The sequence below is a fragment of the Nocardia sp. NPDC004123 genome, assembly GCF_053603795.1.
This window is the reverse complement of sequence record NZ_JBSGGG010000001.1, coordinates 167,089-224,759: the sequence shown is the minus strand read 5'-3', so window position 1 is coordinate 224,759 and position 57,671 is coordinate 167,089. Positions and strand designations below refer to the sequence as shown.

Sequence of the window (57,671 nt, the reverse complement as noted above, 5' to 3'; positions counted from 1 at the left end):
CTATCTCAAGGTCTCACACCTGCCCGAGGAGACCCTCGACGCCCTCGAGAGCATCCTGCACACCACCGAACGCCCCACCCGCGGCACCTTCCACGCCAATCGCGGCCACGACTACCGCACCCACGACATCGAGATGCACATCTCCGAAATCGGTTTGTGCAGCGGGCATTCCGCCTCCGGCGTCTGGGTCGACGAACACGCCCGCACCACCGTGCCCGGTCTCTACGCCGCCGGTGACCTGGCCTGCGTCCCGCACAACTACATGATCGGCGCGTTCGTCTACGGCGACCTGGCCGGCGCACACGCCGCATCCACCCTGGGCGAGATCACCGCTCCCGGCGCGCTGCCCGCCGACCAGCTCGCCGCCGCCCACGAACTCGTCTACCGCCCGCTGCGCAATCCCGACGGGCCGCCGCAGCAGCAGGTCGAATACAAGCTGCGGCGGTTCGTGAACGACTATGTGGCCCCGCCCAAGACGGCCACCAAGCTCTCCCTCGCCATCGAGACCTTCGACCGCATGCGCGACGACCTCACCGCCATGGGCGCGCGCACCCCGCACGAGCTCATGCGCTGCGCCGAGGTCACCTTCATTCGGGACTGCGCCGAGATGGCCGCCCGCTCCTCACTCACCCGCACCGAATCCCGCTGGGGCCTGTACCACGAGCGCGCCGACCTGCCGGAACGCGACGACGTCGAATGGCGGTACCACCTCAACCTGCGCAAGACCGCCGACGGCCGGATGGAATTCCTGAAGCGGCCGGTCGCACCGTATTTCGTTCCGGTGCCCGGGCTGGATGATCTGCCCGGCACCGACGACACCGTCGTCCCGGTGGACCAGCCCGCCCTCATCGGCACCCCGCCCAACCTCGGGGCGCAGGTGCGCTCGCATGCGCCGGCCGCGGGCGTCGCAACGAAAGACGTGGTGGCACCGCGGATCGCGCTACTGCTGAGCCTGGACGCACCCGGCACCCAGGAGTTGCTGCCGTTCCTCTCCGATGCGGATCCCCGGGTCCGCGCCACCGCCCTGGCGGTCCTCACCGAGCACACGCCGGACGGCTTCGCCGAGCAGCTGATCGCGGCGCTCGCGGACGAGGACGCGGAAGTGCGCTCGGCCGCCGTGTCCGGCCTGCGGGAACTCGCCGAAATCCTGCCCGCAGCAACCGGTCTCGTGCGGCACGCCGATTCCCCGGACCCGATCGTGCGCGCCGCGGTAGTGGACCTGCTGCGCGCCCTGCGGTCCGGCTCGGCGGAGCTCTTCGCCAAGGCCGCCGTCGACGCCGACCACCGCGTCCGCATCCAGGCCGTGCACGCCCTGGTCTCCCTGGACGACTGGACCGCCCTGACCGCCGCCGCGCACGACGACAATCGCGAGGTCAGGATTGCCGCCGCGCGCGGTCTGGCCACCATCGGTCTCGGCGGCGCCGACACCGTCCGCGCCCTCACCACGGATCGCGACCCACTGGTCCGCGCGGCCGCGTTCACCGCGCTGTCGCGACTGGGCGCCGACTCCGACGCCGCGACACTGACCGCCGCACTGGGTGATTCGGCGTGGCAGATCCGGGAGGGGGCGGCGCGCGGCCTGGCCGCGGTCGGACCGGATCGAGCGGTCGAACCACTGAGCCGGGCCCTCGCCGATATCCACCCCGACATTCGCAAGGCCGCGGTGCTGACCCTCAGCACCTGGCCGGAATCCGCCGCCGCCCTGGCCGCCCTCGAATCCGCCCGCGCGGACAGCGATGCCGATGTGCGCGCCTACGCCCGGCGTGCGCTGGCGGTGCATGCCGGCGGCTAGGCCGTCGTGCGGGTCAGCGCTGGTCGGCGGTCCGGAACAACCCTTCGACGGCCGTGATGAAATACGGGAAATGCGCGCCGAAACGCTGCAGCGCGCGATCGCCCTCGAAGCCGCCGAACCAGTACAGGCCCGGGCTCCCGTCCGCTGTCGGATCCAGCTCGCGGAAAGTGCGCACCCACTGGTCGCCGCGGCGCGCGGCCACCAGGAACGGCAGCGCCCGGGAGAACACCAGCTCCTGAACGGCGGCCGGAATGCGCTGCGGCGCAATCGCGTTCAGCCCGCGCTGCATGGCCTGGACCCGACCGGTCAGCTCCCGGCCCAGCGCCGTGCGGGCGGGCAGATAGCGCGGCAGCAGCAGCGCCGCCACCCCGCCGAGCGCGATGGCCGCGCCGACCAGGGCGTGCCGCTGCGGGCCGAAGGCCAGCGCCACGGTCGCGATGACCCCGAGCAGGATCAGCCCGACCCCGAGCCAGAACTCGAAACCCCGGCGGGTCCGGTCGATGAAGACCCCGGCTGCCACGGCATCACCGATCAGCGCCGCCCGCACCGCGCCCGCATCCACCCGGCCCTTGCGCTCGGACAGCAGCACCGACTCGACGCCCTCCGGAATCAGCGCCGCGTACACCGCGCGCTCGTAGGCGGTCAGCTGCGCGTCGGGCGGATTCACCCGGGAGAAACGCCAATCCGAATCGCCGACAGCGCTCACCCACAGATAGTTGCGCACCGCCAGATCCACCACGGTCGACGCCATATCCGGTACGTCGGCGTGGCCGTCGAGCAGCAGCCCGGCCGTGCTCGGGAGCATCCCGTCGGGCGAGGTGAACTGCACGTGGTCGCCCGCGCGCACCAGCGGATCGAGCACTTCGGTGCCCGCCGGCGCCGACCGGCGCGACCACACCACATACCCGGCCGCCGCCGCCAGCGCCGCCAGCAGCACGCCGAACGCGGCGAACACCGGACCGGTCAGCGAGAAGGCGCCGGGCGCATTGTCGTCGCGCACATCGGCATTCGCCTTGACCGTGCTCGGCGGCAGCTGCAAGGTCACATCCAGGATGTCGCCCTTGTGCAGGTCCGTCTTCTCCAGATGCGCGAACCCGTCCGGCTCCACACGAATATCCGCGCAGTCCTGGGGATTTCCGGGCGGACCTACCGTGCACTTGGTGATGCCCATGCGGAAGCTCGGGCTCGACACCGTCGCATTGATCGACGCCACATCGGTATTCAGCACGCCGGTCCACTGGAACACCTGCGCGCCCGAAGCGTCACTGACGGTGTTGTGCACCGTGTACTTGAAGGTGGCCGAACCCGGCCGGGCCTCGATGGTGAACCGGTCGTCGGCGACCTTGGCGTCGCCGTCCCCGTCGGCGGACACGTCGGTCACCTGGAAATTGCGCTGCACGCCCGCGCCCACCTGCACCCGAAGCGGCAGCACCTGCCGAAACTCGCCGCCCTCGGGCACTTTCACGGTTTCGGTGATCCGCAGCAGACCGTCGTCGCCCAGATTCACCTCGGCGGTGATATCCACACCGGCCGGCTGCGCCACCGCGGCCGGCGCCGCCACACCCGCCACCGCGAGCAGCAGCGCGACCAGGGCGGCCCCCCGAAAAATCTGCATGACTGGCTACTCTAGCCAGCTTGCTATCCTTCCTCAGCGGCAAGTCGCAGGTCTATGGAGCCGGCAGGTTATCTCTGAGGAACGAGGGGGTGCGGGGGAGATGACTCGCCCACCGTCCGAACACGGACCGACACCCCCGGGCCGGCGTCCCGTGCCACCGCGCGGAACCCCGCCGGGCGGGTCGCAGCAGCCGCCCGGATACCAACGGCCGCCGGGATATTCGCCGCAGCCGGGCCGGCCCACTCCGCCGCCGCCCGGCTATCCATCCCCGCGCCCGGGATATCCGCCCCCGCCCGCTGCGGGTGCGCCCTGGCCGGGATATCCACCGCACCAAGGCTTTCCGCCGCCCGGTTACGGCCAGCCGCCCGCCTACGGCCAGCCGCCGGGCTACCCGGCCCGGCCCGCCTACCGCGCGCCCATGCCGCCGCCCACCGCCGCCCCGCCGACCGGCGCGATCCCGATGACCCGGCCCGCGCCGCCGCGCCGCGGCCGGATCGGTGTGCTGGTGGTGATCCTGGTCCTGCTGGTGACCGGCGTGCTGCTGCGCACCGCCATCACCACCGGCCTGAATTCCATCAATGCCGGCTCGACCGTCAAGACCAGCTACTCGGGGGATGCCGGTGAGAACCACGGCGTAGCGGCCACGGCCGACAACCCGCTGCTCACCGATGCCGATTACACGCTGCTGCCGGCCAAGTGCGCGTACACGCCGTGGGGCACCCAGGTCGAGGTGGCGCGCAAGTTCTTCGAAACCGCGGCGGACTGCCTGCACTCCACGTGGAAACCCTTGTTCGACAAGATCAATCTTCCGTTCGAGGCGCCCAAGCTGAACGTGTCCGCCGACACCACCGGAATCACCACCCTGTGCACCGGGAACAGCACCAATTTCGCGGCCTTCTACTGCTCGGCGGACATGACCATCTACCTGCCGATCAGCCAGCTGCAAACCGATCTCTTCGGCAACAACTGGGTCGTCTACCTGTCCGTCTTCGCCCATGAATACGGCCATCACGTCCAGGCTCAGGCCGGCATTCTCGGCAAGGTGCACCAGCAGCGCCGCGACGCCGGTTCCCGCAGCGACACCGGCCTGGAACTGTCCCGCCGCACCGAATTACAGGCTCAATGCTTCGACGGCATGTACCTGTCGTCCTCCAGCAATGGCGGCTCGCTGACCAGCGCCCAGATCGGTGTGGCCCGCAATGACGCCTATCACCGCGGCGACGGACCCGGCGACATGCGCGACCACGGCACCGCCCAGAACATGGGCGGCTGGTTCGAGATCGGGTACGACAAGGACCGCACCCTCCAGTGCAATACCTTCAGCGTCCCCGCGAGCAAGGTGAACTGAACCGGACCGCAAAGCATTCGAGCCCCGCTGCGAGACGCAGCGGGGCTCGAAATATCGCACAGCTCAGTGCCCGTGCGGCTTGGCGATCCGGCTCGGCGCGTGCCCGTGCACGCCCTCGGCGTAGGCGGTCTCCGCGTGCAGCGCGAAGTCGATACCGCCGATCTCGTCCTCCTTGGTGATCCGGAAGCCGATCAGCTTGTCCAGCACCTTGCCCAGCAGGAAGGTCACCCCGAAGGCGAAGGCCGCCACGGTCAGCACGCCCACGGTCTGCTTACCCAGCTGACCCAGTCCGCCGCCGTAGAACAGGCCCTTCGGCCCACCGGTCATGACCGCCGAGGCCAGGAAGCCGATGAGCAGCGTGCCCACGATGCCGCCCACGAAGTGCACGCCCACCACGTCCAGCGAATCGTCGTAGTTGCCCTTGAACTTCCAGCTCACCGCGAACGAACACACCACGCCCGCAACCAGACCCACGATCACCGCGCCGATGGTGTTCACCTCGCCGCAGGACGGCGTGATCGCGACCAGACCGGCCACCGCGCCCGAGGCCGCGCCGAAGGTGGTCGGCTTGCCGTCACGCCGCGCCTCGACCACCAGCCAGCCGAGCATGCCCAGACAGCCCGCCACCAACGTGTTCAGGAATACCGCGGCGGCAATGCCATTGGCCGCCAGGGCCGAACCCGCGTTGAAGCCGAACCAGCCGAACCACAGCAGGCCCGCGCCCAGCAGGACGAACGGCAGATTGTGCGGCCGCATGGCATCGGTCTTGAAGCCCACCCGCGGTCCCAGCACCAGCGCCATGGCCAGTGCCGAAGCGCCCGAGGCGATCTCGACCACCAGACCGCCCGCGTAATCCAGCGCGCCCAGCTTGGCCAGCCAGCCGTCCGGCGTCCACACCCAGTGCGCGATCGGCGCGTACACGATCAGCGCCCAGGCCGGCACGAAGATCATCCACGCCGAGAACTTGGCGCGGTCGGCGATCGCGCCGCTGATCAGCGCCACGGTCAGGATCGCGAAGGTCAGCTGGAAGGTGACGAACAACAGCTCCGGCACCGCCGCCCCGCTCTTGGTGTCCACCACGTGCAGCGTGTTCGGATCGATTCCGGCCAGCCCGAAGTGCCCGAGATCGCCGATGATCCCGCCGCCCGCGTCATCCCCGAAGGCCAGGCTGTACCCGAACAGCAGCCACGCCACCGCGACCAGCGGAATCGAGATGAAGCTCATCATCAGCATGTTGAGCACACCGCTGGACCGCACCATGCCGCCGTAGAAGATCGCCAGTCCGGGTGTCATCAGCAGCACCAGCGCCGTGGCGGCCAGCAGCCAGGCCGTCGCCGCCGGGTCGAGATGAGGTGTCATGCGGTAACTCCTTCCACGCGGTGATCGCGTTGCGTGGAAGTTACCGAATCCTCACGTTAAGGCGCTGTTACAAAAATGAGGCTTCGGATACCTGCCGTTAACAGCCCTAGCTGCGACGATCCTTGACCTTTTTGGTCAGCGCGCGCAATCCGCGCGGGCCGGGGACCGGATTGCCGTCGTCGAGCGCCATCCATTCGGCGGTCACCAGCCACTGCTGCTGGGCCCGGGCGTCGGCTGTGTCGTTGAACACGCGCCGTCCCCGATCGTCGCGCAATTCGTAGGCCAGCACCGACCAGCGCGGCGGGCGGCCCTGCTCGGCCACCTGGTCCCGCAGATACGCCGCCACCAGCGTGCCGATGGTGTTCACCGGTCGCAGCGACACCCGATTGCCGTACCGGGCGGCATGGAAGCGCCTTCCGGCACACAGGGATCGGGGCGCGGCGTTGTAGGCGATCCAGCCCGCGCGCTGGGCGCGCTCGATCAGCCACAGATGCTTGATGGCGGTCGGCTGGATATCGCCCACCCGATCGCGGATCAGGGCGATCGACGGTTCGGAGAGCAGAATGTCGCGCCGGGTCGGACCGGTGCCGTGCGCGATCCAATAGTTGTCGGTGAGTTTCGCCAGCACCCGTCCGAAATCGTCGATGCTGCGCTGCGCCCGCCGGCCCAGCCGCTCGATGCGCTCGGCCTCGGCCCGCATGTCGTTCTGCACGATGAGGGTGTGGATCGCCGCCAGGGTCGGCACCTGGCCGCGCTGCAGCAGTTCCAGAATCGCGCCCGCGGTGGCCGGATCGGCAGCGGCGGACACCGGTAGGGAATCGCGCCGGATGTCGTAATCGTGCGGGCTGATGGCGCGGCTGAGCAGTCCGACCGCGGCGGAATCGCCGGCGAATTCGGTACTGGAGAGCCAGGCTGCGGCGATGTCGTCATGCGACTGCACGAGGCATGTCCTCCGGGGGATTTGGTTGTGCTCCGGCCGGGATGAGGGACCGGCCGGGGCGACCAACCTGATGAAGGTTTGGCTACCGAAGTTGCCGTCGTCCACGGTAGCCAAGCGATTGCGATCTTGCCGCATCGATTGACTGGATCGTTATGTCGGATCTCTGGAGTTGAAACAGAACGTAAGTCTGTATCTGGTGACATAGCAGGTCAGAGGTCTTGGACAAATGGCCGCTATGGACACGCTGAGAATTTGCTGTGGGAATTGTCGAGATGTCCGTTCGGGACGGTCGGTTCTGACCGGGCCTCAGGAATGAGTGTGATCTACGCCATAGTTCGAGTGGACGGTCGGACACCAGCGGAGTACCGGACGACCGGCCCGGCGGCGCGGCACCGCCTGTCGGTGCGCCCCGGTAACCTCTCCCCGTGGCTCTGTACCGGAAGTACCGACCGGCAACGTTCGCTGAAGTGGTGGGTCAGGAGCACGTCACCGATCCCCTGAGTATCGCGCTCGACACCGGGCGGATCAGTCATGCCTATCTCTTCTCGGGACCGCGCGGCTGTGGCAAGACCTCCTCCGCGCGCATCCTCGCGCGCTCGCTGAACTGCGTACAGGGCCCGACCTCCAAGCCGTGCGGCGTCTGCTCGTCCTGCGTGGCGCTCGGCCCGGGCGGATCCGGCAATCTCGACGTCATCGAGCTCGACGCCGCCAGCCACGGCGGTGTGGACGACACCCGCGAACTGCGCGACCGCGCCTTCTACGCCCCGGCCGAATCCCGGTACCGCGTCTTCATCGTCGACGAGGCGCACATGGTCACCACCGCGGGCTTCAACGCGCTGCTCAAGATCGTGGAGGAGCCGCCCGCCCACCTGATCTTCGTCTTCGCCACCACCGAGCCGGACAAGGTGCTGCCCACCATCCGCTCACGTACGCACCACTACCCCTTCCGGCTGCTCCCGCCCGCCACCATGCGCGGACTGCTCGGCAAGATCTGCGACCAGGAGGGGGTGCAGGTCGAAGAGTCGGTGTACCCCTTGGTGATTCGCGCCGGCGGCGGCTCCCCGCGCGACAGTCTCAGCGTGCTGGACCAGCTGCTGGCCGGTGCGGGCCCCGAGGGCGTCACCTATCCGCGTGCGGTCTCGCTGCTCGGCGTCACCGATGTCGCGCTGATCGACGACGCCATCGAGGCGCTTGCCGTCTCCGACGGCGCGGCCCTGTTCGGCACCATCGACCGCGTGGTGGAGGCGGGTCACGACCCCCGCCGCTTCGCCACCGACCTGCTCGAGCGGCTGCGCGATCTGATCCTGCTCCGCGCCGTCCCCGACGCCACCGACCGCAACCTGGTCACCGGCCCCGGCGACGTCATCGACCGCATGCGCTCCCAGGCCGAGCGCCTCGGCGCCGCCACCCTGGCCCGCCACGCCGAACTCCTGCACGAGGGCCTCGGCGACATGCGCGGCGCCACCAACCCCCGCCTGCTGCTCGAAGTCATCAGTGCCCGCATGCTTCTTCCGGCCGCTTCGGATGCCGAAACCGCCACCCTCCAGCGCCTCGAGCTGCTGGAGCGCCGAATGGCAAGCGGCGCAATCCCCGCCGCTCCGCAGCAGGCGCAGGCCGCTCCGGCCGCATCCGCGTCCGCCGCTCCCGCCGTGCCCCCGGCCGGCGGTGACAACCGCCGGCGCGGAGCCGCGGCCCTGGCCGCGCTGCGCGCCGAAAAGTCCGGCACGCCGGCAGCTCCCGTCGCCGAGACGGCCTCCGCGCCGATCGCTCCCGCGCCGGCTGCCGATCCCACACCGCAGGCCGTCGCCGGCGGCACCGCGGTCCGGCCGCCTGAACTGAGCCCGGTGGGCAGTGCCGCACCGCAGGTTGCGGCGGCGACCCCGGTAGCGGAAAGCCCTGCACCGCAGCAGGTTCCGGCCGCTGCGGAACCCGCGCCCGCGCCGGTGGCCCCCGAGCCGGGGCCGGTGGCGATCGAACCCGTTGCGCCGGTTGCCGATCCGATCGCAGCCGCGCCGGTCGTGGAGCCGGTGGCCGCGCCCGAGCCGGTCGTGATTCCCGCGCCGGAGCCTGTCCCCGCGCCCGAGCCGGTTGCTGGGCCTCGGCAAACCGCCCCGGCCGAGCCGGTCGCGGCACCGGCCGAGGTCGCTGCTCCGGCGGCCGCGGCGCCCGTGGGTGACGCCGTGCTGCAGGAGATCGAGGCGGCCTGGGCGGATATCCGGGCCAAGGTGCGGGACTTCGGTGCCGCGGTGCAGGCCCTGCTGACCGGCGCCAGCGTGGCGCGGGTCGAAGGGGAGACGATCGTCTTCGCGCACCTGCACGCGCCGCTGGCGCAGCGGTTGTCGCAGCCGCAGAACCTGGACGCGGTGCGGTCGGCGGTCCGGGCCGTGCTGGGGCGCGACCACGATGTGCGGTGGGAGGTCGGGGGACCGGCCGCCGGTGGCGGATCGGCGGCCACGGCGGCGGGGCGGGCCCCGGCGGGCGGGCAGCCCGCGCCCAAGAAGGCCGCACCGAAGTTCTCGCGCCCGAGTCAGGCCAAGGCGGCCGCGGCCGCACCGGTCGCCGAGCCCGCGGCGGCCGCTGGGTGGGGGAGCACCACGCCCGCGGCGCCCGCCGCTCCGGCGCCGGCCGATCCGGGGCCGGCGGGCGGGGATCCGTTCGATGCGAACAGTGCCCGTTTCGCGCCGCCGGAGGACGATATTCCGCTGCCTGACGGGCCGGATCTTCCGGACGATCCGGGGCCGGGTGACTACTCGCCGGTAGGTTATGACGGCGTCCCACCTGCTACTACGCCGGAGGAGGAGCGGGAGATGCTGGCGGAGTCGGCGAAGCCGGTGCCTCCGGAGGAGCGCCGCGACCCGGATGAGGTGGCGCTAGCACTGCTGAGGTCGGAGTTGGGGGCCACGCCTCTCGAGGGTTGACAGTTCCCCTGCGGGGCAACTTAAGTTAACCGGAGTTCGCATAGTTCGGTACTATGATCGGGTGGCCGTGAGTATCGGTTTCGCGAGGTTCTAAGGTATGGCCCGGGCGTACGGGCTACCGGAGCGTCAACGAGCCTGCTCGGGACGCTGTTTGTACAGCGTCTAGGCGATCGGTCGTGGGGCCGGTCGGCGAGGTTATAGCCATGGCACTGCCCGCACAACGCGGTGACGGCGCACCCAAGAGAGGAAAACTCCGATATGACCACAGAGGCCTACATTTACGAGGCCATCCGCACCCCGCGCGGCAAGAACCGGAAGGGCTCGCTGCACTCGGTCAAGCCGATCGACCTGACCACCGGTCTGGTCGAGGAGCTGCGGAACCGGTTCCCGAACCTGGACGAGGACCGCATCTCGGACATCATCCTGGGCGTCGTCTCCCCGGTCGGTGATCAGGGCGCCGACATCGCCCGCACCACCGTGCTCACCGCGAACCTGCCCGACACCGTCGGCGGCGTGCAGATCAACCGCTTCTGCGCCTCCGGCCTCGAGGCCGTCAACATGGCCGCCCAGAAGGTCCGCTCGGGCTTCGACGACCTGGTGCTGGCCGGTGGCGTGGAGTCCATGTCCCGCGTGCCGATGGGCTCCGACGGCGGCGCCATGTTCATGGACCCGTGGACCAGCTACAACGCTTACATTGTGCCGCAGGGCATTTCGGCCGACCTGATCGCCACCATCGAGGGCTTCTCCCGCGACGACGTGGACGCCTACGCGGTCCGCTCGCAGAACCTGGCCGAGCAGGCCTGGAAGAACGGCTACTTCTCGCGCTCCGTCGTCCCGGTCAAGGACATCAACGGCCTGACCGTCCTGGACAACGACGAGCACATGCGTCCCGGCACCACCGCCGCCGACCTGGGCAAGCTGAACCCGGCCTTCGCCGGCATCGGTGACATGGGCGGCTTCGACGCCGTCGCCATGCAGCGCTACACCTACGTCGAGAAGATCGACCACGTCCACACCGGTGGTAACTCCTCCGGCATCGTCGACGGCGCCGCGCTGGTGCTGGTCGGCTCCGAGGAGGCCGGCGCCGCTTCGGGTCTGACCCCGCGCGCCCGCATCGTCGCCACCGCCACCTCCGGCGCCGACGCCACCATCATGCTGACCGGTCCGACCCCGGCCGCGCACAAGGCGCTGGCCAAGGCGGGCCTGACGGTCGATGACATCGACCTGTTCGAGATCAACGAGGCCTTCGCCTCCGTCGTCCTGAAGTTCCAGAAGGACCTGAACATCCCGGACGAGAAGCTGAACGTCAACGGTGGCGCGATCGCCATGGGCCACCCGCTGGGCGCCACCGGCGCCATGATCACCGGCACCATGGTCGACGAGCTGCACCGCCGCAACGCGCGCTACGCGCTGGTCACCCTCTGCATCGGCGGCGGCATGGGTGTCGCCACCATCATCGAGCGCGTCTGACGCCCACCGACTTTCATCTTCAGGAGAATCGAAAACAATGACCGAGAACATGATCGGCTGGGAAAAGGACGCCGACGGCATCGTCGTGCTGACCATGGACGACCCGAACCAGGGCGCCAACACCATGAACCAGCTCTACAAGGACTCCATGCGGGCCACGGTGGACCGCCTGGTCGCCGAGAAGGACGACATCACCGGTGTCGTCATCACCTCCGCGAAGAAGACCTTCTTCGCCGGCGGTGACCTCAAGAACATGATGCAGACCACCCCGGCGGACGCCGCGGCCATCATGGAGGAACTGACCTTCATCAAGGACGACCTGCGTCGTCTGGAAACCCTTGGCAAGCCGGTGGTTTCGGCCATCAACGGCGCTGCCCTGGGTGGCGGCCTGGAGATCACCCTGGCCACCCACCACCGCATCGCGGCCGACATCAAGGCCGTGCAGCTGGGCCTGCCCGAGGTCTCCCTGGGCCTGCTCCCGGCCGGTGGCGGTGTCACCCGCATCACCCGCATGCTCGGCATCGCGAACGGCCTGATGGGCGTGCTGCTGCAGGGCCAGAAGTTCAACGCGCAGAAGGCGAAGGCCACCGGCCTCATTCACGAGACCGTCGCCTCCGTCGAGGAGCTGGTCCCGGCCGCCAAGGCGTGGATCAAGGCCAACCCCGAGGCGGGCGTGCAGCCGTGGGACGTCAAGGGCTACAAGATCCCGGGCGGCACCCCCTCCACCCCGTCGCTGGCCGCCAACCTGCCGGCCTTCCCGGCCAACCTGCGCAAGCAGCTCAAGGGCCAGAACATGCCCGCCCCCAAGGCGATCATGTCCGCCGCCATCGAGGGCGCGCAGGTCGACTTCGACTCCGCCTCGCTGATCGAGTCGCGCTACTTCGTGTCCCTGCTGACCGGTCCGGTCGCCAAGAACATGATCCAGGCGTTCTTCTTCGACCTGCAGCACATCAACAACGGCGGTTCGCGTCCGAAGGACGTGCCGAAGCGTGAGATCAAGAAGGTCGGCGTGATCGGCGCGGGCATGATGGGCGCGGGCATCGCGTACGTCACCGCCAAGGCCGGCATCGACGTCGTCCTGAAGGACGTCACCATCGAGGCCGCCAACAAGGGCAAGGACTACTCGGTCAAGCTCGAGGAGAAGGCGCTCTCGCGTGGCAAGACCACCGAGGAGAAGTCGAAGACCCTGCTCGACCGCATCAAGCCGACCGCCGACGCGGCCGACTTCGCGGGCGTGGACTTCGTCATCGAGGCCGTGTTCGAGAACCCGGAGCTCAAGGCGAAGGTCTTCGGCGAGATCGAGGACATCGTGGACGCCGACGCGCTGCTCGGCTCCAACACCTCGACCCTGCCGATCACCCTGCTGGCCAATGGCGTGAAGCGGGCCGAGGACTTCATCGGCATCCACTTCTTCTCGCCGGTCGACAAGATGCCGCTGGTCGAGATCATCAAGGGCGAGAAGACCTCCGACGAGGCGCTGGCCCGGGTGTACGACTACACCCTCGCCATCCGCAAGACCCCGATCGTGGTGAACGACTCGCGCGGCTTCTACACCTCGCGCGTGATCGGCAAGTTCATCAACGAGGCCATCATGATGCTCGGTGAGGGCGTCGACCCGCAGACCATCGAGCAGGCCGGTCTGCAGGCGGGCTACCCGGCGGCGCCGCTGAAGCTGTCGGACGAGCTGAACTTCACCACCATGCAGAAGATCTACAAGGAGACCGCCGAGGCCATCGTGGCCGCCGGTGGCGAGATCGACGCCGCCTCCGGCGCGACCGCGCAGATCCTCGACAAGCTGGTGGACGAGTTCGACCGCAAGGGCAAGGCCGGCGGCGCGGGCTTCTACGACTACGTCGACGGTAAGGCCACCGGCCTGTGGTCGGAGCTGCGCTCCACCTTCAAGACCTCCACCGAGCTGCCCGAGGGCGTCTCGCTGCAGGACCTGAAGGACCGCATGCTGTTCGCCGAGGCCATCGAGACCCAGAAGTGCTTCGACGAGAACGTGCTGACCTCGACCGCCGACGCCAACATCGGCTCGATCTTCGGCATCGGCTTCCCGGCCTGGACCGGTGGCACCCACCAGTTCATCGTGGGCTACCCGGGTGGACAGCAGGCCTTCGTGGCCCGCGCCGACGAGCTGGCCGCCAAGTTCGGCAGCCGCTTCGAGGTTCCGGCTTCGCTGCGCAAGTAACAACGGCGCTCCAGCGCTGAAACACCCGGCCCGGGTCGCGAATACGCGGCCCGGGCCGGGTGTTTTACAGGTGTGTGAAGAGGACCGCACGGGACGCCCGGAGCTGAGTGAAAGGTCCACACGCCCGTGCGGTCCGCGCTACGTTGGAAGATGCGCGGGAGAACACCGGAGGCAGGTCCAGATGAATCCACAGGCGCGCCCGGGCGGCTCGCGGAGTGAGCAGGCCCCTCCCGAAGACTCCACGCAGTCCTACCTTCCCATGACCCTCGACGACGAGCTCGAGGCCATGGGCCTGTTCGACGCGGAGGAGATCGGCCGGGGCGGTTTCGGGGTGGTGTACCGCTGTGCCCAGCGCGCCCTGGACCGGGTGGTTGCGGTCAAGGTGCTCTCCACCGAGATCGACGACGAGAGCCGGGAGCGGTTCCTGCGTGAGGAACACGCCATGGGCCGGTTGTCGGGGCATCCGAACATCGTCGACATCCTGCAGGTGGACGTCACGCCCAGCGGGCGGCCCTTCATCGTGATGCCCTATGCCACCCGCGGTTCCCTGGAACAGGTGGTGCGGGACAGCGGGCCGCTGTCCTGGACGGATTCGGTGCGGGTCGGGGTGAAGCTGGCGGGGGCCATCGAGACCGCGCACCGGGCCGAAGTACTGCACCGGGACGTGAAACCGGCGAATGTGCTGCTGAGCCGCTACGGGGAACCGCAGCTCACCGACTTCGGAATCGCCCGTATCCCAGGGGGTTTCCGCACCTCGACGAGTCTGATCACCGGCTCGCCCGCGTTCACCGCGCCCGAGGTGCTCAAGGGTGACGAGCCGACCGTGCGCTCGGATGTGTACGGGCTGGGCTCCACCCTCTTCGCGCTGCTGACCGGTCACGCCGCCTTCGAACGCCAGGCCGGGGAGAAGATCGTGGCGCAGTTCCTGCGCATCACCAGCCAGCCGGTGCCGGATCTGCGGGAGCTCGAGATTCCGCCCGACGTGGCGGCGGCCATCGAGGCGGCCATGTCGCCGGATCCGCGTGACCGGCCCGGCAGCGCCGTGGAATTCGGGGAGCTGCTGCGGACCGTGCAGGGCGAGCACGGGCAGGTCCCGGACGAGATGGCGCTGCTCGAGAGTGAACAGCCCGGGGTGGACGGCACGGATTCCACTGCCACCCGGACATATTCGCGCCGGCGCACGCACACCGTGGTCACCGCCCCGCGTGCCCGCTCGCTGACGCTGCGGCCGCAGGGCAATCCCAGCGCCGTGTTCGCCGCCTCCGGCACCACCGAGTTCGGGGCCGTCGGCAATACGCTGCCACCCACGGCCGCAACGAAATTCCTGCCCCCGACCCCGGCCCGCGAGCCGATCCCACGCCCCCGGCTGCTGGAACCGCTGCGCGCGGGCGGTCGCCGCCGGCTGGCGGTGATCCACGCCCCGGCCGGATTCGGCAAGCGCACCCTCGCCGCGCAGTGGTGTGCCGAGCTCACCGATCGCGGGGTGGCGGTCGCCTGGATCAGCATCGACAGCGACGACGACAACGAGGTATGGCTGCTGGCCCACATCATCGCCGCCATCCGCAAGGTGCGGCCGGAGATCGGCGTGGGGCTCGAGCAGCTGCTGGAGGAGCGGCCCGCCGAGGCGGTGCCGTACGCGGTGTCGGCGCTGATCGACGAGGTGCACGCGAGCGGGAGCCCGGTGGTCGTGGTGGTGGACGACTGGCATCGGATCACCGACGCGGGGGCGCAGCGGGTAATGGAGTCGCTGCTCGACAACTGTTCGCACGACCTGCGTTTCGTCATCACCAGCCGGGAGCGGGCCGGGTTGCCGCTGAGCCGTCTGCAGGTGGCCGACGAACTGGTGGAGATCGGATCCGGTCAGCTGCGGCTGACCGAGGCGGAGACCCGTCAGATCCTGGTCGAGCGCATGGGGCTGGAATTGAGCGAGCGGCAGGTGGAGCAGATCCACACCGCCACCGACGGCTGGCCTGCCGCGATCCAGCTGGCCGGACTGTCACTGCGGTCGGCCGATCGCGACGTGGACCGGCTGATCACCGGACTCTCCGGCGACAACAAGGCGATTCGCGAGTACCTCGCCGAGAACGTGCTCGACACCATCGAGCCGCACATGCTCGAATTCCTCAGTGCCATAGCGGTTCCCGAACGCGTGAACGCCTTGCTGGCCGAGGCGCTGTCCGGCGCGAAGGACGCCGCCGATCTGCTGGATCAGGCCGAGCGGCGGGAACTGTTCGTGCACCGGCTCGCCGACGATCCGAATTGGTACCAGATGCAGCCGATGGTGGCCGAGCACCTGCGCGCCCGCTTGGACCGGGCCCAGCCTGGGCAGCTGAAGAAGCTGCACGGCAAGGCTTCCCGCTGGTTCGCCGAGCACAATCTGATCAAGCAGTCGGTCGATCACGCGCTCGCTGCTACCGATCTGAAGTACGCGCTGGACCTGGTCGAGAAGGGCGGCATGGACCTGATCGACAGCGCTCGGCTGGCGACCCTGTTCGGCACGGTGTCGAAACTGCCGGTGCAGCAGGTGACTTCGCGTAGCAAGCTGCTGATGGCGCTGGCCCGGGCCAATGTGAACCTGCAGCAGTCCGGTGCGGCCCGGACCGCACTGGGGCGGTTGTCGAACATGCTGGCGCGCAGTGGCACCGACGACGCCGAGGCGGTGAATCAGCGCTGTCAGGCGGCGGTGCTGGCCGCGGCCGATCAGGTGGCCCGCGACCGCACCGAGGGCGTGCTGGACAAGATCACCGAATGCCTGAAGCTGGCCGACGACCTCCCGGCGTGGACGGTGTCGACGGCCGCGAATCTGGCCTCCTTCGTGCGCCTGTGCGACTTCGACTTCGAGGGCGCCCGGGATATGCAGGAGTGGGCCGCGCCGTATCACGTGCGGTCGGCCGATCCGCTGGGCGAGGTGTTCGGCCGCTGCGCGCAGGGCGACGCCGCCTACGAGCAGCTCGATATCGATACCGCCACCCGGTGTTTCGAGCAGGCGTGGCAGATCGCCCGCGACCGCGCGGGGTCCCGCTCGAACTCGGCGCGGGTGGCGGCCGCGCTGCTGGGCGAGGTGGCCTACCGGCGCGGTGACCTCGACAGCGCCGAGCGGCTGCTGGATCAGAGCCACGAACTGACCGCCCGGGTCGGCCCGGTGGACTTCCTGGTCACCATCTTCGTGAGCGGGGCCCGGGTGAAGGCGGTCCGCGGTGACCTGGAGACCGCCGCGGCGCGCCTGGACGAGGGCGCGCGCATCGCCGCCGACCGGCGGCTCACCCGCCTGGCCGCCCAGGTTCGGGCCGAGCGCCTGCGGCTGGGCCTGCCCGCCGATGCGCTGACCGCGGGCCTGGTCACCGATCCGATGGCCCGCGCGTTGCGGCATGCCACCGGCGCGGCGGCGCTGGCCGCGGAGGCGGAGGAGATCGCCACCATCCGTGCGCTGCTGGCCCGGCACTACCGCGGCGAGGACCGTGCCACCGACGACCTGGCCCCGCTCGGCGCCGACGACACCGCGGTCAAGCGCGCCCGCGCCCTGTATTCGCGCATCCGCGAGCAGCACCGGCCGCGCGCCGAACTCGACGCGGCGCTGCTGCTGGCCGAATGCCTGTCGGTCTCCGGCTGGCTCGGGGAGTCCATCGCGGTGCTCACTCCGGTGGTGGTGCGCTGCGCCGGGCTGGGCTGGTCCCGGCCGCTGCTCGACGCCGGGCCGGGCGTGGTGAACATCCTGCGCACCATGCGCCACGAGATGCCGCTGGACGCCGATACCGAGGCGCCGGAGCTGCCCCGCCGATTTCTCGATTCGCTGCTCTGAACAGCGGATTCGGCGTTACGGCCGGCGAATTCGGGCGCGCTCGCCCAGCGTCCAGGCTTCATGCAGCCTATTCACAGGGTTTCTCGAGGAATGGTGTCGAGAATCGCCGACGTGCCTGTGACGACGATGCTGCAGTCCCCGCCCGCCGTGCCTCCGGCACCGCAGTTGCCCGCACAGACCCAGACCGGGTTCGGGGGTGGCTTCCACCACGGGGTTTCACTGCTGCACGGCTGGCTGCCCCAGGTGATCACCTTCGTCGCGGTCTTCCTGCTGGTGGTGGCGTTCGCGCGATTCACCCGCCGGTGGTGGCTGCTGTGGGTGCCGGTCTGCGTGGTGTTCGCGCTCGGGGTGGTGTGGGCCGCCTGGATGTACACCAACAACGAGGGGCTGGCGTCGGATCCGGCGCCGGTGCTGCTGTGGGTGGCTATCGGCCTGGCGGGGGCGGCACTCGCCGCCGCGGTGGTCGGCATCCGCACCGGTGGCTGGTGGCAGCGGATCGTGGCCGTGCTGGCGGTGCCGGCGGCGCTGCTGAACGTGGGTGTCGTGCTGAATCAGTGGGTGGGGTACTACCCGACCGCGAACGCGGCGTGGGCTGCCATGACGGCGGAACCGCTGCCGCATCAGACCAGCCTGGATTCGCTGGCGTCGCTGCGGAACACGAATGTGGGAACCGGGCGGATCGTGCCGGTGGACATTCCGGAATCGGGTAGCCACTTCAATCACCGCACCGAATACGTGTACCTGCCGCCGGCCTGGTTCCAGGGCGACAAGCCGCCCACCCTGCCGGTGGTCATGATGATCGGCGGCGAGTTCAACACCCCCGCGGACTGGGTGCGCAGCGGTCAGATCATGCCCAGCGTGGACGATTTCGCGAAGTCCAACAACGGCCAGACGCCGATCCTGGTGTTCGTCGATTCCGGCGGCAGTTTCAACAACGACACCGAATGCGTGAACGGCCCGCGCGGCGATGCGGCCGACCACCTCACCAATGATGTTCCCGCCTATGTGGAATCGACCTTCGGCGCGTCCGCGGATCCCGCCAAGTGGGGGATCGTCGGGTGGTCCATGGGCGGGACCTGCGCGGTGGATCTGGCGACCATGCATCCGGAACTGTTCGGCACCTTCGTGGATATCGCGGGCGATCTCGGTCCGGCCGCGGGCAACAAGGAGCAGACCGTCAAGCGGCTCTTCGGCGGCAGCGAGCAGGCCTGGGCGGCCTTCGATCCCACGACCGTGATGCAGAAGCACGGCCCGTATGCCGACACGGTCGGCCTGTTCGACGATCTGACGCCGCCCGCGTGGCAGAAGAAGATGGCCTCCGACCCCAAGGCGAAGGCCTACATGCAGCAGCAGTCGATCGACGAGAGCAAGGTCGGCATGGGCGGCAAGGACGGCGTCTACGACACCGGCGAGGTCGGCGCGGCCGAGGCGCTCTGTGCCCAGGGGCAGCAGGTCAATATCAACTGCACGGTGCACACCACCGAGGGCGGGCACACCTGGCAGTTCGCGGCGGCGGCCTTCACCTCGTCATTCCCGTGGATGACCGCGCGCCTGGGAATTCCGGTGGCGGGCCTGTCCTCGTAGCAACGAAAGCAGGCGTGCGGCGAAAGCCGCGCGCCTGCCTCGTGTTACGAGGGTTCCTATGCCTTCCACCAGGGGCGTAGCGGCACGGTCCAGGCCTGGTCCGCGCCGAGCTTGACGCCCAGGATCTGGTGCAGTTGCACCACATTGCGCTCGAAGCCGAGCTGACAGCCGGCCATGTAGAGCCCCCACACCTTGGCGGTGCCCTCGCCGACCTCCTCGACGGCGGCATCCCAGTTCTTCACCAGGTTGTCGCACCATTCGGCCAGGGTGAGGGCGTAGTGCCGGCGCAGGTTCTCCTCGTGCAGCACCTCGAGGCCGACGTTCTGGACCTCGGAGATGATGCGGCCGGAGCCGGCCAGTTCGCCGTCGGGGAAGACGTAGCGGTCGATGAAGTCGCCCGCCTTGGTGATGCGGGTGTTGTCCGGCCGGGTGATGGAGTGGTTCAGGAACAGGCCGCCGACCTTCAGCTTCGACTTGATGAATTCGAAGTAGGCGGGGTAGTTGTGCACGCCGATGTGTTCGGTGAGCCCGATGGAGGAGACCGCGTCGAACTCGCCCTCGTGCACGTCGCGATAGTCGCTGTGGCGCACCTCGGCGAGGTCGGACAGGCCCTCCTCGGCGATCTTGGCCAGCGCCCACTCGGCCTGCTCGGCCGACAGGGTGGCGCCGATGACCCGCACCCCGCGCTTGGCGGCGTAGCGCACCATGCCGCCCCAGCCGCAGCCGATGTCGAGCAGCCGGTCGCCGGGCTTCAGGTTCAGCTTTTCGAAGACCAAGCGGTACTTGTTCTCCTGGGCCTGCTCCAGTGTCCAGGCCGGGTCTTCGTAGGCCGCGCAGGTGTAGGTCATGGACGGGCCCAGCACGTACTCGTAGAACGCGTTGGAGACGTCGTAGTGGTGGTGGATGGCCTCGGCGTCGCGAGTCTTGCTGTGCCGCAGGCCTTCCAGCGCGATGCGCCGCCAGCGCGGCATGGCCTCCTGCGGCGGCGGGGGCACCGGCTTGAGCAGTTCCCAGCCCAGCGAGCGGGCGATGACCACCAGCTGCAGGGCGGTGGGGCGGCGGAACTTCATGCCCGCCATGGCCTTCAGCAGCTCGTAGGGGTCGCCGGGTTCGACGCCGTGGGTGATCAGGTCACCGGAGATGTAGGCGCGGGCCATGCCGAGGTCGCCGGGCGCGGTGGCGATGAAGTTGACGCCGCGCGGGGTGGTGATCTCCAGACCGAATTCCGAGTCCTCCGGTCCGGCGCTGCTGCCGTCGTAACAGGTCAGGCGGATCGGTACGGGTCCGTCGAGGAGGGTCTCGAAGATCTCGGCAATGCTGAGTTTGGTTCCCAGCTCGGCGAATACGTCGGAACGGTCCTTGTACGTGGTCACTTGCGTTGCACCGCCTTCGAATACAGATCCAGTAGACGAGAATCCGGGTCGTAGCGTTTCTTGAGGGTGAGGTAGGTATCGCCGCCGTAGTAGAGGGAGGCGAATTCATCCTGGTCGTAGAAGGAGTCCGAATACAGGGATTTATGACCGTCGAGTTCGGACACCTTGTGCTCGATGGCACGGTTGGCCGCGCCGCCGGGCTGTCCCGGCACCGTCGGCACGGCCGACCAGAAACCGACATTGACATAGGTGCGGCCGGGCTCCAGCGGATAGAGCGGCCAGGGGCGTTCGGCCGCATCCTGCGCTTCCGCGCGGTTGTCGCGCAAGCGCAAGGGGCACAACCAGATCGGCTCGATGGGAACCTCGCGCAGGAACCATTCCACGAAATCCGCGGTGTGGTCGATGGGCACCTCGATGTCCTGCACCACTCGTTCGCGCGGCGGATTCCCGTGCCGCGCCTCGATCTTGTCGCCGATCGCGTACCGGTGATCCAGCGCGATCAGCTTCCAATAGAAGCTGGAGCGCCGGTACTGCTGGGGCCAGAAGCGCCGGATCCGCGGGTTCTGCGCCCCGAATGCCCGTGAGCACCAGAACCAGTCGGTATCCCAGCGCCACAGGTAATCGTGGATGGTCAGCCGATCGCGCTTGGGCCGCGCCGAATCGTGCTGGATGGATCGGTAGTAGATGTCCATGCCGGTGTAGTCGCTGACCGGGCCGGGCTCGTCGGTCTGGCGGCCCAGGATCAGGTAGCTCTCGTCGGCGGTGAAGACCACGCCGTCGAGGTAGTCGACCGGTTCGCCGTCGTGGGAGCGGTCCGCGATGATCTGTGTCATCGTCGCCTCCAGCTCCCGCAGATCGTGGAACCGTATGTGCCGCAATGCCACGTAGGGCAGCACCGGTTCGAGTTCTATCTTCAGCCGGGTCGAGTACCCGAGCGTGCCGTAGGAATTCGGGAATCCGCGGAACAGATCCGCGTGTTCGCCGTCCCGCGTGGCGGTGACGATCTCACCGGCGCCGGTCAGTACGTCGATCTCGAGCACGGATTCGTGCGGGAGACCGTTGCGGAACGAGGTGGATTCGATGCCCAGTCCGGTGACCGCGCCGCCCAGGGTGATGGTCTTCAGCTGCGGCACCACGAACGGGGCCAGCCCGTAGCGCAGGGTGGTGGCGACCAGGTCCTCGTAGGTGGTCATGCCGGCCACGTCGGCCGTGCGGGCTTCCGGGTCCACCGCGATGACCTGCGTCAATCCGGACACATCGAGGCCGGGCGCGGTGCTGCGCGCCCGGGCCCGGAAGAGGTTGGAGGTCTTCTTGGCCAGCCGTACGTTCGCATCCGGCGGGATGGCGCGGTACGAGGCCAGGAGGCGATCGACTCCGGCCCGATGCGCGGCGAAACCTGATTCCTGTGCGGCCGGTGCGCGGCCGGCCTTCCCCAACAGACTCACTGCCACCTTCGGAAACCTAGCGTGCACCGACCGGTACGGCCAGCAGGGGAGCACCGGCGGGGCGGGTTTTCACGCACAGTTTGCATGCGTGTCGGCGGGTACGACCTGCCGTGTAGCGAGGGTATTCCCGTCCCCGGCGTGATGATTGTTACTTCAGCTAACAATTGGGTTACGGTGCGGCCGAGCTCTTTACAGCGGGTCGTCGAGCTCCAGCTGCCGGATCTGCGGCAGATACGGATCCAGTTCGCCCGCCTCGAAACGGCACAATCCGATCACGTGCCAGAACTGGCCCGCCGTCAGGCCCTCGGTCTTGTAGCGGCCGTCCGGTGTGAAGGCCACCCAGCCCTCGGGCAGCCCGAGCAGGGTGCCGCGCGGCTGCGGAGCCGCGGCCGGATCCGTCAGCGACCACAGCATGATCGAACCGTCGTTCCCGGCGCTGGCCAGCAGCCGGCCCGACGGGGCGAAAGCCAAGGACCGCACCCGGTTCCGATGGCCGTAGAGGGTGTGCAGGTGCCGGCCGCCGGTGATGTCCCACAGGTTGATGACCAGATCGTCGCCCGCCGTGGCCAGCGTGCCCGACACCGGATCCACCGCCACGCACCACAGCCGCCCGCGGTGCAGGTCCAGCCGATGCAGCGGGGGACCGCCGGTCAGACTCCAGATCCGCACCGTGCCGTCCCAGGAGATGCTGGCCAGCCGGTCGCCATGGAAGACCACCCCGTAGACCCGGTGGCCGCTCGCGCCGGCGCGGACCGGGTCCGACAGCGTTTCCAGCAGCTCCCCGGACGCCACGTCCCAGAGCCGGACATGGCCGTCGTCGCAGCCGGTGGCCATGGTCGCCCCCGCCGCGTCGAAGGCGATCGAGCGCACCCGGCCGCGATGCTCGGCGCAGACGGCGTGCTCGCCGCCGGTCTCGCGGGTCCACAGGGTGACGGTGTCGTCGTCATTGGCGGTGGCGATGTAGCGGGCGGTCGGGTCGTAGGCGATGGCCCACACCGGGGCGGAGTCGACGGTGATGTCGCGTTCCGCGGTGGCGGCGTCGATATCGAACACCCGCAGCCGCCCGGCATTGCCGACCGTCACCAGCTGGGCGGGGTGGGCCGGGCTGAAGACACCGGACTCCAGGGTGATCAGCCCGTCCGCGGTGCCCTGCAGGCGCTGCGCCAGCCGTCCGGTGGCGGCGTCCCAGAGCCGCACGCTGCCATCGTTGCCGCAGCCCGCGAGCAGGGTGCCGTCGGCATTGAAGGAGACCGCGCGGACATGGCGACCGTGCCCGATGAGGGTGTGCAGGCGCTCGCCGGTGGCGGGATCCCAGATGCGCAGCGCGAACTGGTCGTCGGCGACGGCCAGCTGGGTGCCGTCGGGGCGGAAGGCGAAGGGCCAGATGGATCCGGTGTGGCCGGTGAGCCGGTGCAGCGGCGCGCCGGTGCGGCCGTCGCGCACGTAGACCGCGCCCGTGGTGTCGCCGGAGGCGAGCATGTCACCGGCCGGATCGAAGCCGAGCCAGTGGATGCGCGCACTGCCGTGTTCGGTGCGGGTGTGCACCGTCTCGCCGGTGCCGGTGTCCCACAGGCGAATTCCGCCCGCGGTGTCGCCGCTGGCCAGGATGGGCTCGACCGGGTGGAAGGCCATGGTGTACACGACGTCCCGGTGCCCGGCGAGGTCGCTGATCCGCCCGCCGGTGGCCGGATTCCACAGGCCCAGTACGCCGTCCGCGCCGCCGGCGGCGAGCAGCGCGCCCGCGGGATCCCAGCAGATGCGGCGGATCGGGCCCGGCGCGCCCCGGAAGCCGGCGACCTCGGCGCCGGTCGAGAGCTGCCAGATGCGCACCGCACCATCGTGATACGCGGCGGCCACCCGGTCGCGGTGGAAGGCGATGCTGTAGATGCGTTGGGGTCGGCCGTCCGGCGGCGGGAACTCGTGCAGCTGTTCGCCGTCGGGGAGCTGCCGGATGCGCAGCACCCCGGCCGCGTCACCGGTGGCGAGCAGCGTTCCGGCCGAATCGGTTTCCAGCGGCCACGGCCAATTCGCATGGCCGGACAGGATCTTTCGCACCGCCCCGCTGGCCGCGTCCCAGATCCGGACGGTGCCGTCGGCCGAACCGGTGACCAGGACCTGCTCGGTGTAGGCGACCGCGAAGGTGCGGGCGCGATGTCCGTGCAGGGTGCGCAGCGTGCGCCCGGTGTCGGCGCCGTAGACGACCACACTGCCGGAATCGCAGCCGACGGCGACGGTGCCGCCGTCCGGACTGTAGGCCAGCGGGCGGGGCAGCCGTCCGCTCTGCGCGTCCACCCCGTGCTTGACACCGATTGCGGCCGGGGCGAATTCGGTCAGCGGTGGGGTGCCCGGCACCCGCCCGGACCCGGCCAGTCCGGTGCCGACCGGGCTGCCGATCACATCCAGCAGGGCGGCCCGGGTCCAGCGGCTGCCCTCGCCGCGTGCCCCGGTGAGATCGGTGCGGGCCAGTCGCGCCCCGGTCAGGTCGGCGCGGCCGAGGTTGGCGCGCACCAGGGAGGCCTGATCCAGGTGCGCCCGATGCAGGCGGGCCCCGCGCAGGTCGGCGTTCTGCAGGTTGGCGCTGGTGAGCTGGACCTCGGTCATATCCGCTCCGCGGAGATCGGTGCCGACCAGAGAGGCCTGGTCGAGTTGCGCGCCCACCAATCGCACGCCGCGCAGGACCGCCTGGTCCAGCACCGCGCCGGTCAGCCGGGTCTCGGTCATGTTCGCGCCGGTGAAGTCGAGCTGTTGCAGATTGCGGAAGGACAGATCCTCCCGCGACAGGTCCAGCCCGCGCAGGTCCTTGTCGGGCGAGATGCGGAGCCGGGCCGCGATCCTGGCGGCATTGGTCCGGGTGATCTCGTGCTCGTCCGGATCGTCCAGGGTGCGCTCCACCCAGGCCTGCAGCAGCTCGACCTCGCCCAGATCACAGAGGAATTCGACGGCCAGCGGTTCCAGCTGCGCCTGCGCCAGCGGCGCGGGGGCGGTGACTCCGGTGCTCAGCTGGGCGGCGACCTGTTTGGCCACCAGCCAGTCCCGCACCGAGGAGTGGATGAAGCCGAAGCGGTTGTCCTCCGCCCGCACGATGAGGCTGCGGGAACCGAGGGTGTGCACGAACTGCGCGACATTGAGCCGGCCGTCGTCGATCTGCTCCACGGCGGCGTGCGCGACCTCGGTCAGCTCGGCCAGATTCAGGTACGGCCGCCCGGTCTCCCACACCCGCAACGCGAAATACGTGACGGCGAGCCATAGTTCGTCGATGCGCAGAGTGGGATGCGAGCCGGCGCGCTCGGGGGAGCGTTCGATCTCGTAGCCGAGCCAGCTGGTCAGGATCTCCTCGTAGAGCCGGGTCGGCCCGATGATGCGGCGGGCCCCGGCCGCGGTGCGCAGCCGCTGTTCGTCCAGATCGGCGATGAAGCTCAGCATGCGCGGGTTGCAGGCCAGCTCGAACAGGCCGGGAATGCCGCGCAGCAGCCGCATCCGGGCGTCGGCCGAGGGGCCTTCGGTGCCGTAGCGATTGACCAGGAAGGCGTGCACCTGCTCAGCGGTGAAGTTCTCCACGCTCAGCAGGTAGCGATCCGGATGGGGTTCCTCCTGGGTCTGCAGCGCGGTCGCGATCTGGTCGTAGGACTTGAAATGCTGGGTGCGCCCGGCCACCACGACCTTGGCCCGGCCCACCGCGGCCTGCAGCAGGGTGGCCATGTGCTCGGCGGCGCTGTCGTAGTTGAGGCGGGTGAGCAGTTCGTCGAAGCCGTCGAAGAGCAGCACCACCCGGCCCTGTTCGAGCATGTAGCGCAGGGCGCGCAGATCGATGCGGGATTCCCCGTTGTTGGCCAGGTGCGCGGCCAGCAGGGTGTCGAGGGAGCTGGTGCGGTCCAGGTCCCGCAGTTCGATGAGGATGGGGACGAGCCGGCCGGCGTTCGCGGTGATGCGGCGGGTCAGCTCGCGCAGGGCGAAGGTCTTGCCGAGCCCGAAATCGCCGAGCAGCAGCACGAATCGGCCGTCGTCGGCGGTCACCAGGCGCATGAGCTCGGCGACCAGGTCGCTCTGCACCTCGCGGCCGTGCGGGGCGAGCATGCGGAAGCGTTGCGGCACATACAGATCGGGCGCGTAGGCGGGGTCGTCGTGCAGGCGCGCCGACTGTTTGCGCAGGTAGTCGCCGAGATTGGCCATGCCCTGGAAGTCGGGGAAGCTGCGGATCCGCACGCCCTCGGCGGCCGCGCGGTCGAGCAGTTCCCGGCTCGGCGCGGGACCCAGGTAGATGAGCTGGGAGCCGGGTTTCGGTTCCGGGCCGAGGAATTCGTCGAGGACCTGGCCGGTCACCTCGCCCACGTGCACGCCGATGATGAGCTGCTCGATCACCGGCTCGGATTTCACGGTGACCAGCAGGTACGGCGGGTCGGAGGCGATGCGGCGGATGCGCGCCCCGGGATAGCGAACCTCGCACACCTCGGCGACCTGCTCCAGCAGCATGTCGTGCGGCCGGGCGGTCTCGCTCGCCCGGAGCTCGGGCCGGCGGGGTTCGGGCGGGGGTGGCGGCAGCTCCGGGGGCGTGGCCCGGCTCGACAGCGCGACAGCGCAATTCGTCCAGGTGAGTTGTTGCAGGGCGGGGGTCTCGAAGGATTCGTCGCACCGGTGGCGGGTCAGTCCGGCGGCGGTGATGTGGAGGAGTTCGGCCTGGCCCGGGGCGGGAGCCGGCAGCACGGGCAGGGTGCCGGTGGGATGGGCGAGCGAGCGGCCCGCCCGGCCGGGGCCGCGCAGCAGCAGGTTCAGGCGCGGGCCCAGGCGGCGGAAGGTGCGTTCGGCGTCGCGGAGCACGCCCGGGTCGTACGGTGAGACGTTCGGGCCGGGTGCGGGATCGTGGCGGACGACGCCCAGCCGGAACCAGCCCTGCGCCTCCTGGACGCGCAGGTGCTCGGCGAACCAGTCCTTCTGCTCGGTGCCCACGGAGCCGTAGTCGTCCTCGGGGCGGTGCGTGGCAGCCATGGTGGAGTTCAGACCGGCCACCACGAGCCGCAATTCGGGCACCGGGAACAGGGTCCAGGGCTGGCCCACATCGAAGACCAGATGGTCGAGTCCGCGGTACAGGGTGTTGAACATCTGCTCGAACAACCGCAGTTTCGCGTAGTAGGGCGGCCGGGGGAGGCGGTCGTTGGCCTCGCAGTCGAGGAAGTGGGCCCGGCAGAGGAGTCGGGAGATGTCGTGATTGCCGGGGACTACGACCAACCGGTCGGGCTCCAGCTTGAGCAGGACCCGCAGTCCCGTGAGAAACGAGACGGCCTTGCGGAATTCGGCCGGATGGGCGGACTCGGTGAGGTCACCGCTCACCACGATCAGATCCGGCGCGGGGGCCTGCCGGTCGATGAGCTCGGTGACCGCGCCATAGATATGTGACTGCAGGCCTTCGGGATCGGCGGGAACATCGGCGGACGACAGGGTGCGGCCGAACCGCGGGCCACCGACATGCAGGATCGACAGCCCCGCATGCGGACGACTCGCCGCCGTGTCCCCCGGAAAGGCCGGCGGCGACAGCGGGCGCCGGCGGACCGGGGTGGATTCCGGTGCCGGAGACCAGATGTCGTCCGCGCGCGGGTCCGGCTGCCGCCGCGGCGCCCACCGGTCCGAGAGCATCCGCTCGACCCGGTCCACTACCGTCCGCCGCATCTCGGTCGCATCGCTCACTCCGAGCAGATCGAGGGACGCGACACCCGTGGGCAGCCACTCCAGCGCACACTCGCTGACCCGAACCGCCAGCAGCTTCCCCGGATCCACATCCAGCGCGGCCTGCCACTCCCGGTTCGCGTGCCGCGAGGACACATAGTCCCGCGTCAGCACCGCCACCACCAGATCGGACTCCCGCACCCCGCGCTGCACGAAGTCCGCATAGTTGGTCGCCGGATCGAAATCCCACGACGACACCACGGTTCGATACCGCGCCTCGGCATGCTCCAACTGCCAGGCCAGCCAGATGGCCCACCGCTCGTCGGCCGGTGAGTAACTCGTGAAGAGCATCCGCGACCGCCCACCCCACAGCGTCACCCTGCCAGTATCCCGCCATCGAAAGCGTCGCGAGGCCAATCGAATTGACCTCTGTGGGATTCCTTGGCCTGCGCGACAGTTCTCAGCCGGTGCGACCCTCCCGCCGATCCTGCGATCATTGGCCAATGCCCGAACAGCTGGAATCCGATCACCGATGAGCGCGTTCCAAGTACTCGTTCCAGCGGCCGCCTGCGTGCAGGCCGTCATGGCCGTGGCAGCAGCAGTGATCACTTTGGCCGCGATTCGTGGCGTCGAGCCAGGTCAGCGCCCTGCGGCGATCATCAGCGTGGCGGAGTTGATCTCGGCGCTCCGCGGTCGAAAGCGGCCTCACCCCAAGGGAAAGCGACATGCGTAGCGCGGAAGAGGTGGAACGGCCGACGGGCTCGTGGCGGCCAAGTGTGCTGGATTCAGTTCGAATCGGGCTGCTGATCATCGGCTTGCTCTGTGTGGCAACGGGACTGCTGCCACGACATGAGGCGGCGGAGAACATGCGGCGGATCGCGCCGTTGTTGTTGTTTCTGGGCAGTGTGATCGTGCTGGCGAATCTGGCTCGGCGGGCCAAGGTGTTCGATGTGATCGCGCATCGGCTGGCGATCATTGCCGGTGGGAACTATGCCGGGTTGTTCCTGCTGTGCGTGCTGTTCGCGTCGACCACGACGACGGTGCTGAATCTGGATACGACCGCGGTGCTGCTGACACCGGTGATGATCGCGCTGGCGGGGCCGGCGCGGATTCCGCCGTTGCCGCTGGCCATGACGACGCTGTGGCTGGCGAATACGGCGAGCCTGTTGCTGCCGGTGTCGAATCTGACCAATCTGCTGGCGGCGGATCGGGTAGCACTGGACGCGACCGGTTTCGCAGCCAGAATGTGGCTGCCGCAACTGCTTTCGATCGCGGTGACCATGCTGTGCCTGTGGTGGTGGTACTGGCGGCGGTCGCAGCGCGGGGCCGACCGGTATGTGGTGCCGGAGCCGATCCGCCCGGCGGATCTGCGGGAACGGGTGCTGCTGTACGCGTCCGGGGGCGCGTGTGTGCTGTTCGTGCTGGCCATTCCGTTCGTGGGGGATCGGATCGGGATCGCGGCCACGGTGGCCGCGGCCATCGCGGTGCTGGCCTTCGCCATCTGCGACCGGTCGGCGCTGCGCCTGTCGTTGTTTCCCTGGCAGCTGCTGGTTTTCGTGTCCGGGCTGTTCCTGGTGGTGCCCACGCTGTCCGCGCACGGCCTGTCGACGGTGATGGATCATCTGATCGGGCAGGACTCCAGCGGTCCCAGCGTGTTCCGGGCCGCCGGTGCGGGCGCGGCGCTGTCCAATGTCGTCAACAACCTGCCCGCCTACACCGCGGGCGAGGCCGTGATCTCCCCGGGTGAGCGGAACCAGTTGCTGGCCTTGCTGATCGGCACCAACGCGGGCCCGGTGATCACCCCGTGGGCCTCCCTGGCCACGCTGCTGTGCCTGGAGTTCTGCCGCACCCACGCGGTACGGGTCCCCATGCGCCGGTTCCTGCTGACCGGCCTGGTGCTGGCGGTGGCCGCGACCGCCGCCGCCACCGCGGGGCTGCTGCTCACCGGCTAGAACGTATGCACCGGGCGCAGTGCGTATTCCACGATCTCGATGACGTCGTCGTCGGTGTACACGGCGGGCAGGGGTAGGCCGAGGCTCTCCAGCAGTCTGCGCACCTGCCCGATCGTCGGCTCGCTCGGCGGCCGCAGATCGGCGTCGCGACTGAGCTGCACCGGCTGGGCCTGTTTGAAGCTCACCGCCAATTCCCGGGTGAAATCCGAATACTGGGGCTTGCCGCGCTCGAACAGCAGCGCCGGGGTTTTCGAGCCGCGCTGATTCATGATCACCACGTTGTCCGACATGTCCCAGCGGTAGGTCGACAGCGTCGACGACAGCCCGAGTTCGACGGTCAGGAACTCCGACTGCTGCCGATACCAGGCGCAGGCCAGCGCCGTGGCGTAGGACTGCTTGCGAATGCGGTCGGCCGTCCACGGCCGCCCGCCGGCATCGCCCTGCGGCTGGAGCGAATTGCGGTACTGCGCGTCCGCCAGGCACAGCTGCTCATTGCCCGGGTCCAGGACCTCCACCCGCAGATTCAGCAGGTGGCTCTCGTCCCGCGCCCGCCCGAGGAAATACGGCAGCGTCACCGCGCGCAGATAGGTTCCGGTGCCGCCCTTGTAGATCCAGTTGTCGGTGTCCCGCCGGGCCCGCGCGTGCGCCTGATCGATCTCCGCGCCGTGCAGCAGCCGGACCGCCGCCAGTTCCCGGACCAGCCGGGAGGTCCGATTGCGGTCGCGCAGCAGGGTGAGCGCGAGCAGGCTCAGCACGAGCAGCGTCGCTCCGCTCACCGCGTTCAGATTGGCGAACTTGTCGAAGGTCTCGACCACAATGGCCGTGGCCGCCACGACCAGCGTCACGACACCGTCGATATTGAGCCGGATCCAGGTCACGAACCGCGTCATCACCGCGTCCTCCCCCGCAGTAGTGCACCCAGGATAGGTGGCCGACCCGACACGGCGCAGCGAACCGGCGCACCCGGATGCGGCGTAGCATGACCGAGCGGTAACAGGGCAGAGTGCCGGTCGGCCCGCGCAATCACTAAGGAGCACATGGTGGGACAGGTCAGCGCCTCCAGTTCGATCGTCGTCGCGGCGGATCCGAAGCGCACCCTCGACGCGATCGCCGATTACGAGACAGTGCGGCCCAAGATCCTCTCCGCGCATTACCGCGACTACAAGGTGGTCGAGGGCGGCCAGGGCGCCGGCACCGTCGCCGAGTGGACGCTGCAGGCCACCGAGAAGCGCTCCCGCAATGTGCGTGCGGCCGTCTCGGTCTCCGATTCCATGGTGACGGAACGGGATTCGAACTCCTCCATGGTCACCGCCTGGACCGTGACCCCCTCGGGCACCGGCTCGCTGGTCACCGTGCGCACCACCTGGAAGGGCGCGGGCGGCATCGGCGGCATCTTCGAGGGCATCTTCGCGCCGCTCGGCCTGAAGAAGATCCAGGCCGAGGTGCTCGAGAACCTGAAGCGCGAGCTCGCCTAGCGAGCGGGGGTCAGCCCTCGCCGCCGATATCGAAGAGGTTGCCCTCCGGGTCCGCCAGCGTCGCCCACTTCACGCCGTATTCGTCGAAGTCCGCGAGATGTTTGGCCCCGAGGGCAACCGCGCGCTCGACCTCGGTGGTCAGGGCGCTGCCCGCACTCAGGTCGACGTGCACGACGTTCTTGCCCGGGTTCTTGTCCGGCACCTGGACGAACATGAACGTCGGGGTGGCGGCGGCGTCGCCGATGGTCGCGAAATGCTCGTTCGCGCCCTCGTCGACCGGGCGGTCCAGCAGCTGCGCGTAGAAGCCCGCGAGCGCGGCGGCGTCGTGGCAGTCGAAGACGATATTGCCGAGGGACAGTGCCATGGATTCTCTCCTTCTTCAGAGCCGGCCGATGGGCCAGCAGACTTCGGTGCGGTAGTCGGCGGGCTCGGCGTCACCGGGCCCGACCAGGTAGATCTCGCGCACGGGTTCGGCGAGCGCGGTGTCGTGGTCGGCCACATGGCTGCCCAGCGCGCCATAGGTGCGGTCGAATTCGGTGAACGGGCCCGCATGGACAGCGATGGCGAACCGGCGGGCGGGCAGGTCGAGCACGGTCCCGGCGTCGACGCGGTCCCGGTGCCGCTCGTCGATGGGCACGAAGGTGACGACTTCGCCCCGGTCGTATTCGAAGAACTCCGGCGCGTAGGTGGCGCCGCCCGGTCCGGCGGGTGCGAGGTTCGCGGCGGCCAGTTGCGCGTACATGGTTCCGTAGCTGTGCTCACACCACGCATCGCAGTCCTCGCGCGCCACCTCCGCCGTCATGGCCAGCGCCGGATAGCTTGCGACGGAACGGTATTCGACGCTGATCCCGGTCGACGGCAGCAGCAGCGCCCGGAGCGAGGCCACCACATCGCGGGTGCGCACCAACTCGGCCTCCATCCGCTCGAGATGCGCCCGGATGGCCGCGTCCCGCGCCGCCTGATCCGGGGCGGCCATCACCGCCTTGATCTCCGGCAGCGGCATGTTCAGCTCGCGCAGCCGCTTGATCAGGTGCGCCTGGTCCACCTGCTCGGTCGAATAGAACCGGTAGCCGGAGCCCGGGTCGATCGCCACCGGGGCCAGCAGGTCGATCTCGTGGTAGTACCGCAGCGTCTTGATGGTCAGGTAGGTGAGCCGGGAGAACTCGCCGATCGGAACCGTTGCCGTCATGCCCTTAGCGAACACCCTCCAGCGAGGGGAGAGTCAAGCAGCGCGGCGCGCGTCGCCGACTAGGCTGGGGAGCGATCACCATCCCCCAGGAAGGACGCGCCGTGCAGCCCGGTGAAGGTTTCGATTTCCAGCAGTTGATGGCCCAGGCCCAGCAGATGCAGCAGGCCGTCATGGCCGCGCAGCAGGAGATCGCGGAGTCGGAGGTCGAGGGCGAGGCGGGCGGTGGCCTGGTGCGCGCCCGGATCCGCGCCACCGGCGAGGTGCTGGCGCTGACCATCGACCCGAAGGTGGTCGATCCAGAGGATGTGGACACGCTGCAGGATCTGATCATCGGCGCGCTCAACGACGCCATGGAGACCGCGCAGAACCTGGCCGCCGAGCGGCTGGGCCCGCTGGCCGGCGGTCTCGGCGGCGGCGCGCTGCCCGGACTCTGATCGGGGCTGGGTAGGTGTACGAGGGTCCGGTTCAGGATCTCATCGACGAGTTGGGCAAGCTGCCCGGCGTCGGCCCGAAGAGCGCGCAGCGCATCGCGTTTCATCTGCTCTCGGTGGAGCCGCCGGAGATCGACCGGCTGCAGGCGGCCCTGCAGAAGGTCCGGGACGGCGTGCGGTTCTGCGCCGTCTGCGGCACCGTCTCCGACGGTGAACTGTGCCGTATCTGCGCCGATCCGCGCCGCGACCGCACCATGATCTGCGTGGTCGAGGAGCCCAAGGATGTGCAGGCCATCGAGCGCACCCGGGAATTCCGCGGGCGCTATCACGTGCTCGGCGGCGCGCTCGACCCGCTGTCGGGTATCGGACCGGACCAGTTGCGTATCCGGGAATTGCTGACCCGCATCGGAAATCAGGACGACGGCGTGGATGTCACCGAGGTGATCATTGCCACCGATCCGAATACCGAGGGCGAGGCGACGGCCACCTACCTGGTCCGCATGCTGCGCGATTTCCCGGGACTGAGCGTGACGCGCCTGGCCTCGGGGCTGCCCATGGGCGGCGATCTGGAATTCGCCGACGAATTGACCCTGGGCCGCGCCCTTTCCGGGCGGCGCGCCCTGTAAGTGATGTACCGGGATCGGGTTATGTCCAGGTCGGCGGCGCGGGGAGCGCCGCCGGCTGCGGGCAGGGAATGTGTTGAACGTTCCTGGGGATATCGGCTCCGGCCCCGCTGGCGTGCAATGCCACGGCGATAGCGAAAGTAGCCGCCAAACCGGCCACGACTGCCAAGCCCTTACGCAAGGTCCCGTTCTTCAAGGATGGGCGTAGCTTCGACAAACGTAGCTTCATGTTTCGCTCCTCGCCTCGGTGAGTAATGCGTACAAGCTCGGAAACACCGCGTGCAATTAGCGAAATGCTAGCTTTCCTGCGCGTGCGCAGCCTTCATTCCGGGGGGTTGGAAGTGGAAATTGAAATCGGTCCGTTATTCGACGGTCAGAACGTGAGACGCTGCCAATCCAGTGCGGCGAATCCCGAACGATCTCCGGTGGCCCATCCCCAGATGAGATCGGCCACAATTCGCGGGTCGTTCGCGGTGGCGGCGAAATGCTTGTCGGCGGACCCGTCCCGGTATTCCAGGTCGTAATGCCCGTCCTGATGCCGATAGGTCTGGATGTAGATCTGATCTCCGGTTTCCACGATCAGATACGGACCGGGCTGTTCCAGCTCCGGAATCCACAGCTCCACCAGTTGCCGTGTCAGGTACGGGAATTCGCCCGCCCCGCCGTGCGTGACGGCGGCCGTGACCGATTCGGCCGGATCCACCAGCCAGGCCAGCTGCGGGTCCCACAGCGCGTAGTCGTGCGGGGTGCCCAGTTCGAACAGCAGCCCGCGCACATGGCCGATGGCGTCGTAGGGGGTGGAGACGAACAGGGCGTCGCCGAGCACGCCGTCGCCGGCGGGCGAGCCCAGGAAGCTGTCCGCCTCGGGCAGTTCGCCATTGCGCTCGTCCAGCTCGGCCGCGATCTCGGTGACGGCGTCACCGGCCGGCCTGCCGTCCTGCGCGGTCAGATACGTGTCCACCTCGGCGGGGGACACGGCGGCTCCGGAGGGCAGCAGAACGAGGTCGTAGCTCACCCGGCCAGGCTAGCTGTCGGAGAAACTCCAGCGTGTCCCGGCCTTCGCATGGTGAACTGGACAGATGGGGATCAAGGTTTCCCTCGAACATCGCACCACCTATTCCTTCGACCATCCCGTGCGCGTCCATCCGCACGTGGTCCGCCTGCGGCCAGCCCCGCACACCCGCACCGCCATCGAGGCGTACTCGATGCGGGTGAGCCCCGGGAACCACTGGGTGAACTGGCAGCAGGACGCGTTCGGGAATTTCCTGGCGCGCTTGATCTTCCACGAGCCCACGCCGGAACTGTCCATCGTGGTCGGGCTGATCGCCGACATGGACGCCATCAATCCCTTCGATTTCTTCGTCGAGGAGCACGCCGAGCATTTCCCGTTCGGGTATTCGCCGCAGTTGTCCGCGGACCTCGAGCCCTATCTGCGGCCGGTGGACGAGGGTGAATCCGGGTCCGGCCCCGGCGCTTCGGTACGGGACTGGGTGCGCCGCCACACGCCGGCGGATCGGCCGCGGACCATCGACTTCCTGATCGCGGTGAATCAGGCGCTGCGCCACGATGTCGCCTACACCGTCCGGATGGAACCGGGCGTGCAGTCGCCGGATCACACGCTGCGCGCCGCCCTCGGCTCGTGCCGGGATTCGGCGTGGCTGCTGGTGTCCGTCCTGCGGGAGTTCGGGCTGGCCGCCCGCTTCGTCTCCGGGTATCTCATCCAATTGGCCCAGGACGTACCGTCTCTGGACGGACCCTCCGGGCCGCCCGCCGATTTCACCGACCTGCACGCCTGGACCGAGGTGTACCTGCCCGGCGCGGGCTGGGTGGGCCTGGACCCCACCTCCGGCCTGTTCGCGGGGGAGGGCCACATTCCGCTGGCCGCCACCCCGCATCCGGTCTCATCGGCGCCGATCACCGGATCCACCGACCCGGTCGCCGCCAGCCTCGACTTCTCCAATACCGTGCGCCGGATCCACGAGGATCCGCGAGTCACCCTGCCCTACACCGATTCCCAGTGGGAGCGCATCCGCGCCGCGGGCGCGGTCGTGGACGCCCGCACCGAGGCCGCCGGGATCGGGCTCACCATCGGCGGTGAACCCACCTTCGTCTCCCTCGACGATCAGACCGGTCCGGAATGGACCACCGAGGCCGACGGCCCGCGCAAGCGCGAACGCGCCGCCGACCTGGCCGAGCGCCTGCGCCGCATCTACGCCCCGACCGGCCTGGTGCAATACCGCCAGGGCAAGTGGTATCCGGGAGAACCCCTGCCGCGCTGGGAAATCGCCATGACCTGGCGCGACGACGACGAACCACTGTGGCGGCACCCCCACCTGCTCGCGCATCCCTGGCTCCCGCAGGCCGGCGACGCGGGCGAGGCCGCCGCGGCGACACCCGGCACGACCGAACAGCGCAGGGCCGCGCGCGCGGTGATCGCCCACATCGCCCGGGGCTTGGGCCTGCCGGACGGTCAGGTGCGGCCCGCCTACGAGGATTCGCTGCTCCGGATGGCCGCCAAGGCCGCTGTGCCACAGGGTGATCCGGTCGGTGCCGACGAGGATCTGGACAGCGGCGGGGATTCGGCGTCGGCGCGCAGCGCGCTGCTGGCTCGGCTGGATGCCGCCGTCGGCGAGCCCGCCGCCTACGTGCTGTCGCTCTATCGCCGGGACGACGAGGCCGGGTGGGCGAGCGCCGACTGGAAGCTGCGGCGCGGTCGAATCGTCTTGACGGAGGGCGATTCCCCGGCCGGACTCCGGTTGCCGCTGCGGTCCGTCACCTGGAACGCGCCACCGCCGCGACCCGAGGCGGACCCGTTCGCGCCGCGCCCGCCGCTGGCCGCGGATGAGCCGCCCGCGGTGGTGGAGTCCGCCGAGCGCGCGCCGATCACCGCGCTGGTCGCCGAGGTCCGCGACGGCCGGCTGTTCGTATTCCTGCCGCCCGTCGAGGAATTCGGCGCGTTCTGCGATCTGGTGCGCCGGGTCGAGGAGGCGGTCGCCGCGGTCGGGCAGCCGGTCGTGCTGGAGGGTTATCCGGCCCCGGTGGACGGCCGGTTGCCTACCTTGTCCCTGGCGCCCGACCCGGGCGTGATCGAGGTGAACGTCCAGCCCACCACCGGTTTCGCCGAGCAGTCGCGGCTGCTGGAGACGCTCTACGAGCAGGCCCGGCTGGCCCGGCTGAGCACCGAATCCTTCGATGTGGACGGCACCGACCGCGGCACCGGCGGCGGCAATCACATCACGCTCGGCGGCCGCACCCCGGCGCACTCGCCCCTGCTGCGCCGCCCGGACCTGCTGGTGTCGCTGCTCACCTACTGGCAGCGGCATCCGGCGCTGTCCTATCTGTTCTCGGGCCGCTTCATCGGCCCGACCTCCCAGGCGCCCCGCGTCGACGAGGGCCGTGCGGACGCGCTCTACGAACTGGAGATCGCCTTCGCCGAGATCGCTCGCCTGAGCCGGGCCGCCGACCCCGACGAGCCGGCCGCGCCGCCCTGGGCGGTCGATCGCGCGCTGCGCCACCTGCTCACCGATCTCACCGGCAATACCCACCGCGCCGAATTCTGCATCGACAAGCTCTACAGCCCGGATTCGGCGCGCGGGCGCCTCGGACTGGTGGAACTGCGCGGCTTCGAGATGCCGCCGCACTTCCGCATGGCCATGGTGCAGTCGCTGCTGGTGCGGGCGCTGGTGCTGCGGTTCTGGGAGCACCCCTACACCGCGCCGCTGCTCCGGCACGGCGCCAACCTGCACGGGCGCTACCTGCTGCCGCATTTCCTGCAGGCCGATATCGCCGAGGTGGCGGCCGATCTGCGCGCGCACGGCATCGAGTTCGACACCAGCTGGCTGGATCCGTTCTCGGAGTTCCGTTTTCCCCGCTTCGGCACGGTGGTACTCGGGGATATGGAAGTGGAACTGCGCGGGGCGATCGAGCCGTGGAACACCCTCGGGGAACAGACCACCGCCTCCGGGACCGCGCGATACGTGGACTCTTCGGTCGAGCGCCTGCAGGTCCGGGTGACCGGGGCGGACCGCGACCGGTATGCGGTGACCTGCAACGGTTTCCCGCTGCCCCTCATCCCGGCCGGGCGGGCGGACGTGCAGGTCGCGGGCGTGCGGTATCGGGCGTGGCAGCCGCCGGAGTCCCTGCATCCCACGGTCACGGTGGACGCGCCGCTGGTCTTCGACGTGGTCGAGCTGCAGACCGGCCTGTCCCGCGGCGGCTGCACGTATCACGTGAGCCATCCGGGCGGCATGTTCTATGCCGGGCCGCCGGTGAATTCGGTGGTGGCGCAATCCCGGCGCAATCGGCGATTCGAATCCTCCGGGCACACCCCGGGCCCGGTGGATATCGCCGATTTGCGTGCCAAAATGGCCATACAGGCGACAGACGTCGGGGCGCCCGGAATACTCGATCTGCGCCGGGCGCGGACCGTGTGGGGCGTCGTCGGCGATCGATAGGCATACCCGGGGAAGTGGTAGCGGTGACAGTGCTCGACGCAGTGCCACCCGGCGAGGAGTTCGCGAATTACCGTGCCGCCGCGGCCGATACCGGCGCCCGCGACGCCTGCGGCCTGGCCACCGGCGGCTTCTACGACGAACTCGTCGATCACAACGGTCGCTTGCGCGGCCTGTGGGCCGACCTGTCCGCCGACTTCCTGGAGCAGGGCCGGGCCGGACTGCACCGCATCGACGGCCGGGTCCGGCGGCTGATCGAGGACGACGGCATCACCTACACCGAACTGACGGGCTCCGACGGGGCCGCGACGCCCTCGCCGTGGCGGCTGGACCCGATTCCGCTGCTGCTCTCCGACACCGAGTGGGCGGCGCTGGAATCCGGTGTGGTGCAACGTTCCCGGCTGCTCGACGCGGTGCTCACCGACGTGTACGGCGCGCGCCGCACCCTCACCGAGGGGCTGCTGCCGCCGCAGGTGGTCTTCGCGCACCGCGGCTATGTCCGTGCCGCGCACGGTATTTCACTGCCGGGGCGGCATCAGCTGTTCCTGCACGCCTGCGATGTCAGCCGCTGGAGCGACGGCGGCTTCCGGGTGCTCGCCGACTGGGCGCAGGCCCCTTCCGGCGCGGGCTACGCGCTGGCCGACCGCCGCGTGGTGTCCGCCGCCATTCCCGAGGCCTTCGAGCTGGCCGGCCCGCGTCCGCTCACCCCGTTCGTGCGGGCCATGCGGCTCATGCTCATCGAGGCCGCGCCGCGGGGCGCCGACGAGGACCCGGTGGTCGTGGTGCTGAGCCCGGGCGTGCACTCCGAAACCGCCTTCGATCAGGCGTATCTGGCCTCCGTGCTGGGCTTCCCGCTGGTGGAGAGCGCCGACCTGGTGGTGCGCGACGGCCGGCTGTGGATGCGCTCGCTGGGCACGCTCGAACGGGTCGACGTGGTGCTGCGCCGCGTGGACGCCGAGTTCTCCGATCCCCTGGACCTGCGACCGGATTCGCGCCTGGGCGTGGTGGGCCTGGTGGAGGTGCTGCGGCGCGGCGCGGTCACCGTGGTCAACACCCTGGGCAGCGGACTGCTGGAGAATCCGGCGCTGGCCACGTTCCTGCCGCGCCTGTCACGGCGGCTGCTGGACGAGGAACTCATCCTGCCGGGCATCGAATCCTACTGGGGTGGAGACGATTCCGAACGCTCCCACCTGACGGCCAACCTGCACCGCCTGATCCTGCGCTCCACCGTGGACGGCACCACGATCTTCGGGCCCATCCTCACCGCCGTGCAGCGCGCGCAGTGGCGGGCCCGCATCGAGACCGAGGGCTGGAAATGGGTCGGCCAGGAACCGGCCCGCTTCTCGGTCGCCCCCGCGGTCGACGGCTCCGGCGGGCTCGCCGCCGCCCCCGTCGCCGTCCGCCTGTTCTCCCTGGCCGGACGCGTCGGATACCGCATCATGCCGGGCGGATTGGGGCAGCTGCATCAGCAGGGCGGACCCGAGGGCACAGTGGGAGAGGCCGCCGCCAAGGACGTCTGGGTGCGCGCCGCGCCCGCCGCCGTCCCGGCCGTGCCCGCGGCCACCGCCGAGGTACCCGAAGAGCGCGAGCGCCGGGTCGTCGCGGTCGCCCCGATGGACGTGGTCAGCTCGCCGCGCGTGCTCAACGACCTGTTCTGGCTGGGCCGCTACGGCGAACGCGCCGAGGTCACCGTGCGCCTGCTCAGCGCCATCCACGAACGCCACCAGGACTACCGCTACCGGCCGTGGCTGGAGGGCGCGGAGGCCATGCCCATCCTGATGGCCGCCCTCGCCCGCATGACCGGCACGACCCCGGCCGAGCCGAAGCTGCCTGCCGTGCCGAAACCGACCGCCGTGCAAGCTGATTCGCCGGAGCTCCGGCGCAGACGCCGCCAGCCGCAGGCGCAGTCCGCTGCGCGGACCCGATCCGGATCCCAGCCGCCGCGGCGTCGCGAGTACTCCGACGAGCCGACCGTCCCGATCGCGCTGCCCGGCGCGTCCCGCCGCGACCACGACTACCTGGTCTCGCTCACCGTCGACCGCGAGGTTCCCGGCTCGGTCGCGTTCTCCGTGGAGCGCTACGCGAAAGCCGCACGCGCCGTGCGTGATCAGCTCTCACCCGACACCTGGATGGTGCTCGGCTCCATCGATCGTGCCCTGTCGGAGTACCGGGCCGTGCGCGGCGATCGTGGCGCGGCGCTGTCGGCCGTGCACTCCCGCGCCCTGTCCGCCCTGCTGTCGCTGACCGGCATCGACGCGGAATCGACCGTGCGGGACACGGGGTGGCACGTCATGGACATCGGGCGGCGCGTCGAGCGCGCGCTGGCGCTGTCGGCCCTGCTGACCTCCGCCCTCACCGACGCCTACCCGCCGGAGGTCGGCCGGGTGGTGACCGACGCGGTCCTGCAGGCCACCGTCTCCGCGGTGAGTTACCGCCGCCGCCACGGTGATTCGGTCCGCATCGCCGCCGTCGCCGGACTGCTGCTGTTCGACGGGCACAACCCGCGCTCGCTGGCCTACCAGCTGGAACGCCTCGAGGCCGACTTCCCGGCGCTGCCCGGGGCCTCCGGATCCTCACGCCCGCAACGACTCCTGGCCGATGCCCAGCGCATGCTGCGCCGCGTCGACCCGGCCGAGCTGGAGACCGTCGCCGACGGCCGCCGCACCGAACTGGCCGAGCTGCTCGACGGCGTCCACCTGCGGCTGCGCAAACTCTCCGAATCCTTCGAGGCGAGCCGGCTGTCGGTGCCGCGCGAGATCCAGCCGCTGTGGGGCTCCGCCCGGGTGGTGGGCTGATGCGCCGCTACCGGGTGCTGCACCGCACCGTCTACCTGTACTCGGACGTGGTCAGCAGCTCCTACGGCCGCGCCTACCTGACACCGCGCGAGTTTCCGGGACAGCGGTTGCTGTCCCACGACATTCGCGTCGATCCCGTGCCGTCGGACCGATCGGTCGGCACCGACGTGTACGACAACACCACCCTCTATTTCCACGTCACCGCCGAACACCGCCGCCTGGAGGTGACCGGCGAATCCCTCGTCGAAGTCGGCGCGCCCGCCGCGCCGGCCGCCCAGCCGGCCTGGGAGCAGGCGCGCCCGAACGCCGAGAACGGCCCGCTCGCAGTGGAATTCACCCTCGACCTGACCCCGCCCGAGATCATCCCCGAGGTCGCCGCCTACGCCGCCGAATCCTTCCCGCCCGGCCGCCCGCTGCTGGACGCGGTGTGGGAACTGACCACGCGCATCCACACCGACTTCGCCTATGAATCCGGCTCCACCACCGTCAGCACCAGCGTCGCCGACGTCTTCGCCGCCCGCCACGGCGTCTGCCAGGACTTCGCCCGCCTCGGTATCGCCTGCCTGCGCTCTCAGGGTCTGGCCGCGCGCTATGTCTCGGGCTACCTGTCCACCGATCCGCCCCCCGGCAAGGAACGCATGGTCGGCGCGGACGCCACCCACGCCTGGGCGGCGGTCTGGCTCCCCGGCGCCGCCGGGCACTGGATCGGCTTCGACCCCACCAACGACCAGTTCGCCGACGACCGCTACGTCACCGTCGCCTGGGGTCGCGACTACGCCGACGTGCCGCCCCTGCGCGGCATCATCTATACCGATGCCAAGGAATCGACCATCACCGTGTCGGTCGATGTGGCACCCATCGGCGCCGATGAGTGACACGCCCGGGCTGTGGCGCCCGCCCTCCCCTGCTTCCGAGCATCTATTGCGCCCCTGTAAACTCGTCGCCATCATGCAGCGGGCACTTCTCCTCGGCCGCCGCGACGGGGTCTGATTCGGACCGGCTCCCGTCGCGGGGATCTGCCGTGCCGGTCTACCCCATACCTGGGATCCAGCCACACCCTCGGAGATAAATCGCCATGTCAGCCGCTGACGCTTTCGTATCCGGTACCCGGTCCATCACCGCGCCGTCCAAGCCCGCGCCCGCCGACCAGCCGGCCTGGAACACACAGAAGAACTCCTCCATGCCGGTCTTCCGGTATCGGCCCTTCGCCGAGGAGGTCGAGCCCGTCACCCTGCCCGACCGCACCTGGCCGGACAAGATCATCGACCGCGCGCCCGGCTGGTGTGCCGTGGACCTGCGCGACGGCAACCAGGCGCTGATCGACCCGATGAGCCCCGCCCGCAAGCGTCGCATGTTCGACCTGCTGGTGCGCATGGGCTACAAGGAGATCGAGGTCGGCTTCCCGTCCGCCTCGCAGACCGACTTCGACTTCGTCCGCGAGATCATCGAGGACGGCGCGATTCCGGCCGACGTCACCATCCAGGTGCTGACCCAGTCCCGGCCCGAGCTGATCGAGCGCACCTTCGAGGCCTGCGCCGGCGCCGCCAATGTGATCGTGCACTTCTACAACTCGACCTCGATCCTGCAGCGCCGCGTGGTCTTCCGTGCCGACCGCGACGCCGTCAAGAAGATCGCCACCGACGCCGCGAAGCTGTGCCTGGAGGTCGAGAAGCGCTACCCGGACACCAACTGGCGCTACGAGTACAGCCCGGAGTCCTACACCGGCACCGAGCTGGACTACGCCCGCGAGGTGTGCGACGCGGTCTCCGAGATCATTGCGCCGACCCCGCAGAAGCCGCTGATCATCAACCTGCCCGCGACCGTGGAGATGGCGACGCCCAACGTCTACGCCGACTCCATCGAGTGGATGCACCGCAACCTGGCCCGCCGCGACTCCATCGTGCTGTCGCTGCACCCGCACAACGACCGCGGCACCGCCGTGGCCGCCGCGGAACTGGGCTACCAGGCCGGCGCCGACCGCATCGAGGGCTGCCTGTTCGGCAATGGCGAGCGCACCGGCAATGTCTGCCTGGTGACGCTGGGCATGAACATGTTCTCGCGCGGCATCGACCCGCAGATCGACTTCTCCAACATCGACGAGATCCGCCGCACGGTCGAGTACTGCAACCAGCTGCCGGTCGCCGAGCGCCACCCGTACGGCGGCGACCTGGTCTACACGGCCTTCTCCGGATCGCACCAGGACGCCATCAACAAGGGCCTGGACGCCATGAAGGCCGCCGCCGACGCGCAGGGCGCCGACGTGGACGACATCGTGTGGGAGGTCCCGTACCTGCCCATCGACCCGAAGGACGTCGGCCGCACCTACGAGGCCGTGATCCGGGTGAACTCGCAGTCCGGCAAGGGCGGCGTGGCCTACATCATGAAGACCGATCACGGGCTGGTGCTGCCGCGCCGCCTGCAGATCGAGTTCTCGCAGGCCGTGCAGAAGATCACCGACGGCGAGGGCGGCGAGGTCACCCCGAAGGAGATGTGGGACGTCTTCTCCGAGGAGTACCTGACCCCGATCCTGCCGCTGGAGCGCATGCGCCAGAAGGTCACCGCCGCCGAGACGGACGGCGGTGTCGACCACATCGACGCCGTGGTGAAGGTGGACGGCGTCGAGCACGCCATCTCCGGTGAGGGCAACGGCCCGCTGGCCGCCTTCGTCGACGCGCTGGCCACCATCGACTACGACGTGCGCGTGCTGGACTACAGCGAGCACGCCATGTCCTCCGGCGACGACGCCCAGGCCGCGGCCTACGTCGAATGCGCCATCGGCGATCAGGTCACCTGGGGTGTCGGCATCGCCACCTCCATCACCACCGCCTCGCTGCGCGCGGTCGTCTCCGCGGTCAACCGCGCTGCCCGTAGGGCCTGAGGGATTGCTCCCGATCCTCGCGAACGTGACGACCGATTTCGCGAGGATCGGGGTAACTCACCGGGTACGTCCAGAATTGGTTCGGCACCCGACGCAGGCACGCATGCAGGAGTGAAAACGGCACTCAGCCGTGCGCCGAAGCTGCGGGGAGGCGGCTCTGCCTCGCCGCGTCCGGAGGGGGCAACAATGCTAGCGTTGGGACGCATTAGCGCCGAGCTCTCTGTTCGAGCCGTCGAGCAGATGGGGGACACGTGACCACGAAAGATCAGAATTCGACCTCGAAGCCTGTGCAGGGCAAGGGGGTTACCGACGACGCCGTCGAGGTGGCCGATGTCGAGGCCGAGCAGGACGCGGTGAAGGCCGACGGACCGGCCGAGAACAACGGCGCGGCGAGCGATTCCGAGGAGCAGGTGGCCGGATTCTTCCCGCCGGTGCCGGATTCGATCGACCAGGCCCTGCCGCATCCGGGTGAGGGCCCCCACCCCTTCGCACCGCCCAACGGCCCCTTCCCGGGGCCCTACGGTGGGCCGGACGGCCACAACCCGTTCGCGGGCGACGGCCACAATCCGTTCGCGCCGGGCGGTCCCGGGCCGTACGGCCAGCCGGGCTTCCCGCCCGCCGGCGCGTTCCCGCCGCCGGATGCCGGGCAGTTCGCGCCGCCGCCGAATCCCGGTGTGCCGGGCGGTTTTCCGCCGCCGGGTGCACCGCTGGGCGAGGTGCGCGATCAGACGCCCTACGGCGAGATCCGGCAGGAGATCGGCAGCGACGGCATGGTGCGCCGGGTGTTTACCGAGCCGCCCGGCGTGCCGGGTGACGGTGAGAAGCCCGGAGCGCCGGGACATTTCGGTGGTCCGGGCCAGCCGGGGCAGTTCGCGCCGTCCAATGATCAACCGGGCGGGCCGATCTACAGCTGGTCGCCGCCCCCGGCCGCGCCGCCGCAGACCCAGCTATCCCAGCCGCAGCCCCAGGTGGGTTTCCAGCCCGGCTGGAATCCGCAGCCGCAGCAGGGTTTTCCACAGCAGCAGGGTGCTTTCGGGCAGCAGTTCGGGCAGCAGCCGATGCCCCCCGGGCATTCGGTCAATGATCTGAACCTGTTGAAGCGGGCCAAGCGGGCGCCGCGCAGCGGGTGGCGGCGAGCCGTGCACAAGGCGTCCGGCGGTGCCATCAACCCGGGCGAGTCGGCCGCGGACGTGGTGTACCGACAGCTGGTGGACCGGGTGAACCAGCCGGTCCGCGGGGACTACCGGATCGCGATCCTGTCGCTCAAGGGCGGCGTCGGAAAGACCACCACCACGGTCGGTCTGGGCTCCACCTTCGCCTCGCTGCGCGGTGACCGGGTGATCGCCATCGACGCCAACCCGGACCTCGGAACGCTGGCGCACCGCGTGCCCCGGCAGACCCGCTCCACGGTGCGAAATCTGTTGGAGGACGGGCACATCTCGCGGTATTCGGATGTGCGCGCCCACACCTCGCAGGCGCCCAGCCGACTGGAAGTGCTTGCCAGTGAACAGGATCCGGCGGTGTCGGAGGCGTTCTCCGAGGCGGACTACCGCAAGGCCATCGGCATCCTGCAGCAGTTCTACAACATCATCCTCACCGACTGCGGCACCGGCCTGATGCACTCGGCCATGTCCGGCGTGCTGGATATGGCCAGCTCGCTGGTGCTGGTGACCTCCCCGGCCATCGACGGCGCGCGCAGTGCCTCGGCCACCCTGGACTGGCTCGACCACCACGGCTACCACAAGCTGGTGGAGCGAACCGTGGTGGTGGTCAACGCCTCTCGCAAGGGTTCCTCCACGGTGGACCTGGACCAGCTGCGCAAGCTGTTCCTGGACCGCACCCGCGCGGTGCAGGTCGTCCCGTTCGACGACCACCTGGCCGAGGGCGCGGAGATCGACCTGGAACTGGTCGGCAAGCCGACGCGGCGGGCCCTGCTGGAACTGGCCGCCATGGTGGCCGACGATTTCGGCTATCAGGCTGCGCAGCAAGGGTTCCCGCCGCAGGGCGGCTTCCAGCAGCAGCCCCCGCAGGGCGGATTCGCGCCGCAGCAGGGCGGCGGTTACCCGCCGCAGGGTGACGGTGGCTATCCGCCGCACGGCGACGGTGGCTATCCGCCGCACGGCGACGGTTTCCGGCCGCAGGGCTGATCCGGTATCGAACGACGAAATGCCCCGCAGTTCAACGGAACCGCGGGGCATTTCCTATGAGTCGGCCCGGAAAGGGGAGCGGGTCAGCCCCGGACCAGCGGAGCCAGGGCGCGACCGGCGAGTTCGACCGCGCCGGCCTCGTGACCGTTGGTGACCATGTTCACGATGATGCCGTCGATGCCCTGGTCGAGCACCCGGGACTGAATCTGCTCGGCGACCTGGTCCGGGGTGCCGACGAACTGGCGGTCCGCCGGGGTGTTGCGCAGGGCTTCGTTCGGCAGCGCGCCCAGATCGGTGATCCCGATGCGGGCCAGCATCTCGGCCTGGGTCTTGCGGGCGCGGTCGCCGTCCTCGTCCACGATGACGAACGCCAGGAAGCTGGTCTCCAGGGTCTTCGGGTCGCGGCCCACCTCGTCCAGGCGCGCGTGCAGGGCCTCGAGCTTGCGGGGGATCTCCGAAGCATTGCAGATGATGTTGAGGTGGTCGGCGAAGCGGGCGGCCAGGCCGAAGGTCTTCTTCTCGCCGCCGCCGCCAAGCAGGATCGGCAGGTCGTCACGCACGCGCGGCTCGTTCATGGCGTTGTTCGTGCGGTACCACTTGCCGTCGAAGGTGGAGTGCTGCCCGCGCAGCATCGGGGTGATGATCTCGAGGGCCTCCTCGAGCTTCTCGAACCGCTCGGTGAAGGTGCCGAAGTCGAAGCCGTAGGCCTGGTGCTCGAGCTCGAACCAGCCCGCGCCGATGCCCAGCACGGCCCGGCCGCGGCTCACCACGTCGAGGGTGGTGACGGTCTTGGCGGTGAGCGCCGGATTACGGTAGGTGTTGCCGGTCACCAAGGCGGACAACTGGATTCGCTCGGTCGAGGCGGCCAGGCCGGACAGCGCGCTGTACGCCTCCAGCATGGGCTCCTCGGGCGCGCCGAGCAGCGGCAACTGGTAGAAGTGGTCCATGACGAAGGCCGCGTCGAAGCCGGCCGCCTCGGCCTCCCGTGCCTGCGCCACCACCGCCGGGAACAGGTCCCGCGGCGCGACCCCGTAGCTGAAGTTCGGCATCTGATACCCGAGTCGAATGCTCATGCCGCAAAGGTAGGACCTGGAGTGCGCTCCAAGTCAACCGCTGATTTCCGATTCCCGGTCGCACGATCTGGCCGGGTTATTCGGTCCCGGTGGCGCGGCGGGCCGCGGCCTGGAAGGCGGCGATGACCATGGCGACGGCCGGGCGCTTGTCGGCGTGCGGGCGGGTGGCCAGGTCGTAGACGCGGGCGGCGCGGACGCCGGCCAGCCGGAGCATGACGAGGTCGGGGTGACGGACCGCGTGGCGGGGCATGAGGGCGACGCCGTAGCCGGTGGCCACCAGCGCCTCGATGACGCTGAACTCGTTGAGCCGCTGCGCGATTCGCGGCTGCACGCCGGTGACGGTCGCGATCGAGCGGAGCACGTCGTCGACCGGGAAGCCGGTGCGGACGCTGATCCAGGTCTCGTCGGACAGCTCCGCCGGAACCACCGCGCCCTGCCGGGCCAGCCGGTGATCGGGCGCGACCACCACATCGATCGGCTCGCGCATGAGCACCCGCGAGGACACCCGCGGCCCGCTGAGCGAGGGCGCCCGCTCGTCACGGTGGGTGAGCACCACGTCGTAATCGGCCAGCAAACGCGGCACCTCGCTGGGCGGCACGTCCTCGTCGCGCGCCACCATCTCCACCCCGCTGTCCGCCAGCTCGGCCAGCACATGCGGCAGCAGCAGCGTCGCCCCCGACGGGAACAGGGCCACCCGCACCCGCCCGCGCGGCGATCCCCGATACTCCGCCATCTCGCTGACCGCCCGTTCCATGGCCTCGAGCACCTCATCGGCCCGCACCACCAGCGCCCGTCCCGCATCGGTCAGCCGCACCCGCCGCCCATCCGGCTCCAGCAGCGCCACCCCCGCCTCCCGCGCCAGCACCTTCAACTGCTGCGACACTGCCGACGGCGTCATGGACAATGCCTGCGCCACAGCGGCAACCGTCCCGCGATCGGCCAGTTCCCGGAGCACCCGCAGCCTTTCGAGTGACATGAGCGGCCCCTCCGACCGCGCCATGCCGGACCCCTCGAGCTGCGCAGCGCCGACTTCCGCGGCTGCGCCCGTGCCTCGGCCGCCCTCGTGGACCGGGGCCGCGTCGGGAGGGCTCGGTTTGACGCGTCGCGCCCGCGTAGGGGCGGGGCCGGGCCGGGCTGCGCTCACCGGGGCGTCCGGGGTGGCATCGGCGCGAGTGTCGCGGGGGATGCGGCGTGGGGGTGGGACGGAGCGGGGTGGGTCGGGCTGGGGCATGGTTAAGTAGTACTACATTGTTGATGCAGAATTATTCGATTGTTCTTATTTATTAGCGTCAGCAAGATTTTCGGCATGACCAATCGCGATCGACTGCTCGGGCTCACCGTCGTGGTGCTGTGGGGATTGAACTTCCTGGCCATTCACGTGGGGCTGGAGCATTTCCCGCCGTTCTTCTTCGCGGGGCTGCGGTTCGCCGTGATCGCGATTCCGGTGCTGCTGTTCGTGCCGCGGCCCAGGGTGCCGTGGAAGTGGTTGCTGCTGTACGGGATCGGGTTCGGGATACTGCAGTTCGCGTTTCTGTTCACCGCCATGCGGGCGGGGATGCCGACGGGTCTGTCCTCGCTGGTGCTGCAGTCGTCCGCGCCGTTCACGGTGCTGCTGGGCGCGGTGTTGCTGCGGGAGCGGCTGCGCGGCATTCAGCTGGCGGGGATCGCGGTGGCCATGGCGGGTATGGCGGTGATCGGGTGGGACCGTTCGCACCACGCGGCGCTGCTGCCGCTGGTGCTGACCCTGCTGGGTGGACTGGGCTGGGCCTTCGGCAATATCGGGTCCCGGCTGGCCGCGGCCTCGTCCGAGCAGGTGAACCCGCTGCACCTGACATTGTGGATGGCCGTGGTGCCGCCGATCCCCATGTTCGTGCTGTCCGCGCTCACCGAGGGGCCGGCCACCGGGTGGAACGACCTGATCGACTCCTGCTCGGCGACCGGTTGGCCCGCCTACGCGGCCCTGGCCTACATCGTCGCGCTGGGGACGATCGCGGGATCGGGGCTGTGGACCTATCTGATGAGCCGCTATCCGGCGGGCACGGTGGCGCCGCTGTCGCTGGCCGTGCCGGTGGTGGGAATCGCCGGCTCCTGGGCGTTCCTGCACGAGACTCCGTCCGCGTTGTCCCTGTTCGGGGCCGTCATCGTGATCGCCGGCGCCTTCACGGCCACCTCGGCGGGCCGCCGCGTCCGGGTGCCGGAGGCGGCGCTCGACACGCCTGGACCCATCCGACCCGCCGGGCCGACACGCCGGTCAGAACTGGACCCGAATCTCGTCGAGGCATAGCTGAGCAGTCCGATTTGCTGTAGTTCGCCCATCTTTCGGGTTTTCGGGATGAAATTTTCCACCCCAACCGACCATCTGTCTGCGACAGCTCCATAGGATGCGGACCAGGCGTGGGAGGTAACGGGTATGGCAGGACAACGTTTGTCCGTCACGCGGCGATCAGTGTTGCGTGGAGCGGTCGCAGCCGGGGCAATGGCGGGAGCGGTGGCGGCGGGGGCCGCCCGCCCCACCGCCGCCCGGGCCGAGACCGGACGGCGGGTCGTGGTGCTGGGCGGTGGGGTCGCGGGCCTGACCGTGGCGCACGAGCTGGCCGAACGCGGCTTCGAGGTGACCGTCTACGAGCGGCGGGCCCTGGGCGGCAAGGCACGCAGCATCGCGGTCCCGGGCAGTGGCAAGGACGGGCGGCCGGAGCTGTGGGGCGAGCACGGATTCCGGTTCTTCCCCGGCTTCTACCGCCACCTGCCCGACACCATGCGGCGAATCCCGTTCGCGGGCAACGCCAATGGTGTGTGGGACAACTTGATCGCCGCCCCCGAGGCGCGGTTCTCGCGCAAGGACGCGGACGACACCATCATTCCGATGGGCAAGTTCGGCAAGCCCTGGTCGAGTCCGGACGACTTCCGCGAGACCGTCGGGTCGGCCATTACGACCTCCACGAAAATGGGCACCAGCGATGCCCTGTATTTCGCGAGTCGCCTGCTGGTCTTCAACACCAGCTGCGACGCCCGCCGCTACGGGCAGTGGGACAACATGGCCTGGCGGGATTTCGTGGGCGCGGGCAGGCGCTCCAACGAATTCCGCATGCTGCTCTCGCGCACGCTCACCACGCTGCTGGTGGCCGCGCGCGAGGACAAGGCCAGCACCCTCACCATCGGCACCATGGGCGAGCAGTTCCTGGGCAATCCGCTCGAGGTCGGCAATGACGGCGCGCTGGACCGGCTGTTGAACGGGGCCACCAACGAGGCCTGGATCGATCCCTGGGTGAACCGCCTCCGGGATCTCGGCGTCACCTTCGTCAACGCCGAGGTCCGGGGTCTGGATCTGGAGGGTGCGCGCATTTCCGGTGCGCGCGTGGTGGATTCGTCGGGCGCGGCCCAGACGGTCACCGCCGACCATTTCGTGAGCGCACTGCCCGTGGAGGTGGCCCGCACCCTGTGGACGCCCGAAATCCTGTCGCTGCGACCGGAATTGGCAGGCATGAGCCAGCTGACGGTGGACTGGATGACCGGCATCCAGTTCTTCCTCCGCCGCCCCACCGATATCGCGCGCGGGCACACCGCCTACGTCGACTCCCCGTGGTCGCTGACCTCCATTGCGCAGGCCCAGTTCTGGAACCGCACCCCGGTCACCGGCATGGGCGACGGCACCGTGCAGGACTGCCTGTCGGTCGACATCTCCGACTGGAACACCCCCGGCATGCTCTACGGCAAGACGGCCAAGGAGTGCACCCATGACGAGATCGCGCGCGAGGTGTGGGCGCAGCTGCAGGCACACCTCAACGATCGCGCCGACCTGCTGCGCGACGAGGATCTGCACTCCTGGTTCCTCGACACCGGCATCGCGTGGGACGCCGCGCAGCAGCGCAACACCAATGCCGATCCGCTGCTGATCAATACGGCGGGCTCCTGGGCGCTGCGCCCGGAATCGCATTCCGACTCGCTCCAGAACCTGTATCTGGCAGGCGATTACGTGCGCACCAATGTGGACCTGGCCACCATGGAGGGCGCGTGCGAGGCGGCCCGCGGCGCGGTGAACAAGCTGCTGGAGGTGGCGGGTTCGGATGCCCCGCGCTGCAAGCTGTTCACGCTCTACCGCGCGGAGGTGCTGGAGCCGTTCCGGCAGCTGGACATTCAGCGGTACGCGGCGGGACAGCCGAACATGTTCGACGCCTAGGGCGCTTCCGCACACCGGCGAAAAAGGCTGGTGTGCGGCCCGTACCGCGCGTTGAATCGGGGGCATGAGCGAGATCACGGACCCGGTCGAACTGCGTGAACTGCTGGGGGAGGTCGCGCCGCGGCCGCGGAACAAGGACCGGTACGCCCTGCATCACTGGGATCGGGAATGGATCGCCCGCTCACCGTTCGTGGTGCTGGCCACCAGCGATGCCGACGGCAACTGCGACGCCTCGCCGAAGGGCGATCCGGCGGGCTTCGTGCGGGTGCTCGACGACAAGACGATCGCCATTCCCGAGCGGCCCGGCAATCGCCGCGCGGACGGCTACCTCAATATCCTGAGCAATCCGCATGTCGGCGTGCTGTTCCTGATTCCGGGCCGCGGCGACACCCTGCGGATCAACGGCCGCGCCCGGCTGGTCCGTGACGCACCCTATTTCGACGACATGGTGGTCAAGGGTCATCGCCCGATCCTGGCCATCGAGGTCGCCATCGAGCAGATCTTCTTCCACTGCTCCAAGGCGTTCATGCGCAGCGCGCTGTGGCAGCCGGAACAGTGGCCCGAGGACACGATGCCCAGCGTCGCGCGCCTGGTGAAGGATGTGCAGCCGGCCACCCCCGAGACCCTCGAGCAGCTCGAGGCGTACTACACGGGCGAGGGCTATCGAAAGATGCTCTACAACGGCTGAGTGCGGCGCGTATCACGCCGTGGGCCCCGATGCCGCCTGCACGTCCCGCCCGCCATCCCCATAAACTCGCGTCGTGGCAGACATCTCGATGCGCGGACAGCTGGCGCTGCGGGCGGCGACGGCGGCGTCGTGGGCCTCGCGGCGGGCCGGGCGCGGCAACGGCTCGATGATCGGCGGGCTGATCGCGCTGAAGATCGATCCCTCCCTCATGGCCCAGCTGGGTCGCGGCAAGCGCACCGTCCTGGTGACCGGCACCAATGGCAAGTCCACCACCACCCGCATGACCGCCGCGGCGCTGCAGACCCTCGGCGGCGCGGATCGCCGAGGACTCGGCAGTGTCGCCACCCAGGCCGACGGCGCGAACATGGACGCCGGGATCGTGGCCGCGCTCACCGCGCACCGCAGCGCGCCGCTGGCCGCCATCGAGGTGGACGAACTGCACCTGCCGCATGTCGCCGACGCGCTTAATCCGTCGGTGGTGGTGCTGCTGAACCTCTCCCGGGACCAGCTGGACCGGGTCGGCGAGATCAATATGATCGAGCGCCGCCTGCGCGAGGGCATGGCGCGGCATCCCGCGGCCGTGCTCATCGCCAACTGCGACGACGTACTGGTCACCTCCATCGCCTACGACCACCCGAACGTGGTGTGGGTGTCGGCCGGCAGCGGCTGGTCGGTGGACGCCACCAGCTGCCCGCGCAGCGGCGAGCCCATCGTGTGGGAGGGCGAGCACTGGTACAGCACGGGCGCGGACTTCCAGCGGCCCGTGCCGCAGTGGCGGGTCGGCGAGCACACGCTGTCCGGGCCGGACGGCCTGGAGATCCCACTCGCCCTTGCCCTTCCTGGGCGCGCCAATCGCGGCAACGCCGCGCAGGCGGTGGCCGCCGCGGTGGCGCTGGGCGCGGATCCGGCCGCGGCCGCGGCCGCCGCGGGCACCGTGCGCGAGATCGCGGGCCGCTATCGGACGGTCGAGGTGGACGGCCGCCGCACCCGCATGCTGCTGGCCAAGAATCCGGCCGGCTGGCAGGAGGCGCTGTCCATGATCGATCCGGCCGCAACGGGTCTGGTGATCGCGGTCAACGGCCAGGTGCCCGACGGCGAGGACCTGTCCTGGCTGTGGGACGTCCGCTTCGAGCACTTCGAGGGCACCCAGGTGGTGGCCGCCGGCGAGCGCGCCACCGATCTCGCGGTCCGGCTCACCTACGCCGGCGTCGAGCACATCACCGTCGCGGATCCGCTGGACGCCATCGCCTCCTGCCCGCCGGGACGGGTCGAGGTGCTGGCCAACTACACCGCGTTCCGCGACCTGAACCGCGACCTGGAGACGGGGACCCGCGCATGAGTGAATCGACCGTCCGCATCGGCCTGGTCCTGCCCGACGTCATGGGCACCTACGGCGACGGTGGCAATGCCGTGGTGCTGCGCCAGCGCCTGCGCATGCGCGGCTACGACGCCGAGATCATCGAAATCCCGCTCACCGAGCCGGTTCCCAACTCGCTGGACGTCTACACCCTGGGCGGCGCGGAGGACTCGGCCCAGCGCCTGGCCACCCGCCACCTGCAACGCCACCCGGGCCTGCAGGAGGCCGCCGGACGCGGCACTCCGGTGCTGGCCATCTGCGCCGCCATCCAGGTGCTCGGCCACTGGTACGAGACCTCCGCCGGGGAACGTGTGGACGGCGTCGGCCTGTTCGATGTCACCACCTCCCCGCAGGAGAAGCGCGCCATCGGCGAGGTGGCGACCCAGCCCCTCGTTCCGGGCCTCTCGCAGCCCCTCACGGGCTTCGAGAACCACCGTGGCGGAACCAAACTCGGCGGCGACGCCAAACCGCTGGGGCGCGTCACCAAGGGCGTCGGCAACGGGGTGGGCGACGGCCTCGAGGGCGTCATCCAGGGTTCGGTGCTCGGCACCTACATGCACGGCCCGGCCCTGGCCCGTAACCCGGAGCTCGCCGACTATCTGCTGACCCGGGCCCTGGGCGTGGATTCGCTTCCGGCGCTGGATCTCCCGGAGGTCGACCAGCTTCGCCGCGAGCGCCTGCGGGCCTGACAGCGGCCTGCCTGCGCCCGGTCCCGCGATGCCGGTGAAGTGTGGAAACACATAGCCGGCCCGCATATCTCGGTGGCGATCTCGCACCAACCTGTTGAGGCGTGGCCGACCGGCCGGTAATCTCGCGCGCGGCCATGCGTGATGAGGGAGGTGGCCGCTTGCGTAGGCGCGCCGTGTTGAAGGCTGCTGTTTCGGCGGCTCTGCTGGCAGGTGTCGGGATGGGTACCGCCGGTCGCGGTGCCGGACCGGCGTCGGCCAATCCGTTGTGGAACGCGCTGTACCAGGCGTGGGTACCGGAAATCTTTGCGCCGCTGCCGGATCCGCCGGAACACAGCGAGGCCATCGTCATCGGCTCCGGCTTCGGGGCCGCGGTGACCGCGCTGCGGCTGGCCGAGGCGGGCGTGCAGAACACCGTGCTCGAGCGCGGCTCGCGCTGGCCCAACGACCCGTGGCGGGAGATCTTCACCGGCGACGACCTGCCCGACGGGCGCGGCTTCTGGCATCGCACCAGCTTCACCGGCATCACCAAGGTGCCCATGCCGTGCTCGGATTTCGGTGGCGTGCTGGACGTCACGGAGTATCCGGGCATCGACGTGTGGCGCGCGGCCGCGGTGGGCGGCGGGTCCATCGTGTTCAGCGGCGCCATGGTCGCGCCGCCGCGGCGCCTGTTCGACCAGGTCTTCGGGGGCGTGGTGAACTACGACGAACTCGATTCGGTCTACTACCCGCGGGTCCGCCAGATGCTGCGGCTGTCCACCATGCCGGCGGACGTGTACGACTCCACGCCCTTCACCCATGCGCGGGTATGGGATCGGCAGGTGCGGGCCGCGGGTTACGAACCGCATGCCAATGATTCGATCTTCAACTGGGATGTGATCCGCGCCGAGCTGGCAGGCGCCAGCCGGGCCTCGGCCATCGCGTCGCGCAGCAATCTCGGCAATTCCAATGGCGCCAAGTTCGATCTGAACCAGAACTACCTGCGCTACGCCGAGGGCACCGGCCGCTCGGCCATCTACCCGGGCCACCGGGTGGACGCCATCGGCCAGGACGGCAGCGGCAAGTACGTGGTCACGGTGACCAAGCTGGCCCCGACCGGTCAGGTGCTCGGCAGCCGCACGCTCACCTGCGACCGCCTGTTCCTCGGCGCGGGCTCGGTGGGCACCTCCGAACTGCTGGTGCGCGCCCAGGCCACCGGCGCCCTGCCCAACCTCAACGAGCACGTGGGCGACGGCTGGGGCACCAATGGCGATGTGGTGCTGGCGCGCAGCGTCAGCTCGCTGTCCATGACCGGCGGTGGCGTGCCCAGCGCCAGCCGCATCTTCGACGACTCGGGTATGCCGCTGCACCTCGAAAGCTGGTATGTGCCGGGCATTCCGGTGGACACCGGCGCCATCGCCTCGCTCGGCATCACGCTGGACCCGACCCGGGCCCGCTTCGGCTACGACGCCGGCCGCAACGCGGTGGGACTGAGCTGGCCCAGGGCGGCCCAGGATCAGGTGGTCGCCGCCTGCCGCGCGGTCGATCAACGGGTGGCGCAGGCCGACCGCTCGCTGGTGAACTACACGCCGATCGGCTATGACGCGCAAGGCTTCTTCACCGCGCACCCGCTGGGCGGGGCGGTGCTGGGGCAGGCCACCGACGCCTACGGCCGGGTCATCGGGCATCCGGGCCTGTACGTCATGGACGGCGCGGGCATCCCGGGCAGCACCGCGACGGTGAACCCGTCGCTCACCATCACCGCTGTGGCGGAACGCAATATCGAGGCGATCATCCGGGCAGGGAAGTAGCCGGCCCGGCCGCCCCGCCCCTCGAAGCCCGCCGCGCGGTCGTTTGCGCCGACTACGCTGGCGGGACCGTTCGATGAGGAAGGGGACGTCGTGATCGAGCTCGGCGCAGCGGATGAGGATGAATTCCCCCACAAGCCTCCCACGCTGTGGACCGATTTCGTCATGCTCGGGCTCGCGGTGGTCTCGGTCGCGCTCGTCACCTGGGTGACCTTCTTCCCGGTCTCCGATCACACCTACCGGACGATCCGCATCACGGACTACAGCATCTGCGCGGTGTTCCTCGCCGAATTCCTGTGGCGCTGGCGGCGTGAGGGCTGGAGCTGGACCTTCCCCTTCATCTACTGGTACGAGGTCCTCGGCATGATCCCGGTGACCAGTCCGTTCTTCCGCGGTTTCCGGCTGCTGCGCATCGTGGTGATCGCGGTGCGGGTGGGCCGGGTGGCCGACCGCGCGTTCGGCGACCGGATCACCGCGGCCGTGGTGAACCGGTCGATCGGCGCCATCGTCGAGGCCATCGAGCGCCCGATCACGGTGGCCGTGCTGGACGAGGTCGCCGAGGTTTTGCGGTGTGGCCGATACACCCGCAACATCGCGAATGCGCTGGAGGAGAACCGTTCCGAGATCGATCAGATGATCCTCGAGGTGATCCGCAGTGATCCCCAGCTGGGGAAGGTGCGCTATGTCCCGTTCCACGAGGAGATGATTCGCGGCATCGCCGACGCCAGTTTCCGCGTCGTGCTGCAGGTGCTCGCCGATCCGCGCACCGACGAGCTGGTGGCGGATGCCCTGCGCGAGAACATCAATCAGATCCGCGAGGCCGTGAACTCGGGGGAGCGGGTGCCGGAGGCCATCGACAACCGGCTCACCCCGCGGCCCTGAGCCGTCGCCGGCCGCGTGTTCGAGGGCCTCAGTCGAGCCCGTGCCGGATCAGATCGCGCGGCTGGGCATAGCGCACCACCTCGAACACGATGAGCGCCAGCAGGACCGCGCAGAGCACGCCGAGCGCGGCCAGTGCGGGCACCGCCGACGCCAGCGGGATCAGGGCCAGCAGCACCACCGCCGCCACCAGTCGCGGCACCAGCACCTTGCCGGTCGCGTAGTGCCGGAACCCGACCAGGGCGACCAGGTACGCGATCACACCGCCGTACAGCGCGAACAGCGGGATCCCGTGCAGCTCGTCGCTGAGCGAATGTCCTTGCGCCCCACCCACGTAGTTGAGCACCTTCTTCAAACCCAGTGCCATGGCCACGATTCCGGCGATCATCGGGAAGTGCCAGAAGGTGTAGCAGTTGCGCGCGATCTGGATGCGGCGCTCGCCGCCGGCGCGATGCATCGCGTGCTCCACGACCAGCGCGGCCACATCGAAGTACGCCCACCACAGCAGGCCCGCCACGCCCAGGCCCAGCATCGAGCCCACGGTGATGGACCAGGAGATCGGCAGCCCGGCCACGCCGACGCCGATGGACACGATGGATTCGCCCAGCGCGATGATGACGATCAGCCCGTACCGTTCGGCGAAATGCGAGGGCGAGTAGAGCCGCCACTCGTTGCCCGCGAAGAACGTCCAGCCCATGTCCCAGACCAGCGCCGCCAGCCACAGCCCCAGCTGCGCGGTCCCGGTGGTGAGCGCGCCGGCCACCAGCAGCACGCTGGCCACGCTGAGTGAGCCTGCGGCCCAGCGGATCACCTGCCGGCGTAGCTGGGCGTCGTGGCTGCTGGCCATCCAGAACACGGTCAGGTGGACCAGCCGGACGGCCAGGTACGCGATGACGAATACCAGTGGCCCGTACCAGCCGCCGGGCAGATCGCGGAAGGACTCGGGAATGGTGAGCGCGATGATGAACGCAGCGCCCATGGCCACGAACATGGCCACCCGGGCGATGCCCTCATCGGCCTTGACCACATTGCCGAGCCAGGAGTAGCCGATCCAGCCCCACCACAGCATGGCCAGAATGAGCAGTGCGCGCAGCAGATTGACCGCGGTGGTCTCGTGCGCGGCGAAGTCGGTGACCATGGTGAAGGCGAAGACGATCACCAGGTCGAAGAACAGTTCCAGCTGCGTCACCGAGGCGTCCTCGGCGACGGGCATCATGCGGGTGCGTACGGGACCGGGCATGAGGGACATCCTGCCCAATGTGCGGCTCGAAAGGCAGTGTCGATCACGGCTGTTCGCTGTTCGCGATCAGCCGCGCGTGTTCGCGGCCGGCCTAGGCGGTGCCGAAGCCGGGCTCGAAATTGCGGCCGTAGTCCAGGCGCTGCGCGTAGCCCGGCTGGGCGTACCCGGGCTGGACCTGACCGGGCTGCTCGAATGCGGCCGATTCGGCGTAGGGCGCTTCCTCCACCTCACCGAGTCCTTGGACGCCGGTGACGGATTCGACGAATGCGATGAAGTTGCTGATCATCGCGTCGCCCTCGCGGCGGGCGCTGCGCTTGAGCAGCATGCCGGGCGCGGGAATCGGCAGGTAGA

Annotated in this window: 37 protein-coding genes (2 of these 37 only partly in view); 23 read left to right on the top strand and 14 right to left on the bottom strand. The window is 69.6% G+C overall.

What is annotated here, in order from left to right; translation table 11 throughout:
- Positions 1-1,792 carry the 3' portion of a fumarate reductase/succinate dehydrogenase flavoprotein subunit gene (locus ACWEQQ_RS01000; protein ID WP_452346714.1) on the top strand. It extends 908 nt beyond the left edge of the window, so the window shows 1,792 of its 2,700 coding nt (coding positions 909-2,700); its start codon lies beyond the left edge, outside the window; it ends in the stop codon at positions 1,790-1,792.
- A 13-nt stretch (positions 1,793-1,805) separates the two neighbouring features.
- Here the strand turns inward: ACWEQQ_RS01000 and ACWEQQ_RS00995 are convergent, their stop codons facing one another.
- Positions 1,806-3,407, bottom strand: coding sequence for a DUF2207 family protein (locus ACWEQQ_RS00995; RefSeq protein WP_452346713.1), 1,602 nt, complete (start codon positions 3,405-3,407; stop codon positions 1,806-1,808).
- A gap of 100 nt (positions 3,408-3,507) precedes the next feature.
- On the opposite strand from ACWEQQ_RS00995, the gene ACWEQQ_RS00990 reads away from it, so the two are divergent.
- On the top strand, positions 3,508-4,755 hold the full coding sequence (locus ACWEQQ_RS00990; RefSeq protein ID WP_452346712.1) for a neutral zinc metallopeptidase: 1,248 nt from the start codon (positions 3,508-3,510) through the stop codon (positions 4,753-4,755).
- Between the two features lie 63 nt (positions 4,756-4,818).
- Here the strand turns inward: ACWEQQ_RS00990 and ACWEQQ_RS00985 are convergent, their stop codons facing one another.
- Positions 4,819-6,114 carry an ammonium transporter gene (locus tag ACWEQQ_RS00985; protein WP_452339784.1) on the bottom strand — a complete coding sequence of 432 codons (1,296 nt, stop codon included), beginning with the start codon at positions 6,112-6,114 and terminating at the stop codon, positions 4,819-4,821.
- Between the two features lie 106 nt (positions 6,115-6,220).
- Complete coding sequence (locus ACWEQQ_RS00980) at positions 6,221-7,054, bottom strand: hypothetical protein (protein WP_452339783.1); 834 nt, start codon at positions 7,052-7,054, stop codon at positions 6,221-6,223.
- Positions 7,055-7,479: 425 nt separating this feature from the next.
- On the opposite strand from ACWEQQ_RS00980, the gene ACWEQQ_RS00975 reads away from it, so the two are divergent.
- From ACWEQQ_RS00975 to ACWEQQ_RS00955, 5 genes are all read left to right on the top strand, one after another.
- Entirely contained in the window at positions 7,480-9,972 is a 2,493-nt protein-coding gene (locus ACWEQQ_RS00975; RefSeq protein ID WP_452346711.1) for a DNA polymerase III subunit gamma and tau, read from the top strand.
- 258 nt (positions 9,973-10,230) lie between these two features.
- Positions 10,231-11,442: an acetyl-CoA C-acetyltransferase gene (locus ACWEQQ_RS00970; RefSeq protein WP_364621314.1), complete on the top strand. Its 1,212-nt coding sequence runs from the start codon at positions 10,231-10,233 to the stop codon at positions 11,440-11,442.
- A gap of 37 nt (positions 11,443-11,479) precedes the next feature.
- Positions 11,480-13,633 (top strand): 3-hydroxyacyl-CoA dehydrogenase NAD-binding domain-containing protein, encoded by a 2,154-nt coding sequence (locus tag ACWEQQ_RS00965; protein WP_452339781.1) that lies wholly within the window; start codon positions 11,480-11,482, stop codon positions 13,631-13,633.
- A 181-nt stretch (positions 13,634-13,814) separates the two neighbouring features.
- A complete protein-coding gene (locus ACWEQQ_RS00960; RefSeq protein WP_452346710.1) occupies positions 13,815-17,432 on the top strand; it encodes a protein kinase domain-containing protein in 3,618 nt (1,205 codons plus the stop codon).
- Between the two features lie 111 nt (positions 17,433-17,543).
- Positions 17,544-19,016, top strand: a complete 1,473-nt coding sequence (locus ACWEQQ_RS00955; protein ID WP_452346709.1) for an alpha/beta hydrolase — start codon at positions 17,544-17,546, stop codon at positions 19,014-19,016.
- 56 nt (positions 19,017-19,072) lie between these two features.
- On the opposite strand, the gene ACWEQQ_RS00950 is transcribed toward ACWEQQ_RS00955, so the two are convergent.
- The 3 genes from ACWEQQ_RS00950 to ACWEQQ_RS00940 form a co-directional block, all read right to left on the bottom strand.
- Positions 19,073-20,389 (bottom strand): class I SAM-dependent methyltransferase, encoded by a 1,317-nt coding sequence (locus tag ACWEQQ_RS00950; protein WP_452346708.1) that lies wholly within the window; start codon positions 20,387-20,389, stop codon positions 19,073-19,075.
- Positions 20,386-21,834 (bottom strand): FAD-binding oxidoreductase, encoded by a 1,449-nt coding sequence (locus ACWEQQ_RS00945; RefSeq protein WP_452339777.1) that lies wholly within the window; start codon positions 21,832-21,834, stop codon positions 20,386-20,388. Before ACWEQQ_RS00945 ends, ACWEQQ_RS00950 begins: the two co-directional genes overlap by 4 nt.
- A gap of 189 nt (positions 21,835-22,023) precedes the next feature.
- Complete coding sequence (locus ACWEQQ_RS00940; protein WP_452346707.1) at positions 22,024-27,870, bottom strand: WD40 domain-containing protein; 5,847 nt, start codon at positions 27,868-27,870, stop codon at positions 22,024-22,026.
- A 347-nt stretch (positions 27,871-28,217) separates the two neighbouring features.
- Here ACWEQQ_RS00940 and ACWEQQ_RS00935 point away from each other — a divergent pair, with 347 nt between their 5' ends.
- Positions 28,218-29,444, top strand: coding sequence for an SLC13 family permease (locus tag ACWEQQ_RS00935; protein WP_452339775.1), 1,227 nt, complete (start codon positions 28,218-28,220; stop codon positions 29,442-29,444).
- On the opposite strand, the gene ACWEQQ_RS00930 is transcribed toward ACWEQQ_RS00935, so the two are convergent.
- Positions 29,441-30,334 (bottom strand): hypothetical protein, encoded by an 894-nt coding sequence (locus ACWEQQ_RS00930; RefSeq protein WP_452346706.1) that lies wholly within the window; start codon positions 30,332-30,334, stop codon positions 29,441-29,443. The two genes, ACWEQQ_RS00935 and ACWEQQ_RS00930, sit on opposite strands and share 4 nt — an antisense overlap.
- A 150-nt stretch (positions 30,335-30,484) precedes the next feature.
- On the opposite strand from ACWEQQ_RS00930, the gene ACWEQQ_RS00925 reads away from it, so the two are divergent.
- Positions 30,485-30,919, top strand: a complete 435-nt coding sequence (locus tag ACWEQQ_RS00925; RefSeq protein WP_452346705.1) for an SRPBCC family protein — start codon at positions 30,485-30,487, stop codon at positions 30,917-30,919.
- A gap of 10 nt (positions 30,920-30,929) precedes the next feature.
- On the opposite strand, the gene ACWEQQ_RS00920 is transcribed toward ACWEQQ_RS00925, so the two are convergent.
- Together ACWEQQ_RS00920 and ACWEQQ_RS00915 are read right to left on the bottom strand one after the other, a co-directional pair.
- A complete protein-coding gene (locus ACWEQQ_RS00920) occupies positions 30,930-31,283 on the bottom strand; it encodes a VOC family protein (RefSeq protein ID WP_452346704.1) in 354 nt (117 codons plus the stop codon).
- A 15-nt stretch (positions 31,284-31,298) separates the two neighbouring features.
- A complete protein-coding gene (locus ACWEQQ_RS00915) occupies positions 31,299-32,108 on the bottom strand; it encodes a MerR family transcriptional regulator (RefSeq protein WP_452339772.1) in 810 nt (269 codons plus the stop codon).
- Positions 32,109-32,209: 101 nt separating this feature from the next.
- Here ACWEQQ_RS00915 and ACWEQQ_RS00910 point away from each other — a divergent pair, with 101 nt between their 5' ends.
- A complete protein-coding gene (locus tag ACWEQQ_RS00910) occupies positions 32,210-32,542 on the top strand; it encodes a YbaB/EbfC family nucleoid-associated protein (protein WP_354838861.1) in 333 nt (110 codons plus the stop codon).
- Positions 32,543-32,556: 14 nt separating this feature from the next.
- Complete coding sequence (gene recR / locus ACWEQQ_RS00905; protein ID WP_033090831.1) at positions 32,557-33,165, top strand: recombination mediator RecR; 609 nt, start codon at positions 32,557-32,559, stop codon at positions 33,163-33,165.
- Between the two features lie 370 nt (positions 33,166-33,535).
- Here the strand turns inward: recR and ACWEQQ_RS00900 are convergent, their stop codons facing one another.
- Positions 33,536-34,177 (bottom strand): hypothetical protein, encoded by a 642-nt coding sequence (locus ACWEQQ_RS00900; RefSeq protein ID WP_452339771.1) that lies wholly within the window; start codon positions 34,175-34,177, stop codon positions 33,536-33,538.
- A 64-nt stretch (positions 34,178-34,241) separates the two neighbouring features.
- On the opposite strand from ACWEQQ_RS00900, the gene ACWEQQ_RS00895 reads away from it, so the two are divergent.
- The 5 genes from ACWEQQ_RS00895 (at position 34,242) to ACWEQQ_RS00875 (ending at position 45,433) form a co-directional block, all read left to right on the top strand.
- Positions 34,242-37,616, top strand: a complete 3,375-nt coding sequence (locus ACWEQQ_RS00895) for a transglutaminase family protein (RefSeq protein ID WP_452346703.1) — start codon at positions 34,242-34,244, stop codon at positions 37,614-37,616.
- 23 nt (positions 37,617-37,639) lie between these two features.
- A complete protein-coding gene (locus ACWEQQ_RS00890; RefSeq protein ID WP_452346702.1) occupies positions 37,640-40,408 on the top strand; it encodes a circularly permuted type 2 ATP-grasp protein in 2,769 nt (922 codons plus the stop codon).
- The gene (locus ACWEQQ_RS00885) at positions 40,408-41,283 is read left to right on the top strand and encodes a transglutaminase family protein (RefSeq protein WP_452346701.1); all 876 of its coding nucleotides are present in this window, start codon (positions 40,408-40,410) and stop codon (positions 41,281-41,283) included. Before ACWEQQ_RS00890 ends, ACWEQQ_RS00885 begins: the two co-directional genes overlap by 1 nt.
- A 200-nt stretch (positions 41,284-41,483) precedes the next feature.
- Positions 41,484-43,286: a 2-isopropylmalate synthase gene (leuA, locus tag ACWEQQ_RS00880; protein WP_452339767.1), complete on the top strand. Its 1,803-nt coding sequence runs from the start codon at positions 41,484-41,486 to the stop codon at positions 43,284-43,286.
- A 251-nt stretch (positions 43,287-43,537) separates the two neighbouring features.
- A complete protein-coding gene (locus tag ACWEQQ_RS00875) occupies positions 43,538-45,433 on the top strand; it encodes a nucleotide-binding protein (RefSeq protein ID WP_452346700.1) in 1,896 nt (631 codons plus the stop codon).
- Positions 45,434-45,516: 83 nt separating this feature from the next.
- Here the strand turns inward: ACWEQQ_RS00875 and ACWEQQ_RS00870 are convergent, their stop codons facing one another.
- Both ACWEQQ_RS00870 and ACWEQQ_RS00865 read right to left on the bottom strand, forming a co-directional pair.
- Positions 45,517-46,506: an LLM class F420-dependent oxidoreductase gene (locus tag ACWEQQ_RS00870; RefSeq protein WP_452346699.1), complete on the bottom strand. Its 990-nt coding sequence runs from the start codon at positions 46,504-46,506 to the stop codon at positions 45,517-45,519.
- A gap of 76 nt (positions 46,507-46,582) precedes the next feature.
- The gene (locus tag ACWEQQ_RS00865) at positions 46,583-47,482 is read right to left on the bottom strand and encodes a LysR family transcriptional regulator (protein WP_452346698.1); all 900 of its coding nucleotides are present in this window, start codon (positions 47,480-47,482) and stop codon (positions 46,583-46,585) included.
- Positions 47,483-47,812: 330 nt separating this feature from the next.
- Between ACWEQQ_RS00865 and ACWEQQ_RS00860 the strand changes: the two genes are divergently transcribed.
- The 7 genes from ACWEQQ_RS00860 (at position 47,813) to ACWEQQ_RS00830 (ending at position 56,083) form a co-directional block, all read left to right on the top strand.
- Positions 47,813-48,790 carry an EamA family transporter gene (locus ACWEQQ_RS00860; protein WP_452346697.1) on the top strand — a complete coding sequence of 326 codons (978 nt, stop codon included), beginning with the start codon at positions 47,813-47,815 and terminating at the stop codon, positions 48,788-48,790.
- 126 nt (positions 48,791-48,916) lie between these two features.
- Positions 48,917-50,683 (top strand): hydroxysqualene dehydroxylase, encoded by a 1,767-nt coding sequence (locus ACWEQQ_RS00855; RefSeq protein ID WP_452346696.1) that lies wholly within the window; start codon positions 48,917-48,919, stop codon positions 50,681-50,683.
- Between the two features lie 64 nt (positions 50,684-50,747).
- On the top strand, positions 50,748-51,371 hold the full coding sequence (locus tag ACWEQQ_RS00850) for a pyridoxamine 5'-phosphate oxidase family protein (RefSeq protein WP_452339762.1): 624 nt from the start codon (positions 50,748-50,750) through the stop codon (positions 51,369-51,371).
- 88 nt (positions 51,372-51,459) lie between these two features.
- Positions 51,460-52,710: a MurT ligase domain-containing protein gene (locus ACWEQQ_RS00845; protein ID WP_452339813.1), complete on the top strand. Its 1,251-nt coding sequence runs from the start codon at positions 51,460-51,462 to the stop codon at positions 52,708-52,710.
- Positions 52,707-53,417: a type 1 glutamine amidotransferase gene (locus ACWEQQ_RS00840; protein ID WP_452346695.1), complete on the top strand. Its 711-nt coding sequence runs from the start codon at positions 52,707-52,709 to the stop codon at positions 53,415-53,417. Before ACWEQQ_RS00845 ends, ACWEQQ_RS00840 begins: the two co-directional genes overlap by 4 nt.
- A 218-nt stretch (positions 53,418-53,635) precedes the next feature.
- Positions 53,636-55,204, top strand: coding sequence for a GMC oxidoreductase (locus ACWEQQ_RS00835; RefSeq protein ID WP_452346694.1), 1,569 nt, complete (start codon positions 53,636-53,638; stop codon positions 55,202-55,204).
- A gap of 90 nt (positions 55,205-55,294) precedes the next feature.
- Complete coding sequence (locus ACWEQQ_RS00830; protein WP_452346693.1) at positions 55,295-56,083, top strand: ion transporter; 789 nt, start codon at positions 55,295-55,297, stop codon at positions 56,081-56,083.
- Positions 56,084-56,111: 28 nt separating this feature from the next.
- Here the strand turns inward: ACWEQQ_RS00830 and ACWEQQ_RS00825 are convergent, their stop codons facing one another.
- Positions 56,112-57,320 (bottom strand): low temperature requirement protein A, encoded by a 1,209-nt coding sequence (locus tag ACWEQQ_RS00825; RefSeq protein WP_452346692.1) that lies wholly within the window; start codon positions 57,318-57,320, stop codon positions 56,112-56,114.
- A gap of 91 nt (positions 57,321-57,411) precedes the next feature.
- Positions 57,412-57,671, bottom strand: the end of a protein-coding gene (locus ACWEQQ_RS00820; RefSeq protein ID WP_354838907.1) for an SRPBCC family protein. It continues 331 nt past the right edge of the window; the window shows 260 of its 591 coding nt (coding positions 332-591); the start codon falls outside the window, past its right edge; it ends in the stop codon at positions 57,412-57,414.

Coding starts and splice junctions, on each gene's coding strand:
- ACWEQQ_RS00825 (WP_452346692.1), bottom strand. CDS start 57,320: ATGCCCGGTCCCGTACGCACCCGCATGATGCCCGTCGCCGAGGACGCC.
- ACWEQQ_RS00860 (WP_452346697.1), top strand. CDS start 47,813: ATGACCAATCGCGATCGACTGCTCGGGCTCACCGTCGTGGTGCTGTGG.
- ACWEQQ_RS00895 (WP_452346703.1), top strand. CDS start 34,242: ATGGGGATCAAGGTTTCCCTCGAACATCGCACCACCTATTCCTTCGAC.
- ACWEQQ_RS00970 (WP_364621314.1), top strand. CDS start 10,231: ATGACCACAGAGGCCTACATTTACGAGGCCATCCGCACCCCGCGCGGC.
- ACWEQQ_RS00990 (WP_452346712.1), top strand. CDS start 3,508: ATGACTCGCCCACCGTCCGAACACGGACCGACACCCCCGGGCCGGCGT.
- ACWEQQ_RS00985 (WP_452339784.1), bottom strand. CDS start 6,114: ATGACACCTCATCTCGACCCGGCGGCGACGGCCTGGCTGCTGGCCGCC.
- ACWEQQ_RS00915 (WP_452339772.1), bottom strand. CDS start 32,108: ATGACGGCAACGGTTCCGATCGGCGAGTTCTCCCGGCTCACCTACCTG.
- ACWEQQ_RS00840 (WP_452346695.1), top strand. CDS start 52,707: ATGAGTGAATCGACCGTCCGCATCGGCCTGGTCCTGCCCGACGTCATG.
- ACWEQQ_RS00935 (WP_452339775.1), top strand. CDS start 28,218: ATGCGTAGCGCGGAAGAGGTGGAACGGCCGACGGGCTCGTGGCGGCCA.
- ACWEQQ_RS00965 (WP_452339781.1), top strand. CDS start 11,480: ATGACCGAGAACATGATCGGCTGGGAAAAGGACGCCGACGGCATCGTC.
- ACWEQQ_RS00835 (WP_452346694.1), top strand. CDS start 53,636: ATGGGTACCGCCGGTCGCGGTGCCGGACCGGCGTCGGCCAATCCGTTG.
- ACWEQQ_RS00855 (WP_452346696.1), top strand. CDS start 48,917: ATGGCAGGACAACGTTTGTCCGTCACGCGGCGATCAGTGTTGCGTGGA.
- ACWEQQ_RS00870 (WP_452346699.1), bottom strand. CDS start 46,506: ATGAGCATTCGACTCGGGTATCAGATGCCGAACTTCAGCTACGGGGTC.
- ACWEQQ_RS00850 (WP_452339762.1), top strand. CDS start 50,748: ATGAGCGAGATCACGGACCCGGTCGAACTGCGTGAACTGCTGGGGGAG.
- ACWEQQ_RS00845 (WP_452339813.1), top strand. CDS start 51,460: ATGCGCGGACAGCTGGCGCTGCGGGCGGCGACGGCGGCGTCGTGGGCC.
- ACWEQQ_RS00920 (WP_452346704.1), bottom strand. CDS start 31,283: ATGGCACTGTCCCTCGGCAATATCGTCTTCGACTGCCACGACGCCGCC.
- ACWEQQ_RS00995 (WP_452346713.1), bottom strand. CDS start 3,407: ATGCAGATTTTTCGGGGGGCCGCCCTGGTCGCGCTGCTGCTCGCGGTG.
- ACWEQQ_RS00865 (WP_452346698.1), bottom strand. CDS start 47,482: ATGTCACTCGAAAGGCTGCGGGTGCTCCGGGAACTGGCCGATCGCGGG.
- ACWEQQ_RS00930 (WP_452346706.1), bottom strand. CDS start 30,334: ATGACGCGGTTCGTGACCTGGATCCGGCTCAATATCGACGGTGTCGTG.
- ACWEQQ_RS00960 (WP_452346710.1), top strand. CDS start 13,815: ATGAATCCACAGGCGCGCCCGGGCGGCTCGCGGAGTGAGCAGGCCCCT.
- ACWEQQ_RS00885 (WP_452346701.1), top strand. CDS start 40,408: ATGCGCCGCTACCGGGTGCTGCACCGCACCGTCTACCTGTACTCGGAC.
- leuA (WP_452339767.1), top strand. CDS start 41,484: ATGTCAGCCGCTGACGCTTTCGTATCCGGTACCCGGTCCATCACCGCG.